Genomic DNA, 41,849 nt, shown 5'->3' with positions numbered 1-41,849 from the left:
AGGTCATAAGTCAATTCAACCAAAAAGGCAAAGAGCGCCTTCCTGGTTGACTCGCCTTATGCTTGTCGGGGCTGAGCGAGCCGCCTCCGCTTTTATAGATAGGGAGAGAATTCAATGTATGAATATATAAAAGGGACTGTTGCTCAAGTCGGTCCCGAGTATGTAGTGGTAGAAAATAACGGGATCGGCTATCAACTTTATACAGCCAATCCATTTCTTTATTCAAAATATCAAAATCAAGAGATGCAGATTTTTACATATCAGCACGTACGGGAAGATCTCATAGCTCTTTATGGGTTTCTGGCCCTGGAAGAAAAATTATTATTTATGAAACTCTTAAATGTCTCAGGGATCGGTCCTAAAGGCGCTTTGGCGATTTTGGCATCGGGTGCACCGCAGCAGGTCATTTCAGCGATCGAAGAAGAAAATGAAAGCTTCCTGACGAAGTTCCCGGGGGTAGGGAAAAAAACTGCCCGCCAGATGATCCTGGATTTGAAAGGGAAGCTGCAGGATGTCGTGCCGGACTACTTCCCGAATCTATTCAATGAACATGAAGGAACAGGCGCGGGGAATACTGGCAAAGACGAAGCGTTTGAGGAAGGCATCCTTGCTCTTAAAGCTCTTGGTTATTCTGACAGGGAGATTAAGAAAGTGACACCAAAATTGAAAGGTGAAGGTTTATCAGCGGATGAAATCATCCGAAAAGCCCTTCAGCTTCTGCTGAAATAATAAGAAATCGAGGAAGGAGGAAGGCTAAATGGAAGAAAGAATTGTATCAGGTGAATCTGAATTCAATGAGGATTCATTTGAGTATTCGTTGAGGCCGCAGACGATTAAGCAGTATATCGGCCAGGATAAGGTGAAACATAATCTGGAAGTGTTCATTGAAGCGGCGAAAATGCGTCAGGAAACATTGGATCATGTTCTTCTTTATGGACCTCCCGGACTCGGTAAGACCACCCTTGCAGCTGTCATTGCCAATGAAATGGGCGTGAATCTCCGGACGACTTCCGGACCGGCAATCGAAAGGCCCGGTGATCTTGCAGCGGTCCTGACAGCACTTGAACCTGGCGATGTATTGTTTATAGATGAGATCCACCGGCTCCCAAGGGCAATCGAGGAAGTTTTATATCCCGCCATGGAAGATTTCTGCCTCGATATCGTGATCGGAAACGGACCGAGTGCGCGGTCCGTCCGTTTAGATCTTCCGCCTTTCACGCTGGTTGGTGCCACGACGCGTGCGGGGGCTCTTTCAGCACCGCTCAGGGACAGGTTTGGAGTTTTGTGCCGTTTGGAATATTATAATGAAGAACAATTAAACGAAATTGTTCAAAGGACAGCGGCAATATTAAATACCAAGATTGAAGCGACTGCTTCCGAAGAACTGGCAAGGCGTTCAAGGGGAACCCCGCGTATAGCGAACAGATTGCTTCGAAGAGTGAGGGACTTCGCGCAGGTGAAAGGAAACGGGGACATCACCACACAACTTTCAAGAGAAGCGCTCGAGCTCCTTCAAGTCGACAGGCTGGGTCTTGATCATATCGATCATAAACTGCTCAGGGGCATAATCGAACGTTTCAGGGGCGGACCGGTCGGACTTGATACAATTGCCGCAAGTATCGGTGAAGAATCACATACGATTGAAGATGTGTACGAACCTTATCTTTTGCAGATCGGTTTCCTTCAGCGCACCCCGAGGGGAAGGATCGTGACGCATCTTGTCTATGAACATTTTCAGCTGGAGGTGCCCGCGAAGTGACAGGACTTCCGAAGCTATTGATGATCATTGGCGGAATCATTCTGATCATCGGCTTTCTGATGCATTTTATTAAAATCGGGAAGCTCCCCGGTGACATCGTGATAAAAAAAGAAAATACAACATTTTATTTTCCACTTATGACTTCTATTTTGTTAAGTGTTATACTTTCACTTGTGTTTTATTTCATTGGACGATTCAAATAGACCTCATATGTGAGATTAAAAAGCTGGGTGACATGAAGTGAATGTAGAAGATTTTGATTTTCATCTGCCTGAGGAATTGATTGCTCAAACACCACTTGAGAATCGTTCCGAAAGCAGACTGATGGTATTGGATAAAGAGCAGGGATCAATTGAACATTACCGATTTAAACATATCGTAGATTTCCTGAATGAAGGAGATTGCCTGGTATTGAATGATACCCGGGTCCTCCCTGCGCGACTCTTCGGCCAGAAGCAGGATACAGGCGCAAACATTGAAGTGCTTTTATTGAAGCAGGAAGACGGAGAACAGTGGGAAACACTGGTCAAGCCCGCAAAGAGGATAAGAGTCGGGACAGAAATTGTTTTCGGAGACGGGAAACTGAGAGCGACATGTGTCGGCTTGAAGGACCATGGGGGCAGGATACTCGAATTCCACTATGACGGTATTTTCTATGAAGTATTGGATGAGCTCGGTGAAATGCCGCTGCCGCCATATATCCGGGAACGCCTTGATGAACAGGATAGATATCAGACGGTGTTTGCAAGAGAAAGAGGATCTGCTGCAGCTCCGACTGCGGGTCTTCACTTTACAGAAGAGCTGCTTGAGGAATTGAAAGCAAAAGGGGTGCATATTGCCTTTATCACTCTCCATGTCGGCCTTGGCACATTCAGACCTGTTTCGGTCGATAAAATCGAAGAGCATGATATGCATGCTGAGTTCTATCAAGTTTCAGAAGGCACGGCACGTCTTTTGAATGAAGTGAGAGAAAATGGAGGACGTATCATTACAGTCGGCACTACGTCTACACGTACTTTGGAAACCATTTCTTCCAAGCATGGGAGGTTCGTCGAAGAAAATGGATGGACCAACATCTTTATCTATCCCGGCTATGAATTTAAAGGAATCGATGGGCTGATTACGAATTTCCATCTTCCGAAATCGACTTTAATCATGCTTGTCAGTGCCCTGGCCGGAAGGGAAAACGTATTGCACGCTTATGAAACGGCGGTTAAAGAACAATACAGATTTTTTAGCTTCGGCGATGCAATGTTCATAAAGTAATCTTCGCTTTACCTAATTTGGAAGGAGAATCACCACCTTGACTGCAATAAAATATGAATTAATCAAAACGTGTAAGCAAACAGGGGCTAGACTAGGGCGTGTTCATACACCGCATGGCTCCTTTGAAACACCGGTCTTCATGCCGGTAGGAACATTGGCCACTGTGAAAACAATGTCCCCTGAAGACCTTAAGTCAATGGATGCAGGAATCATTCTCAGCAATACGTATCATTTATGGCTGCGTCCTGGTCATGAGATTATCAAAGAAGCTGGCGGCCTTCATAAATTTATGAATTGGGACCGCGCCATCCTTACAGATTCCGGGGGATTCCAGGTATTCAGTTTAAGCAAGCTGCGTCAGATCGAGGAAGAAGGAGTCCATTTCCGTCATCATTTAAACGGGGATAAATTATTCCTGAGCCCGGAAAAAGCAATGGAAATCCAGAATGCCCTTGGCTCGGATATCATGATGGCCTTTGATGAATGCCCTCCATATCCTGCTGAATATGACTATATGAAGAGCTCGGTTGAGAGAACCTCCAGATGGGCTGAGCGCTGTATTGCCGCTCACCAGCGCCCTGAGGACCAGGGACTGTTCGGTATTGTCCAGGGCGGGGAATACGAAGAGCTCCGCAAACAAAGTGCCCGTGACCTTGTCTCTCTGGACTTTCCAGGCTACGCTGTAGGAGGACTTTCAGTCGGTGAACCAAAAGATGTCATGAATCGCGTGCTCGATTTTACAACTCCGCATCTGCCGACAGATAAACCTCGTTATTTAATGGGAGTGGGTTCACCGGACTCACTGATTGACGGTTCTATCAGGGGGATTGACATGTTTGACTGCGTGCTTCCGACGCGTATTGCACGTAACGGCACACTGATGACGAGCGAAGGTCGTCTTGTCGTGAAAAATGCGAAATACGCAAGAGATTTCAGACCGATTGATGAAAATTGCGACTGCTACACTTGTAAGAATTATAGCCGTGCATATATCCGCCACCTCATTAAATGTGATGAAACCTTTGGAATACGCCTTACGACTTATCATAATCTGCATTTTCTGTTAAACTTAATGGAGCAGGTCAGACAAGCGATTCGAGAAGATCGACTGGGGGACTTTAGAGAAGAATTTTTCGAACAATATGGCTTTAATCGCCCGGATGCGAAAAACTTCTAAGCTATAATGGAATTGAAAGGAGGGGAAAGGAATGGAAAGTTTAGGTACGATTTTACCGTTGATCCTTATGTTCGTGCTATTCTACTTTTTGTTGATTCGTCCACAGCAGAAGCGTCAAAAAGCAATTTCGAAGATGCAGAATGAACTGGCAAAAGGTGACAGAATCATTACGATCGGCGGATTACACGGAACGATTGATGCAATTGAAGAAGGCAAGGTTGTTATCCTTTGCGGTGACGGAAGCCGACTTACATATGATCGCAATGCAATCAGAGAAGTAGTTAACGTATAAGCTGCTTTATAGCAAAAAGGCTGCCCAAACATGTGCCATGCACATTGGAGCAGCCTTTTTATTATTCATTATGCCGCCGGGAATTTAATCCCCTGAAGGCCCTCCGCTCAAATTGACACCAAGAATGCCTCCCATCATCGCCGTCAGGATGTAACAGCCATGATACACCATCTGTTCGAGTGAAAAGAGACTGTCATATCCCAAATATTGAAACAAGAAAACGATGAGTGTGTAAATCAGTCCGGTAGTTCCTCCCAGCATCCAGCCTTTTATCTTACCTTTTCCGCCAGACATGAATCCTCCTATGAATAATGCCAGAAATGATATGATCGTAACAAATAACGAAATCGAACTTTCTGTAAGCTCAGTAAATCGAAGAATTAATGAGAATACAAGACTTGCCACAACTGCTATAAGAAAAATGGTTAAAGTTCCGTAAAGTACGGCCCCTCCGATTTTTTTCGCTTCGATGATGGTTCTCCCCTTTCTGCCCTCTCTTAATAAATTTTTTACTAGTACAAGCATATTCACAGGGTTTTAAAAAAAGACTAGAAATTTTTTATGGTCAAGCCTCATAGACTTATTATGAAACTTGACTTCGGGCAGAAGGAGCTTGATTATGTCACCGACTCTTGTTCTTATCGTTTTTATTCTCGTATACTTTCTATTGATCACAGAAAAATGGAACCGCGTGCTGGCAGCGATGGCAGGCGGGGCAGCCATGTTAATGATAGGGGCATTCCCAATAGAGAAAGCTCTGTTTACCTATATTGACTGGAAAACCATCGCACTATTGTTTGCCATGATGCTCATTGTCACGATGACCAGTAAAACGGGTTTCTTCGAATATATCGCGATTCGTCTGGCGCAATCCGTGAATGGGAACGGGTTGGCCCTGCTTATTATCTTTTCGATATTGGCTGCAGTCGGCTCCGCCTTTTTGGCGAATGTGACGATAGCGATGCTGCTTGTCCCTATATTATTCAAACTTACCAAATTACTTGACCTCCCACCGATTCCTTATCTGATCATGACCATACTTGCCTGCAACATAGGGGGGACTGCGACCCTGATAGGCGACCCGCCGAATATGATGATCGGCCAGGCAGTAAAACATTTTACATTCAATGCATTTATTGAAAACCTTCTTCCGGTCGTGGTGATTGTCTATCTCGTCACCTTATTAATTATGGGAGTGGTTTATAGGGAGGTCCTCCATGTAAAGGAAGATCGTAAGCTGCTTCTGAAAGGAGTATCTGCGAAGGAATATCTGAAGAAGAATAATGGCTTATTCCAATCGATTGCCGTCCTGGTGATGGTACTCACAGGATTTTCCCTATACCCGATGTTTCATCTTGATGTAACAACAGTTGCGATTGCAGGCGCGGTACTATTGATGCTGCTGCTTGAAAAAATCTATCCCCCTGAAATGATTTTAAAAGAAGTTGAGTGGGGGACGTTATTTTTCTTTATAGGGCTGTTCCTGCTTGTAGGAGGAATCGAGGAAGCGGGATTCATTGATGAAATCGCCCGAGAAATCATCAGGGCGACAGACGGGGATATGCAGAAAACGTCCTTTGTCATCCTGTGGGGGACGGGGATTCTTTCAGCGGTGGTCGATAATATTCCGTTTGTGGCGGCGATGATTCCTGTTATACAGGAATTCGGTGAATTTGGGATGGTCAATATGGACCCGGTTTGGTGGTCGCTCGCATTAGGCGCGTGTCTGGGCGGAAACGGGACACTATTGGGATCTTCCTCAAATCTGGTCATTGCGGGGCTTGCATCAAAAGAACATGTACATATTAAATTTTATCAGTATTTGCTGATCGGCATCCCCATCACCTTGATCTCGCTGGCTGTTTCTACCGTGTACGTATATTTTAAATATTTAAGGCCTTTCCTCGGTGGATAATAATTCCACCGATTATTTTTTTACTGACGTTCATACTACTAAGTGAAATGTTTTTTTTGAGGGGGAAAAGTTGTGGAGGAATATGGAGTCATCATCATACGCACGCTTTTTCTTTATTTATTGATCACGTTCATCTTCAGAATCATGGGGAAAAGAGAGATTGGCGAACTAAGTATATTGGATTTGGTCGTTTTTATCATGATTGCTGAGATGGCCGTAATGGCCATCGAGCAGCCGAAAGATCCGATCATCCATACGATTCTTCCCATGGGTGTGATGGTGCTTGTTCAATTCATAACTGCATGGTTTTCATTGCGCTCGAAATCGTTCAGGGAGTTTGTTGATGGAAAACCTACCGTGTTGATCCATAATGGAAAAATAGATGAGCAAGAGATGAAGAAGCAGCGGTATAATTATGATGATCTTTTGCTCCAGCTTCGGGAAAAGGATGTTTTTAACCTGGCAGACGTTGAATTTGCCGTCCTTGAGCCATCAGGGAGCTTGTCAGTATTAAAGAAAGAAAAAAAATCTCCAGGCACGCTGACACTCCCTTTGATCCTCGATGGACAAGTTCAAAGCAACCATCTGGAGATGATGGGAAAAACCTCATTCTGGCTCCGAAAAGAACTCCGGGAAAGAGGGTACAAGGAAATCTCCCAAATTTCCTTCTGCAGCTTCCATAACGGCCAGTTTTATATTGATATGATTGATAAGTAAGGGGCAGCGGGTGCCTTTTAATCCAGAAAGTCCGTTTATCCCATGGCGGTTACAGAGCTTTTCCTCGCGTTAGCCAGTCGTCACATCGAAAAGCCCCTTTCTGATTTCGCTTCATCAGGAAGGGGCTTATTGTTATAAACTGAATCCAGCTGTTGATTTGAGTGAAAGCGAAGTCTTGCACGGAAATCAACAGCGGTAATTAGCAACAAATTCACTTTAAACGATGAACCTGCGAATGAACGGGATCCGGGCCAAATCGGATTTAACGATGAGCTTTAAGGCGAGAGACAGGCCTGTGTAGACGATCGTCGTGGAAATGACTCCGAACAAAAGCCTCCAAATAAGCCCTTCCCCTGTAAAGAGATTGAGGTAAGAATAATGACCCCACAGTCCGGAAGCAGCGACAACCACGATGATCTTCAAATAATCCCTCAGATAAATAGTCATCGGAATATACTTAAGAATGGTCATGAAATGAAGCAAGGTCACCAACATGAATCCAGTAACAATTCCAAGGGCCGCTCCATTGATACCGAACGCCGGCTGTGAGGCAAGAATGAAAATTACCGCTGTCTTTACGACTGCTCCGATCAAGCTGTTGATCATCGCTGCCCGTGCGAGATTCAATGCCTGCAGCACCGCTTGCAGCGGTCCCTGATAGTAATAGAACAGGAAGAAAGGGGCCATGATCATGAGAAATGCCGCACCGCTTTCACTGCCATACATGATCTGCATGAGAGGCTTTGCGTAAATGTACAAAATGACGACTGAGATACCGCCAGTAATGAGACAAAAACGTAAAGCCTGCTGAAGTCTGTGTTCGATCAGCGAATAATTTTTATTCGAATTCGCTTCACTGATAGCTGGCACAAGTGACTGTGACAGGGATAACGTGACAAAGGACGGCAGAAACAAGAGCGGCAGTGCGTAGCCGGTGAGTGAGCCGTACTGCTTTGTAGCCATCGAAGCGGCAACTCCTGCAATGGCAAGGCTGTGAGCAACGACGATCGGCTCGAAAAACCATGCGATCGACCCGATCATCCTGCTTCCTGTAGCGGGAAGGGCCACACTCATCAATTCAGTGAAGGTTTGCCGTCCATCCTTTATCGATGAAAAGAAGTTTTTTCTTATCTTGAATTTTTTTCTCAGCTTAAAGCTTGCAAACAAATACAGCAGTGAAGCAAGTTCTCCAAGTACGGATGCGGCCATCGCCGCTGCTGCAGCATACTCGATGCCGTATGGAAGGAATGTCTTGGTCAAAGCGGCTATGAGCGTGATGCGGACAACTTGTTCTATGACTTGTGAGATGGCAGAAGGTTTCATGTTTTGGCGTCCCTGGAAATATCCTCTGATTACTGAAGAGATCGCTACAATCGGAATGATCGGAGCGATGGCGACGAGCGGATAGTAGATGCGCTCATCGGTGAAGAGTGTTTCAGTCAAATAGGGAGCAAGCAGAATAAGGGCAGGGGTGAATATCACAGATAGGAGTAAAGTGGTGGATAGGGAGACAACCAATATTTTTTTGACTTTCCGGATGTCCCCTTTGGCTTCTGCTTCTGCGACGTTTTTTGAAATGGCCACAGGAAGACCCAGCTGCGTCATGGTAATGACGAGAATAAGGGTTGGAAATGCCATCATGAACAGCCCCACGCCTTCTTCACCGATGAATCTGGCGACGACGATGCGATTGACAAAACCCAATATTCTTGTAATAAAGGCTGCAACCATCAGTATGATTGTACCTTTAAGAAATTTTGACATAAAATTCCCTGCCTTCTCAAAATTGGTATTATCGTATACAATAATGTATATGCAGGCATGTGGACAAAGCATGACAAGTTGTACATAATTCTGGCTAATGGTGATGAATTAGCCCTAGGCGGTGACGAGGAATGAAGACGAATCAGCATCCTTATGATCGTTTTTATGATTCATTAGAACCAGCACTTTCAAGTAAAGTAGAAGAGTTTGAAATATTGGGATATGGTAAGGCGAATGTTGAACGGCTATGGGCTTATCTGACCAAAAAGAAGTGGAAGAAGCCTGAACTGGACGTGAAGCTTTTTCAATTGGTAAGTGATGTACTGACAGTCAAGCCGGGAGAATATATGAACTTTGAAACGGTGGAAGCATATCGATCCCCAAATTGGTTCGAGGATATCAATGAAGAGGAATTGAACGAACTTCTGCGGCCGGGAAAGAAAAGGTGAATAGTCTGAAATCTAATTGACACTCTTTTGATTCTCATAGATAATGAGTATGGATTTGTCAGAATATATAATGGAATAATTTTATCATGTGGTGAAAAACGGCAAGGAGGATTTATACATAATGGTAAAGCGCGGCCGAATAATCGCCTTCTTTTTACTTGTATTTTTATTGGCAGGTACAATGGGAGGAACAGCAAAGAACATCCTGGACAATATTAAATTAGGACTTGATCTTCAAGGTGGTTTCGAAGTTCTATATGAAGTCCAGCCTCTGAAAGATGGACAGGAAATAACGAAAGAAACAGTCTCTAACACTGCAGATGCACTGGACAAGCGGATTAACGTCCTGGGTGTCAGCGAACCGAATATCCAGATTGAAGACGGAAATCGAATCCGTGTTCAATTAGCTGGTGTTGAGGACCAGAATCAAGCGAGGGAGATCCTGTCGACACAGGCAAACCTGTCTTTCCGTGACGTAAATGACAAGGTGCGTCTTGATGGTTCCGACCTGGTTTCGGGAGCTGCGAAACAAACTTTTAACGAACAGAATAATCCGATCGTTTCGCTGAAATTGAAGGATCGTGAAAAGTTCTATCAATTGACGAAGGATATCCTCTCAATGGAGCCTCAAAATCAGCTGGTCATCTGGCTTGATTATGAAGAGGGGAAAGATTCTTATAAAGAAGAAGCGGGCAAACAAGATCCCAAGTTCTTATCCGCTCCTGCAGTAAGCAAGCCGATCAATTCGGATGAAGTCATCATTGAAGGTGATTTCACTGTGGAAGAAGCACAGAATCTGGCATCCTTATTAAACGCGGGTGCACTTCCCGTTAAACTGGATGAAATCTATTCCACTTCTGTCGGAGCTCAATTCGGTCAGCAGGCCCTGGATAAAACAGTACTTGCAGGAATCATCGGCATAGCGATCATTTTCTTATTTATGATTGGTTATTACCGTTTTCCTGGTTTGATCGCAACAATTACATTATCTGTATACATTTATCTGGTTCTGTTGATTTTCGATCTGATGAACGGGGTACTGACGCTGCCGGGTATCGCAGCCGTCATTCTCGGGGTCGGGATGGCAGTGGATGCCAATATAATTACGTATGAAAGAATAAAAGAAGAGATGAGAGTCGGAAAGCCGATCCGTTCGGCTTTCCAGGCTGGAAATAAATCTTCTTTCTTAACGATTTTGGATGCGAATGTAACGACGATTCTGGCCGCATCTGTCCTATTCATGTATGGTACAAGCTCTGTTAAAGGATTTGCGACGATGCTGATCGTCAGCATCCTGACAAGCTTCATCACCGCTGTCTGGGGATCACGTCTATTATTGGGACTATGGGTTCACAGTAAATTCTTTAATAAAAAGCCGGGCTGGTTCGGAGTGAAGAAGGGTGAAATCAAAGACTTAGCTGAGAATTATGATACACTCGACCTTCCGACAAGATTTGACCGTATCGATTTTGCGAAACAGCGCAAGAAGTTCTTTGCTTTATCCGGGATTTTAATTTCTGCGGGTATCCTGATCCTCCTTATTTTCAAGCTGAACCTTGGAATTGACTTTGTCAGCGGATCAAGAATGCAGATTCTTGCTGATGAAAGCCTGACGACTGAAAAAGTTAAAAATGAGCTGGAAGAAGTGAAGATGACTTCCGAGGATATCGTGATATCAGGCGATAAGCAGAACATTGCCGTCGTGCGTTATACTGAAGACCTCAGTCAAGGTGATATCGCTAAATTGAAAGATCACTTTAATGAACTTTACGGAGCGGAGCCAAGCATCAGTACGGTATCACCGGTGATTGGTAAAGAACTTGCCAAAAACGCGATGTATGCAGTTGCGATCGCTTCAATCGGTATCATCATCTATGTAACATTCCGATTTGAATGGAGAATGGCTTTGGCTTCCATTGCCGCCCTGCTGCATGATGCTTTCTTTATCATCGCGTTCTTCAGTTTGACAAGGCTTGAAGTGGATATTACATTTATCGCCGCCGTCTTAACGATTGTCGGGTATTCAATCAACGATACGATTGTTACCTTTGACCGTATAAGGGAAAATCTTCATAAAAAACGCCGTCTGAAAACGGAAGAGGATATTGAGGATGTTGTAAACCAGAGTCTCCGCCAAACGATGGGGCGCTCTGTGAATACCGTCCTGACTGTAATCTTCGCCGTGATTGCCCTCTTACTTTTCGGAAGTCAATCGATCTTGAACTTCTCGATCGCATTATTGGTAGGGTTGATCGCTGGTACCTATTCTTCTGTCTTCATTGCATCCCAGCTATGGCTGGTCATGAAGAAAAAGGAATTGAAGAAGAAAGGAACAATCAAAACGGTGAAAGAGAAGAAAAAGTGGTCTGACGAACCACAAGTATAATAGCAATAAAACTAGAGATCCAGGGCATCCCTGGATCTTTTTCTTTAGGTGATTACGGAATCATTCGCGTTTTTTTACGGAGTTGGGTTACAATAAAAAAGTAATAGAGGAGGTTACTTCATGAATCCTGAAGAACGTTTTAGAAAAGCTGAATTCGCTGCCATGGTTGGGATTGTCGGGAATATTCTTCTTGCCATCATCAAATGGGGGGCGGGAGCAGCCGGAAATAGCCGTGCGCTGATTGCGGATGCCGTACATTCTGCCTCGGATGTAGTGGGATCCCTGGCTGTATTTATCGGCCTGCGTGCAGCAAAGCAGCCTCCTGACCAGGATCACCCTTATGGACATGGAAAGGCAGAATCGATCGCAGCAATCATAGTTGCAGTCTTATTATTTTTAGTGGGCATTGAAATCGGTAAATCATCGATAGAATCTTTTTTTCATCCCTTATCCCCCCCCGGGATGATCGCAATCTATGCCGTGATCTTTTCCATCATTGTAAAAGAAGCTATGTTTCAATATAAATATCGTTTGGGTAAAAGATTAAAGAGTGATGCATTGATTGTTAATGCGTATGAGCACCGCTCCGACGTTTTCTCGTCAATCGCTGCCCTTGTCGGGATATCAGCCTCTATCCTTGGAGGGAAACTCGAAATTGACTGGCTTGTTTATGCAGATCCGGTAGCAGGGCTGTTTGTCGCACTCCTTGTGCTCAGAATGGCTTGGCATCTGGGGAAAGAATCCATACATAATACACTGGATCATGTACTTCATGAAGAAGATATCATCCCTTTAAGGAAAATCGTTGAATCCGTGCCCGACGTAAAGGAGATAAACGAATTGCATGCACGGGAACATGGCCACTACGTCATCATCGATTTAAAAATTAGTGTCGATCCCTTTATGACAGTAGAAGACGGGCACCGTGTGGGGAAAGCAGTGAAGAAGAAGCTCATGGAAGAATCAAATGTTAATGACGTATTTGTTCATATCAACCCATATAATCCAACAGAAGGAGACTCAAGTGATTCGGTTGATTTGATGTAGGAGGAGATAAGATGAAATTTCAATGGACATTACTTTTGGGGATTACTTTTGCACTGATTGTGGCTGTTTTTGCAGTGATCAATGTCGATCCGGTAACAGTCAATTATTTTTTCGGCGAGGCTGAATGGCCGCTGATCCTCGTTATACTCGGCTCCGTACTGATGGGCGGCATCATCATCGGTTCCGTCGGTCTTTTCCGGCTGTATGTCGTACAGCGTAAAGTCAAAGCATTGGAAAAAGAGAACCTCCTTCTAAGGGAGCAGGCAGAAAAGAAGCATTCGGATAAAAAGAAAGAGACTTCCCTAAAAAAGCAGGCACCGGATTCGATAGGAGAAACCGGAGAATAACAAAAGAGACTGGGACGGAAGTGTTTTAGTCTAAGTAAAACCCGAACTAATTTGCAATTTAGGAAGCAAATTAGTTCGGGTTTTTAATTTTTTTAAATGTTCATATAGATTTAGGTCTTCCCAGCGGTTGATTGGAGTGCAAGACGAAGACTCCTGCGGCTAGACATGTGAGACCCCGCAGGAGCGAAGGCGACGAGGAGGATCACGGGCTACCCGCGGAAAGCGAAGTCTTGCACGGAAATCATTAGCGGCATTAAGAGTCTATACTGAAATTGTTTGTTTTATATGATGGTTTTTTAGTTTTGTCCCAGCCGCATTTTTGTTTTGTTTTCCTAAGTTGGAGAGATTGAAACACCTCCCACAGTTTTGTATAATAAGTAAGGCTGAGGAGTGAACGTATGTTAAATTCTAAAACACGCTGGATGATTGCAGAATCTGACCAGCAGAAGATAGAAGAATTTGAAAAAGAATTAAAAATACCATCGCTTGTTGCGAAATTATTATTGAACCGAGACTTGAAGGATGTAGAAAAAGCTCGGGATTTTTTGTTTGATAAAAGCGATTCGTTTCACGATCCATTTTTATTTAATGACATGAAAAAAGCGGTCGGACGAATCCGGGACGCAATTAATAATGGGGAAAGAATCCTCGTATTCGGTGACTATGATGCTGATGGAGTGAGCAGTACATCGGTCATGATGACGGTTCTGCGTGATATAGGAGCCGAGGTGGAGTTCTATATTCCAAACCGCTTCAGCGAAGGCTACGGCCCGAATGAAGCAGCTTTCCGCTGGGCGAAGGATGAAGGATTCACATTGATTATCACGGTTGATACCGGGATATCTGCCGTACATGAAGCACATGTAGCGAAAGAATTGGGTATTGATCTGATCATCACCGACCATCACGAGCCGGGTCCTGATCTGCCTGATGCACATTCGATTATCCATCCGAAGATCGAAGGCTCTCAATATCCATTCGGAGATCTTGCAGGAGTAGGGGTTGCATTCAAATTGGCCCATGCTTTATATGGTGAACTGCCAACTCATCTGCTCGATCTTGCTGCGATTGGTACAATTGCTGATTTAGTGCCTCTGCGCGGTGAAAACCGGATCCTTGCCAAACGGGGGATTGCAAAGCTGCGTGTGACAGAAAGAAAAGGCATAAAAGCTTTATGCAAGGTGGCGAATGCTCATCAACATGAAATGACCGAGGAGTCGATCGGTTTCATGATTGCCCCCCGCATCAATGCGGTTGGACGTTTGGGAGACGCTGATCCTGCAGTAGACCTGATGCTGACAGAAGATGGAGAAGAAGCAAAAGCCCTGGCTGAAGAAATTGATTCGTTGAATAAAGAAAGACAGGCCATTGTCAATACGATGACTCAGGAAGCGATAGAAATGGTTGAGAACGATTATCCTCTTGATGACAACTCCGTACTCGTGATCGGAAAAGAAGGCTGGAATTCCGGGGTCGTAGGGATTGTGGCTTCAAGATTAGTGGATAAATTCTACCGTCCAACCATAGTGTTGAGCTTTGATTCCGAAAAGGGAATGGCAAAGGGATCGGCAAGAAGTATTGTCGGCTTTGATTTATTTAAAAGCTTATCGAAATGCCGTGATATCCTACCGCATTTCGGCGGACATCCAATGGCTGCCGGTATGACATTAGAGCTTGACCACGTGGGTGAGCTTAGAAATAGACTCAATGAAATTGCTGAAAGTGAATTATCGGAAGAAGACTTTATTCCCGTCACGGTAATGGATGCAGCAGTCAAAATGGAAGAAATCACTATTGAATCGATCGAGAAGCTCTCACTTCTGGCTCCGTTTGGGATGCAAAATCCAAAGCCAAAGTGGGTCATCGAAGATGTTTCGATTGAACACTATAAAAAAATTGGTTCGAATCAAAATCATCTTAAAGTAGTACTCGGGGATGAGAATAACAAACTGGATGGAGTCGGGTTTGGACTGGGAGATCTCGCTGATCATATCACACCCTTTTCAGATGCTTCCATCATTGGGGAACTATCGATCAATGAGTGGAATAATCGGAAAAAACCCCAGATCTTCCTGCATGATATTAAAATCGACCAATGGCAGCTCTTTGATGTACGCGGAATAAGGCAAGTCGATAAATGGGAAAAGCATGTTCCCAAAGAGAACAAAAAGATCTTTTGTTTTCATTCATCAACTCTTGAAAAGCTGCATATGCAAGATCGGGAGGACATTCATCTGATAGAGGATGCCGAATCACTGAATGATGTATCGATAGATGGCGGAAGCATCGTGCTGCTGGATATGCCAGCTTCAATGGAGATGGTGAAAGCCATCGTTGGAAAAGGGAAGCCTCACCGCATTTATGCCCATTTCTTCCAGGATGAAGATCATTTCTTCAGTACGATGCCCACCCGTGACCATTTTAAATGGTATTATGCCTTTCTGACAAAGCGAGGTTCGTTCGATTTAAACAAGCACGGCGATGATCTCGCCAAATATAAAGGCTGGTCAAAAGAAACAATAGATTTTATGTCACAGGTGTTTTTTGAATTGAAGTTTGTTACAATAGTGAATGGATTTATTTCTCTTAATCCCGTCAAAACCAAGAAAGACTTAACAGAGTCCCCGGCGTATCAGAAGAAACAACAGCAATATGAACTTGAAAATGAGTTGTTGTATTCTTCGTACAACGAGTTAAAGGCTTGGTTTAATGAGAGGATAAAAGAGTCCGTTATATTTGAGGAGGAAGTAGAAGCATGGACTTAAAACAATATGTTACAATCGTTGAAAACTGGCCTAAAGAAGGTATCAAATTCAAAGATATCACCACACTGATGGATAATGGTGATGCTTATAGATATGCTACAGACCAAATCGTGGAATACGCCAAAGAAAAAGAAATCGATCTTGTAGTGGGACCGGAAGCGAGAGGATTCATTATCGGATGTCCGGTGGCATACGCATTGGGTGTAGGTTTTGCACCGGTACGTAAACCGGGTAAACTGCCTCGTGAAACGATTCAAAAAGAGTATGGACTGGAATACGGGAAAGATGCACTGACAATCCATAAAGATGCGATCAAACCAGGACAGCGAGTACTTATCACAGATGACCTGCTAGCTACAGGCGGCACAATCGAAGCGACTATCAAACTTGTAGAAGAATTAGGCGGAATCGTTGCAGGCGCGGCATTCCTGATTGAATTAACATACCTTGACGGCCGCGAAAAGCTCGAAGGATACGAAGTCCTCACACTGATGCAATACTAAGTTTACATTCTTTCATCAAGGTCAATACTACACATAAACGAATCAATAAGGGACTGGCATTTCGAAATGTCAGCCCTTTTTTATATATATGGTGAATTTGTTAAAGATTTTGTTTCTATCATAGAAGAAAGTGTGAATTGGTTCTAAATGCAGCTAAGTCTAGTCAATGAGAAATTCAATATTAATCGTTCCAGCTGTTGATTGGAGTGGAAGACGAAGACTCCTAATCGAAAAGCGGAAGGGCTTTGCCCAGAGGTGTGTGGCATAAGACGAATCGGCCACGAAGGCGCTCTTTGCCTTCTTGGTCGGTTTGGCTTATGACATGTGCCTCTAAGCCCTGCAGCTGGACAGGCACCGTTGACCGAGGAGGCTCACCGGCCGCCCGCGGAAAGCGAAGTCTTCCACGGAAATCAACAGCGGTATTAATAGACCAAAAAATATCGACGTATTTCGACAAACTTTGATGAAATCTGAGAATTTCACCCTAAACACTTTACAGAACACTATTACTTATTTGATAATAGTAACAATCATTAAAATGAAACAGCACTGAAAATCTTTAAATATAAAGGTGATTTTGATCATGTCCAAAGATCAAGTACTAACCCCTGAACAGGTTATCGATAGAACAAAAGAATATTTGAATGATGAGCATGCTCAAATGGTAAAGAAAGCGTACGAATTTGCCAAAGAAGCTCACAAGGAACAATACCGGAAATCCGGTGAACCGTATATCATCCACCCGATTCAGGTCGCCGGTATTTTAGCAGACCTGGAAATGGACCCGTCCACTGTTGCTGCCGGGTTTCTTCATGATGTGGTGGAGGATACCGACATCTCACTCGCCGAGATCGAAGAAGCCTTTAATGCTGAAGTGGCCATGCTCGTGGATGGGGTTACAAAGCTTGGTAAGATCAAATATAAATCCCAGGAAGAACAACAAGCTGAAAATCACCGGAAAATGTTTGTTGCAATGGCTCAGGATATAAGAGTCATTCTGATCAAGCTTGCAGACCGGCTGCATAATATGAGGACGCTGAAGCATTTACCCCAGGAAAAACAAAGAAGAATCGCCAATGAAACACTGGAAATCTTCGCACCCCTTGCCCATCGATTAGGGATCTCGAAGATCAAATGGGAGCTCGAAGATACGTCCCTGAGGTATTTAAACCCTCAGCAATACTACCGTATTGTCAACTTAATGAAGAAAAAACGTGCAGAACGTGAAGAGTATTTAGATGACGTAGTGAATGAAGTGAAGGACCGCCTTGGTGATGTACAAATCGAAGCCGAAATTTCAGGGCGCCCCAAACATATCTATAGCATCTACCGGAAGATGGCTCTTCAGAATAAGCAGTTCAATGAAATTTATGACCTTCTCGCCGTCCGGGTCGTTGTAGACAGCATCAAGGATTGTTACGCTGTCCTTGGGATCATCCATACATGCTGGAAACCGATGCCGGGAAGGTTTAAAGACTATATTGCCATGCCCAAACCGAATATGTACCAATCTCTTCATACGACCGTCATAGGCCCCAAAGGAGATCCGCTCGAAGTGCAGATCAGGACACTTGAAATGCATGAAATCGCCGAGTACGGGGTAGCTGCTCACTGGGCCTATAAAGAAGGTAAAAACCTGGATGAAAAAGTTTCATTCGAGAAGAAGCTTTCGTGGTTCAGGGAAATTCTTGAGTTCCAGAATGAATCAGCCAATGCCGAGGAATTCATGGAGTCTCTTAAGATCGACCTTTTTTCTGATATGGTGTTTGTGTTCACTCCTAAGGGAGATGTCCTTGAATTGCCTTCCGGCTCCGTGCCGATTGACTTTTCCTACCGTATCCACTCGGAAATCGGTAATAAAACGATCGGAGCTAAAGTGAACGGGAAAATGGTGACACTCGATTATAAATTAAAGACGGGTGATATCATTGAGATTCTTACTTCAAAGCACTCCTATGGACCGAGTCAGGACTGGCTGAAGCTTGCGCAGACTTCTCAGGCCAAGAATAAAATAAAGCAATTCTTCAAAAAGCAAAGAAGAGAAGAGAACATTGAAAAAGGCCGCGACCTGGTTGAGAAAGAAATCAAAAATCAAGATTTTGATCTGAAGGAAATCCTGACGGCAGAAAACATCCAGCGTGTGTCAGAGAAGTTCAACTTCTCCAATGAAGAAGATATGTATGCCGCTGTCGGCTACAATGGCATCACTGCAGCCCAAATAGCGAATCGCCTGACAGAGAAAGACCGGAAGAAACGTGAACAGGAAGATAAGCTTGAAGAAACAATGAAGGAATTGAATGCTCAGCCTGTTAAACGGAAAAAGGACGCCGGTGTACAAGTGAAGGGGATCGACAACCTGCTTATCAGATTATCCCGATGCTGCAGTCCGGTACCCGGGGATGAGATTGTCGGGTTTATCACGAAAGGCCGCGGAGTTTCCGTGCACCGCGCAGATTGTACGAATGTCCAGACAGAAGAAGTCGAACAGCGACTCATACCGGTTTCCTGGGAAGGGGACGGACAGGACCGGAAAGAATATAATGTCGATATTGAAATATCGGGTTATGACCGAAGAGGTCTCCTGAATGAAGTGCTGCAAGTTGTAAATGAAACGAAAACAAATATTACTGCTGTCAGCGGAAGGTCGGACCGAAATAAAATGGCCACCATCAATATGTCTATATCGATCCAAAATATCTCCCACCTTCACAGGGTGGTCGAGAGAATAAAACAAATTTCAGATGTTTATGCTGTACGCAGAATTATGAACTAGGGGAGGTTTCTTTCATGAAAGTCGTCCTGCAGAGGAGTAAAGAAGCCTCGGTGTCTGTCGGAGAAGAAGTAACCGGAAAAATTCACTCAGGCTTTGTTCTGCTTGTGGGCATCACCCATGAAGATACAGAAGAAGATGTTCGCTATATAGCGGATAAAGTGGTGAATCTGAGAGTATTCGAAGATGAAGGTGGAAAGATGAATCATTCCTTGTTGGATGTAAAGGGAGAGATCCTTTCTATTTCTCAATTCACGTTATATGGTGACTGCCGGAAAGGCAGAAGACCGAATTTTATGGAGGCAGGGAAACCGGATCATGCCCGCCCTCTTTATGAATACTTTAATCAGACATTAGAAGAAAAAGGCGTAAAGGTTGAAACAGGTGTGTTCGGGGAAATGATGGATGTCAAATTGACAAACGATGGACCTGTCACATTGATTCTGGAAAGTAAATAATCAAACGAAAAAGCTTCTTCCCATGAATGGGAAGAAGCTTTTTAAGTATTGGCTTTAAGGGCAGCCGTCAGTTTGAGAAGTAGTCGTTCAACCCATGATAGACTGCTGTTGCAGCGAGGTCTTGATAATAATGGGAAGTCATATTAGCTTCTTCCGTCGGATTGCTTAAAAACCCTAATTCCAATAGAATGGCAGCTTGTTTATTTTCACGGATGACGTGATAATCTCCTACACGCACACCGCGGTCTCTAGTAGGCAGACGGCTTGCAAGGCTATCATGCACACCGTACGCCAAATCCTTTTGGTAGCTTTTATTATAATAAGTAGTATGGCCTGCGACACTGCTGTCATAAATACTGTCAAAGTGGATGGAAATAAAGGCATCCGATCCATAATAATGTGACAGTGATACACGAGAAGGCAGTGACACATATTCATCATTTTTCCTGGTAAGGACGACTTCGGCACCTGCGCTTTTAAGCTTATCGGCAAGAAGCTGGGCCGTTTTCATTGTGAGCAGCTTTTCAAGCGTACCCCTGGTTCCAACCGTACCGCTGTCACGACCCCCGTGTCCCGGGTCGATGGTAATGACTTTGTTCCTTATCCCGCCGCTTGTGTTCCTGGAAGGAGAGGCCTCAGCACCATTACTCGTACGAACGGATACAATCCACCCCGCTACAAAAGCGGTACTGCCATCCGCTAACTTGATTTCATACCAATCTCCTTTTTTGCCTGTGACAGAAAAGGTTTCTCCGCTGTTCGCCCGTTTGACGACTTCAGACTGAACATCGGCACTGCTTCTGATATTAGTCCCGTTATGAAGGATCGTCACCGTTCCATCGGCTCCCTGTGGTGAAGAGGAAGGTTTTTTTTGTTTATCTGCTACCGTTTTTTGTACAAACCAACCGGCAATCCAACCTGATTTCCCGCCTGAGAGTTTAATTTCAAACCAATTATTTCGCTCTGTCAATATAGGATACTTCTCTCCTTTATTGACTTTCCCGATGATATTGCCATTCAAAGAAGCCTCGCTTCTTACGTTTAAAGAATTTACGGTAATCATTCCTGTGAAACCGGAGGATGATGGAGGTGCTTCAGCTGAGGTGCTTGATAATTCAACATAATTATCAGAGATCCACGCTTTCGCATTTCCGAACTGAATTTCATACCATCCTGAAATACTGCCGGTTATCGATACTGTGTTGCCCCTGTGGACTGCCCCTGCAATGGGACTGCTCAGTGAGGGTGATTTCCGGACGTTTAACGTACCCGCAGTAATCACTCCCTGCTTCGCTTCCTGTTTTTTGGATGGGGCAGCAGATGTACTTGATGATTTGGTCTGATTCACATAATCTTTATGGACCCATCCGCTAGCGTTCCCGGATTGTACAGCCAGCCAGCTGCCGCTCGTTTCAGAAATCGTCACCTTGTCGCCTTTGTTTAAGACTGTGACTACGGGATCGGCCGTGCTCGGGCCTTTCCTTAACCTAAGCCCATTGGTGCTGACGATTCCCTGTTGACCGCTGTCATTTACCGTTCCAGAAGATTCGCGGGTTACGAGCCAATTTGCCACCCAGCCTTGGCCTCTTTCGGTGGATATTTTGTACCAGTCTTTCTTCGTCTCTACAATCGTGAACTTTTGGTTTCTATGTACTTGTGTCAAGACTGGATAACTGAGGCCGGGTCCTGTGCGGACATTAAGCGTGGCCGTACTGATGGATACTTTTCCTTCGTCGGCATGTACGTATGAATCCGTCAGCGGTTGAAAAGGAAAGATCAATAATAATGTCAGGATGACTGCTGTTATCCTTTTAATTGTCTACACCACCTTCTGTCAAATTTTCTTACTCACTTATTATCGGAGATTTTAAAGGAACTTTTATTTAATCCCGATGAAAATTCCTGCTACCGTTTAAATACGATAAAAAAATTAAAATTCCTCTATAACGAAAGAAAAATGGGTAATTGGAAATGATAGTAGATAGGAATGTTTGAAAGGATGGTCTGCATGAGGTCAAGTGATAAGAATTTTATGAGTGCCAATGGAGAGAATCAGTTGTTCGGAGTGAATTTTCATCATTTTGTAGAACGCGAGAAAGACGCGATGAATGTAGAGCTTGCTTCTGAATTCGGGCTTAGCTTAAGGGAAGTCAAGTTATTGAAAAAGAAAATGGAGAGATCCTGATAAATTTTCGTTCTGCCCCTTGACATGAACATGTGCCATACGTATCATTATAGAAATAAAATAACATTTATTAAAACCGATGATCGAGAATAGTAACTAAGCAACCACTTGGATAAGAGAGGAAATGCCGCGGCTGAAAGCATTCTGCAAAGTGACTTAGTGAATGAACACTCGGGGAGGTTTCGCTCTGAACGATATTCTAGTAGGAGATGAACGTACCAGGCGTTAACTGGCTGAGTGGAAGTCTTATAGACTTCAATTAGGGTGGCACCACGGGAATATAAGCTCTCGTCCCTTGTATTATTACAAGGGATCGAGGGCTTTTTTTATTTACATAAATTAGTTTCATTAAAGGAGGAAATCAACTTGACCATTCAAATACCAAGAGGTACACAGGATATTTTGCCTGGAGATGTGGAAAAGTGGCAGTACGTAGAGGAAGTGGCGAAAAATTTATGTCATGCCTATCAATATAAAGAAATCCGCACGCCGATTTTTGAATCAAGTGAATTGTTTACAAGAGGCGTCGGGGATACGACGGACATCGTCCAAAAGGAAATGTATATGTTCGAAGACAGGGGAGGAAGAAGCCTGGCGCTTCGCCCTGAAGGAACGGCATCCGTCGTAAGATCCTTTGTCGGGAATAAGATGTTCGGAAATCCAAGTCAGCCGGTGAAGCTTTACTATTCAGGACCCATGTTCCGATACGAACGCCCTCAGGCTGGCCGCTACCGCCAGTTCGTTCAATTTGGTGTAGAAGCACTGGGAAGCCAGGATCCCGCAATCGATGCAGAAGTACTTTCCCTGGCAATGGGTATTTACAAAGAATTAGGATTGAAACAGTTAAAGCTGGTCATCAACAGCCTCGGGGATACCGGAAGCAGAAATGCCCACAGAGAAGCACTGATCAATCACTTTAAGCCAAGAATCAATGAATTCTGCGGAGACTGTCAAAACAGGCTTGAGAAAAATCCTTTACGGATTCTGGATTGTAAGAAGGATCGTGACCACGAATTGATGTCTACTGCGCCATCAATACTTGAGTATTTAAATGATGAGTCCAGGGAGTACTTTGAAAAAGTTCAGCATTACCTGAAAGACATGGATGTAGAATTCGAAGTGGATCCAACTCTTGTAAGAGGCCTGGATTATTACAACCACACGGCTTTTGAAATCATGAGTAATGCTGAAGGTTTCGGAGCGATTACGACGCTTTGCGGAGGCGGGCGCTATAACGGTCTTGTGGAAGAGATAGGCGGCCCTGAAACACCTGGGATCGGCTTTGCATTCAGTATTGAGAGACTGCTATCCGCTCTGGATGCTGAAGGAGTGGAACTGCCGATCAACGAAGGAATAGACCTCTTTATCGTCTCTCTTGGTGATGAGGCCAAGGATTATGCAGTGAAACTTCTTCACACTGTGAGAAGAGAAGGTATTTCTTCTGAGAAAGATTATCTTGACCGGAAGCTTAAAGCCCAGTTCAAAGCAGCTGACCGCCATCAGGCAAAGTATGTCGCGGTCATCGGGGACGACGAACTGAAGGAAAACAAGATTAATTTAAAAGATATGACGACTGGAGAACAAGAAGAAGTAAACCTGGAACAGTTTGTCGATATCATTAAAGGAAAATTATCCTAATATAAGAAAGATGGAGAAATTCATCAAGGAGGAGAACAAGATGACAAAAAGAACAGCTTACTGCGGTGAAATAACAGAAGCATTCATCGGTGAAAAAGTGACCATCAAGGGATGGGTCCAAAAGAGAAGAGATCTTGGCGGTTTGATTTTTATCGATCTCAGAGACAGAGAAGGAATCGTTCAGGCTGTATTCAATCCAGATCTATCGGAAGAAGCACTGGCACTTGCTGAGAGGATCCGAAATGAATATGTGTTAAGTATCTCCGGTACGGTAGTGGAAAGAGCGGAAGGGACGGTCAATCCTAATTTAAAGACCGGTAAAGTCGAAATCCAGGTGGATAAGGTGGAAATCATAAATGAAGCGAAAACACCTCCATTCATGATCGATGACCAAATGGAAGTATCGGAAGATGTCCGTTTAAAATACCGTTACATCGACCTCAGGCGCTCTACTATGGCCGATACCTTTAAGATGCGTCACAACGTAACGACATCCTTCCGTACATTCTTAAACGATAACGGCTTCCTGGATGTTGAAACACCGATTCTGACAAAAAGTACTCCAGAAGGCGCACGTGATTATTTAGTGCCAAGCCGTGTACATCCTGGAGAGTTCTATGCGCTGCCTCAATCACCGCAGATTTTCAAACAATTGCTAATGGTTTCGGGATTTGACCGCTATTATCAAATTGCCCGCTGTTTCCGTGATGAGGATCTCCGTGCAGACCGCCAGCCGGAATTCACTCAGATCGACATGGAAATGAGCTTCATGGACAAAGAGGAAATCATGGCGCTTGTTGAAGACATGATGAAGAAACTTATGATCGATGCAAAAGGTTTAACGGTTGAAACACCATTCCCACGAATGACTTATGATGATGCCATGAGCAGATATGGTTCGGATAAACCTGACACGCGATTCGCAATGGAACTGATTGATGTATCGGAAGTTGTGAAGGATTCAGGTTTCAAAGTCTTCTCTGGTGCCGTCGGTTCCGGTGGTCAAGTAAAGCTGATCAATGTAAAAGGAGCAGCATCCAAATACTCCCGTAAAGACATTGATGCATTGACTGAATTCGTTTCCCGCTATGGTGCGAAAGGCCTTGCGTGGCTGAAAGTAGAAGAAGAAGGCTTGAAAGGTCCGATTTCAAAATTTGTGACAGAGGAAGATGCTTCGCACATTACTGCTGCTTCTGATGCCGAAGCAGGGGATCTCCTTCTATTCGTAGCAGATAAAAAATCAGTTGTAGCGGACGCATTGGGAGCTCTCCGTATGAAATTAGGAAAAGAACTCAAATTGATTGATGAGAGTAAGTTTAATTTCCTTTGGGTGACAGATTGGCCGCTTCTTGAGTTCGATGAAGAAGAGAATCGTTATTATGCAGCTCACCATCCGTTTACAATGCCTGCAAGGGAAGATATCGAAAAGTTCGATTCGAATCCTGCAGAAGTACGTGCTGAAGCATATGACCTTGTTCTGAATGGCTACGAACTTGGCGGGGGATCGCTTCGTATATATGAACGCGACATTCAAGAAAAAATGTTCAAGGTTCTCGGATTCTCCAAAGAAGAAGCAGAAGCGCAATTCGGCTTCTTATTGGAAGCATTCGAATATGGTACACCTCCGCATGGCGGAATCGCTTTGGGATTGGATCGTTTGGTTATGCTTCTTGCAGGACGTACAAATTTACGCGATACAATCGCCTTCCCTAAGACAGCAAGTGCAAGCTGCTTGTTGACGGAAGCACCAGGCGGAGTCAGTGAAGCTCAATTAAAGGAGTTATCTTTGTCACTTGACATTGAGAATGAGTAAAATTTCCTAAGGGCAGTTCATTGAAAATTCAAAAATCTTATGATATGATTTAAACAATCACAAACGAGTCCTGATGTGTACGACGTTAACCCTGATAGTTTTGACCGAACAACTAAAACTTCGGGAGCTTGTCGTTTCTGTTACGCGTTCATGCCTCAACAAGGACTAACAACTAGCAGAGCAAAGCACCCACCTGCCGAGAGCGGGTTCAAAACGAAGGAATCGCAGCGACGGCACGATTGGGACTTGTTTACTCCAATTAATTGAATCATATTTGAAATAACCAGGCTGAAATATGCCTGGTTTTTTATGTGTAAAATTGAAAGAATGGTAATAAAGAGTTTTACAGCGGTATAGTAAGGATAGAAGAGATACTAAAAAGTGTATTTTACATTCAAGCTGACTCCAGCGGTTGATTGGAGTGCAAGACGAAGACTCCTATCAGAAAAGCGGAAGGGCTTTGCTCAGAGACGTGTGGCATAAGACGAATCGGCCGTGAAGGCGTTCTTTGCCTTCTTGGTCGGTTTGGCTTATGACATGTGTCTCTAAGCCCTGTAGCTGGACAGTTAATCCCACGGGAATCTGTCTGGAGGCTCACGGGTCACCCGCGGAAAGCGAAGTCTTGCACGGAAATCAAAAGCGGCAACAGGAGTCAAAGCGCAGAAAAGATTTCAAGTTGATTTTCCCCCCGCTATCCTTTATTCTAATTCAGTATAAACCTAGTCGAATACTTATAATGGAGTTGATCGAATGCTACACCAGTTTTCCAGAAATGAATTAGCGATCGGAAAGGAAGGACTCGATATCCTCAAGAACAGCACCGTTGCCGTTCTCGGAATCGGCGGAGTGGGCTCCTTTGCAGCAGAGGCATTGGCGCGTTCCGGTGTCGGCCGCCTCGTATTGGTGGATAAAGACGATGTCGATATCACAAATGTAAACCGTCAGATCCATGCGCTCCTTTCCACTGTAGGAAAGCCGAAAGCTGATCTTATGCGCGACCGCATTAAAGATATTAACCCTGAATGTGAAGTCATCTCATTGAAGATGTTCTATACAGAAGAAACATATGAAGAGTTCTTCAGCCATGGTTTGGACTTTGTGATCGATTCTTCCGATACGATCGTATACAAAATCCATCTTATGAAAGAATGCCTGAAAAGGGATATCCCATTGATCTCAAGTATGGGTGCGGCAAATAAAACAGATCCGACCCGCTTCCAGATTGCCGATATCAGTAAAACGCATACGGATCCGATTGCGAAAGTCGTCCGTACTCGTTTGAAGAAAGAAGGAATCAAAAAAGGCGTGCCTGTCGTATTTTCGGATGAAAGTCCGATTGTCATCCGTGAAGACGTACGAAAGGAAGTCGGGAAAGACGATGCCAAGATCAGGAAGGCACAGATGCCTCCGTCTTCCAATGCATTTGTCCCATCCGTGGCAGGATTGATCCAGGCAAGCTATGCAGTGAATCAGCTATTAAAAGATATCGAAATCAAACGAGTGAAAGATAAATGATTTAAGGAAGGCCCGTCTTGATTATAAAGACGGGCCTTTCTTTATTAAGAGTGTCAATGGATGACGGGTCCTGAAGGAGCTTCTGCAAAATTTTCCGCTTCTTTGAGGATGGAAAGGAGCTGCCGCAGCTTCTCTTGTTTTTTTAGTAGTCTATCAAATCTTCCCTTCAATTCTTTTTGAACCTGCAGAAGTTCATCTTTTTCTTTCTGCAGCCGTTTCTTTTCTTCGGATACAGTACCTGGCTCCTGCATGCTTAGAAGGAAATGAATGCAATCCTCTAGAGTCAGGGGGGCATCATTTGAAGCAGTTTCCCGCCTTTTCCTGATGGCGTAGTAGTGATGGGAACAAGTAGCCGTACTGCGGTTTATTTTTGCTGAGACTTCTTTGAATGCTGCTTTCTTTGAAAGTCCCTGCTCCGAGTATGAATGGACCGTATCAAATAACAGTTTCTCTTCGTAATCGGTCCACCCTTTTCTTGAAGAATTCATCCGATCCCTCCCTGTGTGAGTTCTTTTTTATAGCTTTACACATTGTTCAAAATAAATGAACCCATTTTATGTAAAAAGGATTGACTTCAAAATGTGTCATAGTGTACTATCTAACTAGAACACTAAAACACTTTAGGGAGAGTCGCATATGAGCGCATTTAGAGGACTTCTTTGGAAGGATTTTAAAACATCGAAAATTTGGTTTTACGGCTGGATCGCCATTATCTTATTCATTTACGTATTGGGGCTGATACTCGGCAGGGTGACAGGTGAACCCACTGTTGTGGTTGTATTTGTCATCATGCTCGGGATCTTCCACCTGGCAGCCATGCCGGTCATCATTTTTTCCATGCTAAGGGTGGAAGGGAAGACGCAGTTGTGGCTTCACAGTCCGCAAAGCGGATTCAAACTAATCGCCCCGAAATTGATCATTGCCTTCATTTACTCAACCTTGTCATTCTTATTGGTTGATATCCTGGGAGTCATCGGCCTTTCTTCCCTTCCGGATGATGCGAACTTTTTTGCGTATTGGCCGATTAAGGAAGGGATCATATTCAATCTTGGAATTACAGCTGCAGCAATTAATTTTTCCATTTGGGTTTTCTTCTTTTGGACGTTTTATCACGCATTGGGGAAATTTCCTGCCATCAAAAACATCAGATGGCTGTTCATACTCGGGTTCATCATCATCTATCAGAGCATTACCGCAATGATGATGAGTTTTGGATGGGTTCAGGATCTATTTGATGCCTGGACGATCGATGTACCCGCAGGTTTTGCTTTTACTGTTGGCCAGGGAAATGCCGACGCAGGGTTTTACAGCGAAATCATCCCTTTCCCCATCCTTCCCTTCGCATTTGAAGGGCTTGTCATGATTACTTTGTTCATCACTTCCTGCTGGTTATTAGACCGTAAAGTCGAGGTGTAAGGAATGACAGAAGAATACACAGCATCAAAGCCGATATACGTGCAAATAGCAGACCGCATCATCCGGGGAATCGTCAGGAAAGAATTGCAGCCTGGAGATAAGCTGCCATCCGTCAGGGAGATGGCCATTCAATCGGGTGTTAATCCGAATACCATTCAAAGAACGTACAGTGAACTAGAAAGGATGGACATTGTGGAGACGAGGAGAGGACAGGGAACATTTGTGACAGAAAACGAAGAGGTCTTATCAGTGTTGAATGAGAAGGTCCAAAAGGAAGTGGTGGAGCAATTCATCCACAACATGAAAGAACTCGGCCTGTCGAAACAGCAAATGATCGAAAGCCTTGAAAAGTATGGGAAGGGGGAATAGAAGTGATCCGGTTTCAAGAGGTGACAAAGAAATACGGTCATGGGACGGCACTTGAAAACACCACGATTCAGTTTAAGAAAGGGAAAATTTACGGATTGCTGGGTCCTAACGGCAGTGGTAAATCAACCACTCTGAAGATGATAGCCGGTCTCGTTATTCCAAGCAGCGGAACCGTGACCGTGAACGAAGAGGCAGTAACCAGGAAAATAGCGGATAAAGTGGCTTATTTAACAGAGCTGGATATGTTCTACGAAGCTTTCACTGTTGATGGGATGATTTCATTCTATGCTTCGCAGTTCCCCGACTTTGACAGGAAAAAAGCATATGAGCTGTCTGAGTTCATGGATTTGGATAAAAACAAAAAAATTAAACATTTATCAAAGGGAAATCGTGGAAGATTGAAACTTATCCTGACCTTGTCACGTAATACAGAGGTGCTTCTCTTGGATGAACCGTTTTCGGGCCTTGATCCGATGGTCAGGGATTCGATTGTGAAGAGTCTGATTTCATATATCGACTTTGGCAGGCAGACGGTCATCATCGCCACGCATGAGATTGATGAAATCGAGGGGATCTTGGATGAAGCCTATATCATCCACAATGGCAGGATCGAAGGTCATTGCGAAGTGGAAAAGCTGAGGGAAGAAGAAGGATTATCAGTGCTTCAATGGTTGAAGAAAAAGACGGCTGGAGGGAGTAGAGAAGAATGAATACGATTGTGAAGTTACAAAACGTATCAAAAGTCATTAGAGGAAAAAAGATCATAGATGACCTTTCTTTTGATGTGTATGAGGGAGAAGTATTCGGATTCCTGGGACCGAATGGAGCAGGGAAAACAACGACAATCAGAATGATCGTCGGACTGATGAGCATATCCCAGGGGGATGTACTGATCTCGGGGAAAAGCATCAAGAAAGACTTTGAGGGGGCGATTGCTTCAGTGGGAGCGATCGTCGAGAATCCTGAGCTTTATAAATTCATGTCCGGATATAAAAATCTCCAGCATTTCGCACGGATGCAAAAAGGGATAACGGAAGAACGAATCAAGGAAGTGGTCGAACTGGTTGGCTTGACCGATCGGATTAACGATAAAGTCAAGACATATTCCCTTGGTATGAGACAGCGTCTGGGACTCGCCCAGTGCCTGCTGCATAAACCGAAGATCCTAATTCTTGACGAGCCGACAAATGGCTTGGATCCAGCCGGTATCCGTGAAATTCGTGCCTACATACGAAAGCTGGCTCAAGAGGAAGGCATGGCTGTCATCGTATCCAGTCATCTTCTCTCCGAAATGGAGATGATGTGTGACCGCATCGGGATTATTCAAAAAGGGAAGCTTGTCGATGTTCAAACTGTCCGTGATTTTGTGGGCGGGACGGAGCTCGTCTATCAATTTGAAGTGAATGATGAAGAAAAGGCCCGTGCTGTGATGAACAGCTTCAATCCTTCCCTTGTATTCGAAGTGAAGAATAACAAGCTGCAAACGGGAATTACAAAAGAACAGGTCCCACAGCTGGTTAAAGCATTCGTGGACAACGATGTGGAAATATTCAGTGTCATGCAGGTGGCGAAGTCATTAGAGGACAGATTCCTCGAAATCACGGATGAGAAGGGAGAGGTCTTGCATGCTTAGTCTGATTAAAAACGAATGGATGAAAATATTTAAGCGGGTCGGCACTTGGGTCATGCTCGGTATATTAATCCTGATAATAGGGGTGGTCGGTGCATTCACAAAATATGAAGATTCAAAAGTGAAAGAAACCGATAATTGGAAGCAGGAGCTCTCCATGCAGGTCGAAGGTGAGAAAAAAGCACTTTCCGAAGGTGGTATAGACAGATACAATAAAGGTTTGATGGAAGAAAGGGTAGCCCTCAATGAGTACAGGATTGAAAACGATATTGCACCAAATTCGAAAGAAACGGTATGGACTTTTGTAGAAACGAATGGCTTTGCCGTGACGCTCGTTGGGTTGTTTGCGATCATCGTGGCAGCAGGTATCGTGGCAAGTGAATTTTCATGGGGGACGATCAAGCTGTTGTTGATCCGTCCGATTTCCAGGACGAAGATATTACTTTCAAAATATATCACTGTCATCCTGTACGGAGTGACACTGCTTGGGATTCTTTTCGCTGTCTCCTTCCTTGTAGGCTTGATTCTATTCGGCGGCACCGGTCAATCTGTTCATCTGGCTTATATTGATGGTGAAGTGGTCGAGCAGAATATGATTGGATACCTGATCAAAACCTACTTATTGAAGTCGATCGATGTGACGATGATGGCCACGATGGCTTTCATGATTTCCACGGTTTTCAGAAGTTCTTCCCTTGCTATCGGCTTATCCTTATTCTTGTTATTTATGGGAGCGAACGCCACAGGATTGCTTGCCATGAAGTTTGATTGGGCAAAATACAGCCTGTTCGCGAACACTGATCTGACTCAGTATACAGGTTTCAGTCAACCGCTTGTAGAAGGGATGACGATGGGCTTCTCGATCACAATGCTGATCATATACTTTGCCATCTTCCAGCTTCTTGCATTCTTTGTATTCAAAAAGCGGGATGTAGCTGCTTAAAAGCGGGGAATACTCTGGCAATGTTAACAACGCATATGCACAACCATAAAAAAGGACGGCCTCTCTGCAGACCGTCCTTTTTTATGAATACTTATATAGTTCTGAGAAATCAAGTCTCGTAGTCTGGTTTAATTGAAAGGCTGATCTTGTAGCATTCATCCTTCGTAACGTATTCAGCGCTTCAATCATTTTACTATGTGTAACAATCCCGATCCCATGTCCGAAGTATTGGTTGTACTCCAGGAAAACAGCATTCTCTCCCATCCAAATCGGGTCTTCATAATCAGGGTTGGAGAAGTAATAAACATCACCCGGTATATTGTCTATACCTTCATACGTAACCATATGCATCGCATCGTTAAAGTTATGTCCCCAGATGAGCATGGGGGAATAGAGGCGGTCAAAATATTCAGGACGAATACTATCAAGGATGGATTTATAATAGATCAGGACGATGGCTGTCACACATTCAAAACTGTACAGATAAGAATTTTCAAATATATCCCGTATCGCAGCAGACGGCCGCCTTCCTGCCTGTAATCTATATCCGTTGATCGTTTTAATCCAGTAATATGGATTGAATGAAGAATCGGGAAACGTAGCGAACATCGCGGCACTGCTGTTCATCAATCTGCTGTTTATGATGATTCTTTCTCTTACTTTTAATTCAAACGCAAGTTCTTTCAGGTTGGTATATTGATAGCGGATTTTGCTTTTTTCAATTGCATTCAGGATCATGGATTCTACAGGTGACAACCCTTTTAAGTTGTTGATGGCAGAGCCGTCTTTCAGTATGATCATTGGCAAGACCTCCGCGGACTTTTTTATCAGTGTATGTGATGGTTGCCCGATGGGGAACTTTTTTGAATGGGCAGAAGGTATGGAGGGTGATGTTAACGCTGATATGTGAGCACTATTGCCGCTTACTGCGTTTATGCGTGCAAAAAGGGCCCTTCCTCATAATGAGGCCGGGCCCAAAGATTCTATTTCATTTGTTTATTAATCTTTTCATAAACGCTTGCAATGGCCTGTTCAAATTTCCCGGTCGATTTAGGGGTGTAGTACCTGGCATTTTTTAAACGTTCTGGCAGATAGGTTTGAGGTACCCATCCTGAGTCGTAGTCGTGCGGATATTTGTACTCTATCCCTCGGCCTAATTCACTTGCCCCTTTGTAATGGGCATCTTTCAAGTGATCGGGAACTTCTCCGCTTTTTCCTTTTCGTATATCACCAAGCGCTCCATCAATTGCGATAATGGCTGAATTCGATTTAGGTGACAGGCAGAGTTCGATGATGGCATTGGCCAATGGAATCCGTGCTTCTGGGAATCCGATTTTTTTGGCTGTTTCAACTGCCGCCAGCGTTCTGGAGCCTGCTGCGGGGTTAGCAAGGCCGATGTCTTCATAAGCAATGACTAACAATCTACGTGCGATGCTCGGTAAATCACCTGCTTCTACAAGCCTTCCTAAATAATGGAGTGCAGCATTCACATCACTGCCCCGTATCGATTTCTGGAATGCGCTCAATACGTCATAATGGGCATCGCCGTCTTTATCATGAGAAAAGCTTTTCTTTTGGAGGCATTCCTCTGCTATGCCGACATCGATGTGAATCGTACCATCCGAATCGGCGGATGTGGATAGGACGGCCAGCTCCAGTGCATTCAACGAGCTTCTGACATCCCCGAAGCTGCTGCTCGCAAAGTGTTCGACTGCGTCATCCGAGATGTTGAGGGAGTAGTCGCCCAGTCCGCGTTCCTTGTCTTCAATTGCTCTGTATATAGCTATTTTCATTTCTTCAGTGGTAAGCGGCTTCAACTCGAAGATCTGGCATCTGCTTCTGATCGCCGGGTTAATTGCGTGATAGGGGTTGCTCGTAGTCGCGCCGATCAAGGTAATCATCCCATTTTCTAAATAAGGAAGCAGGAAATCCTGCTTTCCTTTATCAAGACGATGAACTTCATCAAGCAGCAGAATCACTTTCCCGGACATCTTGGCTTCTTCGGCCACGATTTGTATATCTTTTTTATTATTTGTGACTGCGTTCAAGGTTTTGAATCTATATTTGGTACTGCCGGCAATGGCACTTGCAATTGAAGTTTTTCCGATTCCGGGAGGACCATATAAAATCATGGAAGAAAGCTGTTTGGCTTTTACCATCCGGTCTATGATTTTTCCTTCTCCCACTAAATGCTGCTGACCGATGATTTCATCAATTGTTTTCGGCCTCATTTTAAAGGCAAGTGGTTTAATAGACATATCATATCTCTCCAAACTGGTGTTCTTAAGGTACCTTTAACTTTATCACAGGGCCTGTTTATTAGGAAATGATTCCGCCTGAAGCCCCAGTGAATGATCCATTTCACCACACCTGAACGAATATGCTATAATGACTAAGGTTAATACTGATAAAAACTGATAAACACCGCTGTTGATTTCCGTGGAAGACTTCGCTTTCCGCGGGTGACCCGTGAGCCTCCTCGGCAAGCCTGCGGGGTCTCACGTTGGCCACTTCTCCCGCAGGAGTCTGCGTCTTCCACTCCAATCAACAGCTGGAACAAGTTAAACATATTAGCAAGCTTTGAATTTGATAGAGCTGAGTTGAAATAAAACTCATATTCTAATACGATGCATTGACTTATTAAATGAAAAATTTGCATTACTAGATAATTTATATGCACAGAGTGGAGCGGAAAGGAACGGTCCACATTATATACGCAATTGCAATTACTAAATGATTTTTTAAGAGGTGCAGGAATAATGAAGATATCTACTAAAGGCCGTTATGGCTTGACGATTATGATTGAATTGGCGAAACGTCATGGGGAAGGACCGACTTCACTGAAAACAATTGCACAGCAGCATGAGCTTTCGGAACATTATCTCGAGCAGCTGGTGGCTCCGCTTCGTAACGGCGGGCTTGTGAGAAGTATCCGCGGAGCTTATGGCGGCTACGTACTTGGTCATGAGCCATCCGAGATTACAGCCGGGGATATCATCCGGATTCTCGAGGGGCCGATCAGTCCCGTTGAAGGAATTGAGAATGAAGAGCCTGCCAAGCGGGAATTATGGATCCGAATCCGTGATGCGGTCAAAGATGTATTGGATAATACAACAATTGAAGATTTAGCCAGTCATTCTGATGATGGTGAATCAGATGCATATATGTTTTATATCTAGGAGGTGTCCTCAGGGATGGAAAGAGTGTACATGGATCATGCCGCTACATCGCCTATGAATACTGAAGTAATAGAAGAAATGTCATCTGTCATGAAAGAGACATACGGAAATCCTTCGAGCATTCATTCTTTTGGACGTTCGGCCCGTCACCTGGTGGATCAGGCCCGCACGAAGATTGCTCACAGTTTGAAGGCGGATTACAATGATATCATTTTTACAAGCGGTGGAACGGAAGCAGATAATTTAGCGATAATCGGTACTGCTCATGCAAACAAGTCAAAAGGGAAACATATCATTACAACCCAAATCGAGCACCATGCAGTTCTTCATGCATGTAAGCATCTGGAAGAACAAGGATTCGAAGTAACATACTTACCGGTTGACAAATCTGGACGAGTATCAGTTCAGGAAGTAGAACAGGCACTGCGATCGGATACCATTTTGGTTACAATTATGTACGGGAATAATGAAGTGGGAACGATTCAGCCCATTCAAGAGATCGGACAGGCCCTGAGAGATCACAGTGCTTATTTTCACACAGATGCGGTTCAGGCATTTGGATCGATGGAGATTGACGTGAGTCAACTGGGAATCGATATGTTGTCTGTTTCCGGTCACAAAATCAATGGTCCCAAAGGGATCGGCTTCCTTTATTGCCATAAGAACGTGAATCTTCTGCCCGGCTCCTTTGGCGGTGAGCAGGAACGAAAGAGACGTGCGGGTACAGAGAATGTTCCTGCCATTGCCGGCTTGGGGAAAGCCGTGGAAGTTGTTCAGAGTTCTTTGAAAGATAAGCATGATCTGTACGAAGGGTTCAAGAGTTTATTTAGAAATGCGTTAATGGAAAAAAATGTTGAATTCGATGAGAACGGATCTCTTGAGCACGGTTTACCCCATGTGCTAAACTTAAGCTTCCCTGGAACAGATGTTGAATCGATGCTTATGAATTTAGATATGGCGGGCATTGCCGTTTCAAGCGGATCAGCCTGTACTGCAGGGTCGATCGAACCTTCACATGTATTGGTTGCCATGTTCGGAACAGACTCCGAAAGAACGAAGAATTCAATCCGATTCAGCTTCGGTCTTGGGAATACAGAAGCACAAATCGTGCAGGCTGCGGATGAAGTTGCCAAGGTGGTTAAACGACTGGTGTCTTAATCATTTTAAATATTGAAAGCAAAAGGAATAAGGAGGTGGCGTAAATGAAAAAGGACCCTAAGGATACAAGAGTGGTCGTCGGAATGTCTGGCGGAGTGGATTCATCAGTAGCCGCACTGCTATTGAAGCAGCAAGGTTATGAAGTCATTGGGATCTTCATGAAAAACTGGGATGATACAGATGAAAATGGTGTATGCACAGCGACGGAAGACTACAACGATGTCATTCGAGTATGTAATCAAATCGGTATTCCTTACTACGCTGTCAATTTTGAGAAACAATATTGGGATAAGGTATTCACCTATTTCCTTGATGAATATAAAGCTGGAAGAACACCAAATCCGGATGTTATGTGCAATAAAGAAATCAAATTCAAAGCATTCCTAGAGCATGCGATGAAACTGGGTGCCGATTATCTCGCAACCGGGCACTATGCCCAGGTCGAATACCGCGACGGGGAATATAAAATGCTCCGCGGTGTGGACAACAATAAGGATCAAACATACTTTCTCAATCAATTGGGACAGGAACAACTTGAGAAGGTCATGTTCCCGCTCGGCGGCATCGATAAGAAGAAGGTCCGGGAAATCGCTAAGGAAGCTGGTCTTGCAACTGCTGCAAAAAAAGACAGCACGGGAATCTGTTTTATCGGGGAAAGAAATTTCAAAGAATTCCTGGGCAATTACCTGCCTGCTCAGCCCGGAAATATGGAAACGATGGACGGCAAAGTCATGGGCAGGCATGAAGGCTTGATGTACCATACAATCGGCCAGCGTCACGGACTGGGCATCGGCGGAGCCGGGGATCCATGGTTCGCCATCGGTAAAGATTTGGAGCGCAATGTGTTGTATGTCGGACAGGGGTTTGAAAACCCTGCCTTGTACTCAGATTCAATTGTAGCGACAGACGTTCACTGGACTTCAAACAACGAAAAACCGGCAGAATTCAAATGCAGTGCTAAATTCCGTTACCGTCAGGCGGACAACCCGGTTACGGTCATTCCGCTTGAAGATGGCAAGGTCAAAGTGGTATTCGATGAGCCTCTTCGCGCTGTCACCCCTGGTCAGGCCGTCGTCTTCTATAATGGGGATGAATGTCTGGGCGGCGGTACCATCGATACCATTTTTAAAGACGAAAAAAAATTGACATATGTCGGCTGATAGCAGCAGGCAATGAACGAAGTATAAGGACTGTGAAGAAGCGAGTAAAACATCCCTTCCTCCAGTCCTTTCTTTACGTTCTTACCGCTCGTGAACTCTGTGTTATACTGAGAACAAATATGCGGATACAATGACTACATAATAGAGGTGCTTACAATGGATAAGAATTTAAAGGGAATCGAGTTATTACAAGAAGGAAAAATTGAAGATGCTGTCAAACTATTCACGGAAGCGATCGAAGAAAATCCAAAAGATCCTGTCGGGTACATCAACTTTGGAAATGTCCTAATGTCAGTGGGAGACAGCGATAAAGCAAAATCGTTCTTCGAAAGAGCGATCACAGTCGATGAAAATGCTGCAGCTGCCTACTATTCACTCGGAAACTTGTACTTTAATGACGGTGATTTTGATTCAGCAAAGAATCAATTTGAAAAAGCGGTTAAAAAAGGGATGGAAAATGCTGATGTGTACTTTATGCTGGGTGTCAGCCTTGTGAATCTTGAACAGCCGAAGTTTGCCATCCCTTACCTTCAGCGCAGTGTGGAGCTGAATGAAGAGGACATCGAAGCACGCTTCCAGTTAGGTTTGAGTCTTGCGCAGGCTGAAGCATACGAAGAATCAATCGAGCAGCTGTCCCGAGTTGTGCAACAGGATCCTGAACATGCGGACGCATATTATAATCTTGGTGTTGCTTATGCAGGTCATAAAGATGATGCGGATAAAGCATTGGAGTATTTTAACAAAGCAGTCGAAATTCAGCCTGACCATATGCTGGCAGGATACGGAATCAAAATGATCGAGAAATTGAAGAGCGAATAGTTAGGGGGTTCACACCTTGAACCAGCAAGATTCTATGAAGCTGTTTGGAGATGAAGAAATATATATCAAGGGCAGGCATCTTGTGACGATTTTTCATAATGAGGATAATCTCTATACCGTTGTCCGGATCAGGGTGGATGAAACGAATCATTCCTACGAAGAAAAGGAAGCGGTCGTCACCGGGCATTTCCCGCGCATTCATGAAGAAGAAACATATGTGTTTTACGGGCGCTTCCAAGAGCACCCGAAATTCGGAATGCAATTCCATGCGAAACATTTCAAAAAAGAAATACCGCAAACAACTCAAGGTGTCGTCCATTATCTTTCAAGCGATTTGTTTAAAGGGATCGGTAAGAAAACAGCGGAGAAGATTGTCGAGCATATTGGTGAAAATGCCATTTCTAAAATTCTTGAGAATCCAAGCGTATTGGATGAAGTCCCAAAGCTTCCCCCTGATAAAGCGAAAAGCATCTATGATACTTTAGCCGAGCACCAGGGGTTAGAGCGTGTGATGATCGTATTGAATGATCTGGGGTTCGGTCCACAGATCTCGATGAAGATTTATCAGGCTTATAAAGATCAGGCCCTGGAAACCATTCAGAACAATCCATACAAACTTGTAGAAGACATTGAAGGGATCGGTTTTACGAGGGCAGATGAGCTCGGTTCGAAAATCGGGATCACCGGGAGCCATCCTGACAGGATCAAGGCAGGATGTCTATATACTCTTGAACAGGTATGCGTAAAGCAAGGGCATGTGTACCTGGAAGCGGAAGAACTGATTGAGACGGTAAAGGAATTACTGGAAAAGAGTCAGCCTGAAAAAATTGAGTATACCGATATATCCAGTCAGCTGGTATCGCTCGAGGAAGAAAGCAAGGTTATCGGGGAAGGCTCCAAGGTGTATGTCCCGTCTTTATATTTCTCTGAAAAAGGGATTGTGACAAGCATCGAGAAAATAGTATCCCAAAAACAATACAAAGATCAATTCCCGCAATCTGAGTTCCTGCTTGCTTTAGGTGCCCTGGAGGACCGGCTGGGCGTTCAATATGCACCTTCGCAAAGAGAGGCCATTGAAACAGCACTGATGTCTCCGATGATGCTGCTGACAGGGGGACCCGGTACCGGTAAGACCACTGTCATAAATGGCATAGTGGAACTGTTTGCTGATCTTCATGGATGTTCCCTCGACCCAAAAGAATATAAAGATGAGCCATTCCCTGTATTATTGACGGCTCCCACAGGCAGAGCGGCTAAACGCATGACCGAATCAACAGGCCTTCCTGCAATGACCATTCACCGCTTACTTGGCTGGAACGGTCAGGAGGGCTTTCAAAGTGATGAAGAACGTGCAATAGAAGGAAAGCTCCTGATTGTCGATGAAGTGTCCATGGTCGATACTTGGCTTGCCCATCAATTGTTGAAAGCACTGCCGGATGACATCCAAGTCATCTTTGTAGGAGATGAAGACCAGCTGCCTTCAGTGGGACCGGGGCAGGTGTTAAAGGATCTGCTTCGATCCGGGGTCGTGCCTACAGTCAGACTGAAGGATATTTACCGCCAGGAAGAAGGTTCCTCCATCATAGAACTTGCTCATCATATGAAAAATGGACAGGTTCCGGCTGATTTGACGAAGCAGCAAAAGGACCGCTCCTTCTTCCCGTGCCGGACGAATCAAATTACCGATGTTGTCCAGAAAGTTGTTGAAAATGCCAAGAAAAAGGGCTATACCCCAAAAGACATACAGGTACTTGCACCGATGTACAGAGGATCAGCAGGAATTGATAACCTGAATAAATTACTGCAGGAAATCTTCAACAGCAATGATGGGACACGGAAAGAAATTTCCTTCGGGGACGTTCATTACCGCATCGGTGATAAAGTTCTGCAGCTGGTGAATCAACCAGAAAATAATGTTTTCAATGGTGATATCGGAGAAATCGTTTCGATTTTCTATGCAAAAGAAAACACTGAAAAGCAGGATATGATTATTGTTTCTTATGAAGGAAATGAAGTCACATACACGAGGCAGGATTTAACACAGATTACTCATGCTTATTGCTGTTCCATTCATAAATCACAGGGAAGTGAGTTTCCCATTGTCATTCTGCCGGTTGTGAAAAGTTATTTCCGCATGCTTCGAAGAAACCTTCTATACACCGCGATAACAAGGAGTAAACAATTTCTGATCCTCTGCGGTGAATTTGACGCATTTAAGCTGGGAGTGGAAAGAGAAGACGATTTCATGCGGAAAACCACTTTAAGTGAAAAGCTTTCCCTCCTAATGGGCGAAAGCGGCAGTGACGGGGTTCAGGATGATGATAATCTGACCATCGCAGAAGCATTGATGAGAGAAGATCCGATGATCGGCATGGAAGGAATTACCCCTTATGATTTTATGGAAGTAGAATGATCAATTTCTCAAGGTTAACAAAGAATGTACGCTGTTTCTTTGTTAACCTTTTTTTATGCTTAATGTCAACCTTATTAATTTTTAGGTTGACATTAAGTCGAGGTGAACGATATTCTTAAATAGTAAAATAACTTTGAATTTGGGGGAAGAGAGAAATGAACAGAAAACTGAGAACCATTGATTTGACTCTGGCGGGTATGTTCGTTGCACTTATGGCTGTAGGTGCAAACATCACATCATTTGTACCATTCCTCGTCATCGGCGGAGTTCCCATCACTCTCCAAACGTTTTTTGCAATTTTGGCCGGCGCCATTTTAGGGAGCCGCATCGGAGCTATTTCCATGGCTGTCTATGCTCTGGTCGGTTTAGTGGGAGTACCCGTGTTCGCACGATTCGGCGCAGGTTTTTCTACGATTATCAGCCCGACATTCGGCTTTATCATTTCGTTTATATTTACAGCTTATCTAACAGGCAAGATCGTTCAAAGGCATAAGGGAATAAAAGCTTATATCATAGCCGCATTAGTCGGAATGACAGTGAACTATATTGTAGGGACAAATTGGATGTATGCAGCTTACAAGCTTTGGGCTTCGGCTCCAGAAGGTTTGACTTACGGCCTTGTATGGTCTTGGATGGTTGTCCCGCTCCCGAAAGACATCATCTTGGCAGTGTGCGCGGGCATCATGGCTCACCGATTGGAGAAGTCAGTGCTTTCAAAGAGCACATTCAGAAATGTAAAACGCGCAGCGTAATAACATTTAGGGGGATATGATATGAATAAATCATGGAAGAGCCTGGCTGTGGATGTTCTTGGGGGGAAAGAAATCAGTGACGGAGAAGCATTATCCATCCTGCAAAGTCCTGACGAAGAACTTCTGGAGTTACTCAACGGTGCCTACCATATCAGGAAGCATTATTATGGCAATAAAGTGAAATTGAATATGATCATTAATACCAAGTCGGGTCTTTGTCCTGAAAACTGCGGGTATTGTTCACAGTCCATTGTATCGAAAGCACCGATTGAGAAATATGCGATGGTTGATAAGGATACGATCCTGAGGGGTGCTGAGAAGGCGCATCATTTAAACGTCGGGACATACTGCATCGTTGCCAGCGGCCGCGGCCCTTCAAACAGGGACGTTGATAAAGTAGTGTCTGCAGTGAAAGAAATCAAAGAAAATTACAATATGAAGGTATGTGCTTGCCTCGGGCTGTTAAAAGAAGATCAGGCACAGAAGCTGAAAGAAGCAGGCGTAGACCGCTACAATCATAATATCAATACATCTGAAAATCACCATGAGCAAATAACAACCTCCCATACATATGATGATCGTGTGAATACAGTTGAAATTGCTAAAAAGCAAGGAATTTCCCCTTGCTCCGGCATCATTGTCGGCATGAAAGAAAGCTATCAGGATGTAGTGGATATGGCTAAAAGCCTGAAAGTGCTTGATGCAGATTCAATACCGGTCAATTTTCTTCATGCAATTGATGGGACACCGCTTGAGGGAACAAATGAACTCGATCCAAGATATTGCTTGAAAGTCCTATGTCTGATGAGGTTTATCAATCCGACAAAGGAAATCAGGATCTCAGGAGGACGTGAAGTAAACCTTCGCAGTCTTCAGCCTCTAGGTCTGTACGCGGCAAATTCCATCTTCGTTGGCGACTATCTCACAACAGCCGGCCAGCAAGAAAACGCCGACCACCAAATGCTCAAAGACCTCGGCTTCGAAATCGACTACACCAATGAAATCACTGCAGAAGATTTGGTGAATCAATAAAGAATAATTGCGCAGACTATTGAAACAAAGCGATTCAAACGGGTGAAACTCAGGTTTTGCCCGTTTTTTTTGTTATCTGAGCTTCTTTATACCGTGATAGCTCTTTTAACACCGCTATTGATTTCCGTGCAAGACTTCGCTTTCCGCGGGTGACCCGTGAGCCTCCTCGGCTTCGCCTGCGGGGTCTCACATTGGCCACTTCTCCCGCAGGA

38 protein-coding genes, 1 other RNA gene and 1 other annotated feature are annotated in these 41,849 nt (G+C 44.2%); of the genes, 33 read left to right on the top strand and 6 right to left on the bottom strand.

The features are described from left to right. The first annotated feature begins 114 nt into the window (after positions 1-114). From ruvA to yajC, 6 genes are read left to right on the top strand one after another with little or no spacing between them, the layout of a single operon-like run. Positions 115-729: a Holliday junction branch migration protein RuvA gene (gene ruvA / locus AAEO50_RS16970; RefSeq protein ID WP_341985502.1), complete on the top strand. Its 615-nt coding sequence runs from the start codon at positions 115-117 to the stop codon at positions 727-729. A 28-nt stretch (positions 730-757) separates the two neighbouring features. Then, on the top strand, positions 758-1,759 hold the full coding sequence (gene ruvB / locus AAEO50_RS16965) for a Holliday junction branch migration DNA helicase RuvB (RefSeq protein WP_341985501.1): 1,002 nt from the start codon (positions 758-760) through the stop codon (positions 1,757-1,759). After that, on the top strand, positions 1,756-1,962 hold the full coding sequence (locus AAEO50_RS16960) for a DUF2905 domain-containing protein (RefSeq protein WP_341985500.1): 207 nt from the start codon (positions 1,756-1,758) through the stop codon (positions 1,960-1,962). Before ruvB ends, AAEO50_RS16960 begins: the two co-directional genes overlap by 4 nt. Before the next feature lie 37 nt (positions 1,963-1,999). Beyond that, positions 2,000-3,025 (top strand): tRNA preQ1(34) S-adenosylmethionine ribosyltransferase-isomerase QueA, encoded by a 1,026-nt coding sequence (queA, locus tag AAEO50_RS16955; protein WP_341985499.1) that lies wholly within the window; start codon positions 2,000-2,002, stop codon positions 3,023-3,025. 37 nt (positions 3,026-3,062) lie between these two features. After that, positions 3,063-4,202, top strand: coding sequence for a tRNA guanosine(34) transglycosylase Tgt (gene tgt / locus AAEO50_RS16950; RefSeq protein ID WP_341985498.1), 1,140 nt, complete (start codon positions 3,063-3,065; stop codon positions 4,200-4,202). A gap of 31 nt (positions 4,203-4,233) precedes the next feature. After that, positions 4,234-4,494, top strand: coding sequence for a preprotein translocase subunit YajC (gene yajC, locus AAEO50_RS16945; protein ID WP_341985497.1), 261 nt, complete (start codon positions 4,234-4,236; stop codon positions 4,492-4,494). A gap of 84 nt (positions 4,495-4,578) precedes the next feature. On the opposite strand, the gene AAEO50_RS16940 is transcribed toward yajC, so the two are convergent. Continuing rightward, positions 4,579-5,019 carry a TIGR04086 family membrane protein gene (locus tag AAEO50_RS16940; protein ID WP_341985496.1) on the bottom strand — a complete coding sequence of 147 codons (441 nt, stop codon included), beginning with the start codon at positions 5,017-5,019 and terminating at the stop codon, positions 4,579-4,581. Positions 5,020-5,113: 94 nt separating this feature from the next. Between AAEO50_RS16940 and AAEO50_RS16935 the strand changes: the two genes are divergently transcribed. After that, positions 5,114-6,409 carry an ArsB/NhaD family transporter gene (locus tag AAEO50_RS16935; RefSeq protein ID WP_341985495.1) on the top strand — a complete coding sequence of 432 codons (1,296 nt, stop codon included), beginning with the start codon at positions 5,114-5,116 and terminating at the stop codon, positions 6,407-6,409. A 72-nt stretch (positions 6,410-6,481) separates the two neighbouring features. Continuing rightward, positions 6,482-7,126, top strand: a complete 645-nt coding sequence (locus AAEO50_RS16930; protein ID WP_341985494.1) for a DUF421 domain-containing protein — start codon at positions 6,482-6,484, stop codon at positions 7,124-7,126. A gap of 216 nt (positions 7,127-7,342) precedes the next feature. Here AAEO50_RS16930 and spoVB read toward each other — a convergent pair whose 3' ends face one another. Beyond that, positions 7,343-8,890, bottom strand: coding sequence for a stage V sporulation protein B (gene spoVB, locus AAEO50_RS16925; protein WP_341985493.1), 1,548 nt, complete (start codon positions 8,888-8,890; stop codon positions 7,343-7,345). Between the two features lie 131 nt (positions 8,891-9,021). Here spoVB and AAEO50_RS16920 point away from each other — a divergent pair, with 131 nt between their 5' ends. The 8 genes from AAEO50_RS16920 (at position 9,022) to dtd (ending at position 19,615) form a co-directional block, all read left to right on the top strand. Then, positions 9,022-9,339 (top strand): post-transcriptional regulator, encoded by a 318-nt coding sequence (locus tag AAEO50_RS16920; RefSeq protein ID WP_341985492.1) that lies wholly within the window; start codon positions 9,022-9,024, stop codon positions 9,337-9,339. A gap of 121 nt (positions 9,340-9,460) precedes the next feature. After that, positions 9,461-11,725 (top strand): protein translocase subunit SecDF, encoded by a 2,265-nt coding sequence (secDF, locus tag AAEO50_RS16915; RefSeq protein ID WP_341985490.1) that lies wholly within the window; start codon positions 9,461-9,463, stop codon positions 11,723-11,725. A gap of 120 nt (positions 11,726-11,845) precedes the next feature. Next, positions 11,846-12,772, top strand: a complete 927-nt coding sequence (locus AAEO50_RS16910; RefSeq protein ID WP_341985489.1) for a cation diffusion facilitator family transporter — start codon at positions 11,846-11,848, stop codon at positions 12,770-12,772. Between the two features lie 11 nt (positions 12,773-12,783). Continuing rightward, positions 12,784-13,119, top strand: coding sequence for a LapA family protein (locus tag AAEO50_RS16905; RefSeq protein WP_341985488.1), 336 nt, complete (start codon positions 12,784-12,786; stop codon positions 13,117-13,119). Positions 13,120-13,517: 398 nt separating this feature from the next. Further along, positions 13,518-15,884: a single-stranded-DNA-specific exonuclease RecJ gene (gene recJ / locus AAEO50_RS16900; protein WP_341985487.1), complete on the top strand. Its 2,367-nt coding sequence runs from the start codon at positions 13,518-13,520 to the stop codon at positions 15,882-15,884. Continuing rightward, positions 15,875-16,387, top strand: a complete 513-nt coding sequence (locus AAEO50_RS16895; RefSeq protein ID WP_341985486.1) for an adenine phosphoribosyltransferase — start codon at positions 15,875-15,877, stop codon at positions 16,385-16,387. The genes recJ and AAEO50_RS16895 overlap by 10 nt, the downstream gene beginning before the upstream one ends. A gap of 583 nt (positions 16,388-16,970) precedes the next feature. Continuing rightward, positions 16,971-19,160: a bifunctional (p)ppGpp synthetase/guanosine-3',5'-bis(diphosphate) 3'-pyrophosphohydrolase gene (locus AAEO50_RS16890; protein ID WP_341985485.1), complete on the top strand. Its 2,190-nt coding sequence runs from the start codon at positions 16,971-16,973 to the stop codon at positions 19,158-19,160. A gap of 14 nt (positions 19,161-19,174) precedes the next feature. Next, positions 19,175-19,615: a D-aminoacyl-tRNA deacylase gene (dtd, locus tag AAEO50_RS16885; protein ID WP_341985484.1), complete on the top strand. Its 441-nt coding sequence runs from the start codon at positions 19,175-19,177 to the stop codon at positions 19,613-19,615. A 67-nt stretch (positions 19,616-19,682) separates the two neighbouring features. Here dtd and AAEO50_RS16880 read toward each other — a convergent pair whose 3' ends face one another. Continuing rightward, positions 19,683-21,395 (bottom strand): SH3 domain-containing protein, encoded by a 1,713-nt coding sequence (locus AAEO50_RS16880; protein WP_341985483.1) that lies wholly within the window; start codon positions 21,393-21,395, stop codon positions 19,683-19,685. 252 nt (positions 21,396-21,647) lie between these two features. Here AAEO50_RS16880 and AAEO50_RS16875 point away from each other — a divergent pair, with 252 nt between their 5' ends. The 5 genes from AAEO50_RS16875 to AAEO50_RS16855 all read left to right on the top strand — a co-directional run bounded on the left by AAEO50_RS16875 (position 21,648) and on the right by AAEO50_RS16855 (position 26,766). Further along, a complete protein-coding gene (locus tag AAEO50_RS16875) occupies positions 21,648-21,800 on the top strand; it encodes an RNA polymerase subunit sigma-70 (protein ID WP_425383216.1) in 153 nt (50 codons plus the stop codon). A gap of 70 nt (positions 21,801-21,870) precedes the next feature. Beyond that, positions 21,871-22,099 (top strand) — a binding site (T-box leader). 67 nt (positions 22,100-22,166) lie between these two features. Next, the gene (gene hisS / locus AAEO50_RS16870) at positions 22,167-23,438 is read left to right on the top strand and encodes a histidine--tRNA ligase (RefSeq protein ID WP_341985481.1); all 1,272 of its coding nucleotides are present in this window, start codon (positions 22,167-22,169) and stop codon (positions 23,436-23,438) included. A gap of 40 nt (positions 23,439-23,478) precedes the next feature. Further along, on the top strand, positions 23,479-25,251 hold the full coding sequence (aspS, locus tag AAEO50_RS16865) for an aspartate--tRNA ligase (protein WP_341985480.1): 1,773 nt from the start codon (positions 23,479-23,481) through the stop codon (positions 25,249-25,251). A gap of 64 nt (positions 25,252-25,315) precedes the next feature. Beyond that, positions 25,316-25,501, top strand: a non-coding RNA gene (gene ssrS, locus AAEO50_RS16860) — 6S RNA. 500 nt (positions 25,502-26,001) lie between these two features. Further along, on the top strand, positions 26,002-26,766 hold the full coding sequence (locus AAEO50_RS16855; RefSeq protein WP_341985479.1) for a tRNA threonylcarbamoyladenosine dehydratase: 765 nt from the start codon (positions 26,002-26,004) through the stop codon (positions 26,764-26,766). Positions 26,767-26,819: 53 nt separating this feature from the next. Here the strand turns inward: AAEO50_RS16855 and AAEO50_RS16850 are convergent, their stop codons facing one another. Beyond that, positions 26,820-27,254 carry a hypothetical protein gene (locus tag AAEO50_RS16850; RefSeq protein WP_341985478.1) on the bottom strand — a complete coding sequence of 145 codons (435 nt, stop codon included), beginning with the start codon at positions 27,252-27,254 and terminating at the stop codon, positions 26,820-26,822. Between the two features lie 148 nt (positions 27,255-27,402). Here AAEO50_RS16850 and AAEO50_RS16845 point away from each other — a divergent pair, with 148 nt between their 5' ends. From AAEO50_RS16845 to AAEO50_RS16825, 5 genes are read left to right on the top strand one after another with little or no spacing between them, the layout of a single operon-like run. Further along, on the top strand, positions 27,403-28,182 hold the full coding sequence (locus tag AAEO50_RS16845) for a hypothetical protein (RefSeq protein WP_341985477.1): 780 nt from the start codon (positions 27,403-27,405) through the stop codon (positions 28,180-28,182). A 3-nt stretch (positions 28,183-28,185) separates the two neighbouring features. Next, positions 28,186-28,551, top strand: coding sequence for a GntR family transcriptional regulator (locus AAEO50_RS16840; RefSeq protein WP_341985475.1), 366 nt, complete (start codon positions 28,186-28,188; stop codon positions 28,549-28,551). A 2-nt stretch (positions 28,552-28,553) separates the two neighbouring features. After that, positions 28,554-29,261, top strand: coding sequence for an ABC transporter ATP-binding protein (locus AAEO50_RS16835; RefSeq protein WP_341985474.1), 708 nt, complete (start codon positions 28,554-28,556; stop codon positions 29,259-29,261). Continuing rightward, positions 29,258-30,184 carry an ABC transporter ATP-binding protein gene (locus AAEO50_RS16830; RefSeq protein WP_341985473.1) on the top strand — a complete coding sequence of 309 codons (927 nt, stop codon included), beginning with the start codon at positions 29,258-29,260 and terminating at the stop codon, positions 30,182-30,184. Before AAEO50_RS16835 ends, AAEO50_RS16830 begins: the two co-directional genes overlap by 4 nt. Continuing rightward, positions 30,177-31,124, top strand: a complete 948-nt coding sequence (locus AAEO50_RS16825; RefSeq protein WP_341985472.1) for an ABC transporter permease — start codon at positions 30,177-30,179, stop codon at positions 31,122-31,124. The genes AAEO50_RS16830 and AAEO50_RS16825 overlap by 8 nt, the downstream gene beginning before the upstream one ends. 81 nt (positions 31,125-31,205) lie before the next feature. Here the strand turns inward: AAEO50_RS16825 and AAEO50_RS16820 are convergent, their stop codons facing one another. Together AAEO50_RS16820 and AAEO50_RS16815 are read right to left on the bottom strand one after the other, a co-directional pair. Next, a complete protein-coding gene (locus AAEO50_RS16820; RefSeq protein ID WP_341985471.1) occupies positions 31,206-31,925 on the bottom strand; it encodes a protein-glutamine gamma-glutamyltransferase in 720 nt (239 codons plus the stop codon). A 182-nt stretch (positions 31,926-32,107) separates the two neighbouring features. Further along, positions 32,108-33,382 carry a replication-associated recombination protein A gene (locus AAEO50_RS16815; protein WP_341985469.1) on the bottom strand — a complete coding sequence of 425 codons (1,275 nt, stop codon included), beginning with the start codon at positions 33,380-33,382 and terminating at the stop codon, positions 32,108-32,110. A 501-nt stretch (positions 33,383-33,883) separates the two neighbouring features. Here AAEO50_RS16815 and cymR point away from each other — a divergent pair. From cymR to bioB, 7 genes are all read left to right on the top strand, one after another. After that, positions 33,884-34,303 carry a cysteine metabolism transcriptional regulator CymR gene (gene cymR / locus AAEO50_RS16810; protein WP_341985468.1) on the top strand — a complete coding sequence of 140 codons (420 nt, stop codon included), beginning with the start codon at positions 33,884-33,886 and terminating at the stop codon, positions 34,301-34,303. A 15-nt stretch (positions 34,304-34,318) separates the two neighbouring features. Next, positions 34,319-35,461 (top strand): cysteine desulfurase family protein, encoded by a 1,143-nt coding sequence (locus AAEO50_RS16805; protein WP_341985467.1) that lies wholly within the window; start codon positions 34,319-34,321, stop codon positions 35,459-35,461. A 44-nt stretch (positions 35,462-35,505) separates the two neighbouring features. After that, entirely contained in the window at positions 35,506-36,621 is a 1,116-nt protein-coding gene (gene mnmA / locus AAEO50_RS16800) for a tRNA 2-thiouridine(34) synthase MnmA (protein WP_341985466.1), read from the top strand. Positions 36,622-36,777: 156 nt separating this feature from the next. Continuing rightward, positions 36,778-37,440, top strand: a complete 663-nt coding sequence (locus AAEO50_RS16795) for a tetratricopeptide repeat protein (RefSeq protein ID WP_341985465.1) — start codon at positions 36,778-36,780, stop codon at positions 37,438-37,440. A 16-nt stretch (positions 37,441-37,456) separates the two neighbouring features. Continuing rightward, on the top strand, positions 37,457-39,853 hold the full coding sequence (gene recD2, locus AAEO50_RS16790; RefSeq protein WP_341985464.1) for an SF1B family DNA helicase RecD2: 2,397 nt from the start codon (positions 37,457-37,459) through the stop codon (positions 39,851-39,853). A gap of 155 nt (positions 39,854-40,008) precedes the next feature. Further along, a complete protein-coding gene (locus AAEO50_RS16785) occupies positions 40,009-40,605 on the top strand; it encodes a biotin transporter BioY (RefSeq protein WP_341985463.1) in 597 nt (198 codons plus the stop codon). Between the two features lie 21 nt (positions 40,606-40,626). Next, the gene (gene bioB / locus AAEO50_RS16780) at positions 40,627-41,637 is read left to right on the top strand and encodes a biotin synthase BioB (RefSeq protein ID WP_341985462.1); all 1,011 of its coding nucleotides are present in this window, start codon (positions 40,627-40,629) and stop codon (positions 41,635-41,637) included. Positions 41,638-41,849: the final 212 nt, after the last annotated feature.

Origin of the sequence: Rossellomorea oryzaecorticis (assembly GCF_038405515.1) — a bacterium.
GTDB lineage: Bacteria > Bacillota > Bacilli > Bacillales > Bacillaceae_B > Rossellomorea > Rossellomorea oryzaecorticis_A.
This window is presented reverse-complemented; position numbering and strand designations above follow the sequence as displayed.

Excerpts from the sequence above, each read along its gene's own strand:
- ruvA (WP_341985502.1), top strand. The coding sequence starts at position 115 with ATGTATGAATATATAAAAGGGACTGTTGCTCAAGTCGGTCCCGAGTAT.
- ruvB (WP_341985501.1), top strand. The coding sequence starts at position 758 with ATGGAAGAAAGAATTGTATCAGGTGAATCTGAATTCAATGAGGATTCA.
- yajC (WP_341985497.1), top strand. The coding sequence starts at position 4,234 with ATGGAAAGTTTAGGTACGATTTTACCGTTGATCCTTATGTTCGTGCTA.
- AAEO50_RS16940 (WP_341985496.1), bottom strand. The coding sequence starts at position 5,019 with ATGCTTGTACTAGTAAAAAATTTATTAAGAGAGGGCAGAAAGGGGAGA.
- AAEO50_RS16935 (WP_341985495.1), top strand. The coding sequence starts at position 5,114 with ATGTCACCGACTCTTGTTCTTATCGTTTTTATTCTCGTATACTTTCTA.
- spoVB (WP_341985493.1), bottom strand. The coding sequence starts at position 8,890 with ATGTCAAAATTTCTTAAAGGTACAATCATACTGATGGTTGCAGCCTTT.
- AAEO50_RS16920 (WP_341985492.1), top strand. The coding sequence starts at position 9,022 with ATGAAGACGAATCAGCATCCTTATGATCGTTTTTATGATTCATTAGAA.
- secDF (WP_341985490.1), top strand. The coding sequence starts at position 9,461 with ATGGTAAAGCGCGGCCGAATAATCGCCTTCTTTTTACTTGTATTTTTA.
- AAEO50_RS16910 (WP_341985489.1), top strand. The coding sequence starts at position 11,846 with ATGAATCCTGAAGAACGTTTTAGAAAAGCTGAATTCGCTGCCATGGTT.
- AAEO50_RS16905 (WP_341985488.1), top strand. The coding sequence starts at position 12,784 with ATGAAATTTCAATGGACATTACTTTTGGGGATTACTTTTGCACTGATT.
- recJ (WP_341985487.1), top strand. The coding sequence starts at position 13,518 with ATGTTAAATTCTAAAACACGCTGGATGATTGCAGAATCTGACCAGCAG.
- AAEO50_RS16895 (WP_341985486.1), top strand. The coding sequence starts at position 15,875 with ATGGACTTAAAACAATATGTTACAATCGTTGAAAACTGGCCTAAAGAA.
- AAEO50_RS16890 (WP_341985485.1), top strand. The coding sequence starts at position 16,971 with ATGTCCAAAGATCAAGTACTAACCCCTGAACAGGTTATCGATAGAACA.
- dtd (WP_341985484.1), top strand. The coding sequence starts at position 19,175 with ATGAAAGTCGTCCTGCAGAGGAGTAAAGAAGCCTCGGTGTCTGTCGGA.
- AAEO50_RS16875 (WP_425383216.1), top strand. The coding sequence starts at position 21,648 with ATGAGTGCCAATGGAGAGAATCAGTTGTTCGGAGTGAATTTTCATCAT.
- aspS (WP_341985480.1), top strand. The coding sequence starts at position 23,479 with ATGACAAAAAGAACAGCTTACTGCGGTGAAATAACAGAAGCATTCATC.
- AAEO50_RS16855 (WP_341985479.1), top strand. The coding sequence starts at position 26,002 with ATGCTACACCAGTTTTCCAGAAATGAATTAGCGATCGGAAAGGAAGGA.
- AAEO50_RS16850 (WP_341985478.1), bottom strand. The coding sequence starts at position 27,254 with ATGAATTCTTCAAGAAAAGGGTGGACCGATTACGAAGAGAAACTGTTA.
- AAEO50_RS16845 (WP_341985477.1), top strand. The coding sequence starts at position 27,403 with ATGAGCGCATTTAGAGGACTTCTTTGGAAGGATTTTAAAACATCGAAA.
- AAEO50_RS16840 (WP_341985475.1), top strand. The coding sequence starts at position 28,186 with ATGACAGAAGAATACACAGCATCAAAGCCGATATACGTGCAAATAGCA.
- AAEO50_RS16830 (WP_341985473.1), top strand. The coding sequence starts at position 29,258 with ATGAATACGATTGTGAAGTTACAAAACGTATCAAAAGTCATTAGAGGA.
- AAEO50_RS16825 (WP_341985472.1), top strand. The coding sequence starts at position 30,177 with ATGCTTAGTCTGATTAAAAACGAATGGATGAAAATATTTAAGCGGGTC.
- AAEO50_RS16820 (WP_341985471.1), bottom strand. The coding sequence starts at position 31,925 with ATGATCATACTGAAAGACGGCTCTGCCATCAACAACTTAAAAGGGTTG.
- AAEO50_RS16815 (WP_341985469.1), bottom strand. The coding sequence starts at position 33,382 with ATGTCTATTAAACCACTTGCCTTTAAAATGAGGCCGAAAACAATTGAT.
- cymR (WP_341985468.1), top strand. The coding sequence starts at position 33,884 with ATGAAGATATCTACTAAAGGCCGTTATGGCTTGACGATTATGATTGAA.
- AAEO50_RS16805 (WP_341985467.1), top strand. The coding sequence starts at position 34,319 with ATGGAAAGAGTGTACATGGATCATGCCGCTACATCGCCTATGAATACT.
- mnmA (WP_341985466.1), top strand. The coding sequence starts at position 35,506 with ATGAAAAAGGACCCTAAGGATACAAGAGTGGTCGTCGGAATGTCTGGC.
- AAEO50_RS16795 (WP_341985465.1), top strand. The coding sequence starts at position 36,778 with ATGGATAAGAATTTAAAGGGAATCGAGTTATTACAAGAAGGAAAAATT.
- AAEO50_RS16785 (WP_341985463.1), top strand. The coding sequence starts at position 40,009 with ATGAACAGAAAACTGAGAACCATTGATTTGACTCTGGCGGGTATGTTC.
- bioB (WP_341985462.1), top strand. The coding sequence starts at position 40,627 with ATGAATAAATCATGGAAGAGCCTGGCTGTGGATGTTCTTGGGGGGAAA.